The following is a 57671-nucleotide window of genomic DNA, read 5'->3' as shown; positions in this document are numbered from 1 at the left end:
AAGCGGTCGCCGAAATGTTCGGTCGCCAGCCGCTGACCGAAATCGACCCGGATCAAGTGGTGGCCATTGGTGCTGCGATCCAGGCCGATACGCTGGCCGGTAACAAGCGCGAAGGTGGCGAGTTGTTGCTGCTGGACGTGATTCCGCTGTCCCTGGGTCTGGAAACCATGGGCGGGCTGATGGAGAAGGTGATTCCGCGCAACACCACCATCCCGGTGGCCCGTGCCCAGGACTTCACGACTTACAAAGATGGCCAGACGGCCATGATGATTCATGTGCTGCAGGGCGAACGTGAGCTGATCAGCGACTGCCGCTCCCTGGCGCGCTTCGAATTGCGCGGCATCCCGCCGATGGTGGCGGGTGCGGCGAAGATCCGCGTGACCTTCCAGGTCGATGCCGACGGCCTGCTCAGCGTCTCGGCCCGGGAGCTGGGGTCGGGCGTGGAAGCCAGCATTCAGGTCAAGCCGTCCTACGGCCTGACCGACGGCGAGATCGCCAAGATGCTCAAGGACTCCTTCCAGTACGCCGGCGACGACAAGGTGGCCCGCGTGCTGCGGGAGCAGCAGGTTGATGCCCAGCGGCTGATCGAGGCCGTGCAAGGCGCTCTGGACGCGGACGGTGATCGCCTGCTGGACGCTGAAGAGCGCATGGTCATCGAGCTGCAGATGCAGGAACTGAGTGAATTGATGCGTGGTACCGATGGTTACGCCATCGAGCAGCAGACCAAGCGTCTGTCGCAAGTGACCGATGCCTTTGCTGCCCGCCGCCTGGATTCGACGGTGAAAGCCGCCCTGGCGGGGCGCAACCTGAATGAAATCGAGGAATAACTGATGCCGCAGATCATTTTTCTGCCACACGCCGTGTTCTGCCCGGACGGTCTGGTTGTCGAGGTCGAGCCCGGGGTTTCGGTGCTCGAGGTGGCCCATGACAACCACATCGAGATCGAGAGCGCCTGCGGCGGCGTCTGTGCCTGTACCACCTGCCACTGCATCATTCGTGAAGGGTTCGATTCGCTGAACGAAGCCGACGAACTGGAAGAAGACTTGCTGGACAAGGCCTGGGGCCTGGAAGCGCAATCGCGGCTGTCGTGCCAGGCCATCGTCGGCGACGAAGACCTGACCGTTGAAATTCCCAAGTACTCGCTCAACCATGCCGCCGAAGCGCCGCACTGATTCAAGGAGTCGTCATGAGTCTGAAGTGGGTTGATGTACTGGAAATCGCGATCCAGCTGGTTGAGTCCAAGCCCGATGTGGATCCGCGTTATGTGAACTTTGTCGATCTGCACCAATGGGTTCTGGCATTGCCGGAGTTCAGCGACGATCCGGCTCGCGGAGGCGAGAAGGTTCTTGAAGCAATTCAGGCCGCCTGGATCGACGAAGCGGACTGAATCCGCGGGCTACGCAGTTAGGCAATCCCTATAAACCCGCGTATAATTCGCGGGTTTAATTTTTCGCTTTAATCACCGTTTCTGGAGTTACACCATGGCTGTTCAACGTACTTTCTCCATCATCAAGCCTGACGCTGTTGCAAAAAACGTTATCGGCAAGATCGTTTCCCGTTTTGAAGAAGCCGGCCTGCGCGTTGTAGCTTCGAAAATGAAGCAACTGTCCAAGGCTGAAGCTGAAGGCTTCTACGCTGAGCACAGCGAGCGTGGCTTCTTCGGCGAACTGGTTGCCTTCATGACTTCCGGTCCAGTTGTTGTTCAGGTTCTGGAAGGCGAAAACGCCATCGCTCGCAACCGTGAGCTGATGGGCGCTACCAACCCTAAAGAAGCTGCTGCCGGCACCATCCGTGCTGACTTCGCCGAGTCCATCGACGCCAACGCCGTTCACGGTTCGGACTCCGAAGCTGCCGCTGCTCGCGAAATCGCTTACTTCTTCGCAGCTACTGAAGTAACCGCTCGCTGAGTAAGGCTTGCGTGTGAGGGGTGAGACCATGACTACATCGATCGGCAAAACTAACCTGTTGGGGCTGACTCAACCGGAAATGGAGAAATTCTTCGACTCAATCGGGGAGAAGCGTTTCCGTGCCGGTCAGGTAATGAAATGGATTCACCACTTTGGCGTCGATGATTTCGACGCCATGACGAATGTCGGCAAGGCCTTGCGCGAAAAGCTCAAGGCCGTTGCCGAGATTCGCGGTCCGGAAGTGGTCAGCGAGGACATCTCCAGCGATGGCACCCGTAAATGGGTGGTGCGCGTGGCGTCCGGCAGCTGCGTCGAGACCGTGTACATTCCCCAGGGCAAGCGCGGCACGCTGTGCGTTTCGTCCCAGGCAGGCTGTGCCCTGGACTGCAGTTTCTGCTCCACCGGCAAGCAAGGCTTCAATAGCAACCTTACCGCCGCCGAAGTCATCGGCCAGGTGTGGATTGCCAACAAATCCTTTGGCAGCGTCCCGGCGACCGTCGACCGTGCCATCACCAACGTGGTGATGATGGGCATGGGTGAGCCGCTGCTGAACTTCGACAACGTCATCGCGGCCATGCACCTGATGATGGACGACCTGGGCTACGGCATTTCCAAGCGCCGGGTGACCCTGTCCACCTCCGGCGTGGTGCCGATGATCGATGAGCTGGCCAAGCACATCGACGTCTCCCTGGCGTTGTCGCTGCACGCACCCAACGATGCGCTGCGCAACCAGCTGGTACCGATCAACAAGAAGTACCCGCTGAAGATGCTTCTCGAGTCCTGCCAGCGCTACATGTCCGCCCTGGGCGAGAAGCGCGTGCTGACCATCGAGTACACCCTGCTCAAGGATGTCAACGACAAGCTGGAACACGCCGTTGAAATGATCGAGTTGCTCAAGGACGTTCCTTGCAAGATCAACCTGATTCCGTTCAACCCGTTCCCTCACTCCGGCTACGAACGTCCGAGCAACAATGCCATTCGCCGTTTCCAGGACCAGCTGCATCACGCCGGCTTCAATGTCACCGTGCGCACGACTCGCGGTGAGGACATCGACGCCGCCTGCGGGCAGTTGGTCGGGCAGGTGCTGGACCGCACCCGTCGCAGCGAACGCTATATCGCCGTGCGTGAGTTGAGCGCCGACGCCGATATGCCGCAAAGCGCTGCGACCCGTACCTGAGAGAGGAACTCCATGACCCTGCGCTTCGCGCTGCTCCTGCTCGTTGCCAGTCTCTGTGCTGGCTGTGTTCTGTCGGGTGATTCCAATCCGCTGAACACCAGCAAGGGCCGCGATGAGGCGCGTGCCGCCTATGTGCAACTGGGGCTGGGTTATCTGCAGCAAGGCATGAGCGAGCGCGCCAAGGTTCCGTTGCGCAAGGCTCTGGAACTGGCTCCTGCCGATGCCGATGCCAATGCCGCCCTGGCGTTGGTGTTCCAGGCCGAGATGGAGCCGGCCCTGGCCGACGAGCATTTTCGCCAGGCCCTGGCGGCCCGTCCGGACGATGCGCGAATCCTCAATAACTACGGCAGTTTCCTGTTCGAAGAAAAACGTTACAAAGAGGCTTATCAGCGTTTTGAGCAAGCCGCGGCTGATACTCTGTACCCCGAACGTTCCCGGGTGTTTGAAAGCCTCGGGATGACCGCTTCGAAGCTGGGCCAGCGTGAGCTGGCCCGGTTGCAACTGGAAAAAGCCCTGCGCTTGAATCACCAACAGCCCCGCGCGTTGCTGGAAATGGCTGAGTTGTCTTACGAAGACAGGCATTATGTGCCCGCCCGCGACTATTACGATCGTTTTAGCCTGCTCGACGCGCAAAATGCACGTAGTCTATTGCTCGGCGTTCGGCTGGCAACGGTGTTCGAAGATCGCGACAAGGCCGCCAGTTACGGTCTGCAACTAAAACGACTTTATCCCGGTACGCCGGAATATCAGCAATACCTGTCGGAGCAATGATGAAAGCGGCGCATCCCGAAGTTCAAGCAGTGACTCGCGTAAACCCCGGTGAGACCCTGCGTCAGGCCCGCGAAAGCAATGGTTGGTCGCTGGCAGAAGTGGCCCACAAGCTCAACCTCACCGTGAGCTCTCTGAGCAACCTGGAAGCCGGCGCTTTCGACAAGCTGCCAGGGCATACCTTTGCTCGCGGCTATATCCGTGCCTATGCCAAGTTGCTGGGCATGGATCAGGCGATCCTGGTTCAGGAGTTCGATCAATACACCGGTACCGACTCTCAAGGCAGCAACGTTCACGCCCTGGGACGGATCGAGGAACCGGTACGGGTTTCCCATACCATCCTGCGCATTGTCAGCTTGCTGCTGCTGGTGGCGGTGGTCGGTGGCGGTTTCATCTGGTGGCAGGATCAATCCTCCCAGCGTGGCAAGGAGCCAGTGTCCCTGAGCCCTGAGCACGTTGAGGTCGAAGGGGCCGACGGCACCACGCAGATCCATCCGATCGACGAGCCCGAAGACCAGGCGGTTGCCGAAGGTCAGAGCGAAGCCCTGGACAACGCCGCACAAGACCAGAACCAGGCGAGCGCCGAGGCGCCGGCCAATCCGCCAGTTCCTGCGGCCCCGGCTCCCGTTGTGACGCCTGCGGCACCGACCGCTCCTGTGCATGCCGCCCCAACCACCGCGCCTGTTGCCAGCGCACCGGTAGCTCAGGCTCCGGCCGCCGCGCCCGCTGTGCCGGCAAATGCTGGCAATGCCGCAGCGCCGAGCTCGCCGGTTGCCGGTTCGGGTCAGGTACAGATCCAGTTCAGCGCCGATTGCTGGGCCCAGGTCATCGATGGCAACGGCAAGATTCTGCTCAGCGCCCTCAAGCGCAAGGGCGAGAACGTTGATGTCAGCGGCAAGCCACCTTTTGCCGTGCGTCTGGGTTATGCCCGTGGCGCACAAATCACTTACAACGGTCAGGCGGTGGATATCGCCCCGTTCACCAGTGGCGAGACTGCTCGCCTGAAGTTAGGTCAATAAGTCATGCACGGCGAATCTCCAATCAAACGTCGCGAGTCCCGCAAGATCTGGGTCGGCTCGGTACCGGTCGGCGGCGATGCGCCGATCGCGGTGCAGAGCATGACCAACAGCGACACCAACGACGTAGCGGCAACCGTCGCCCAGATCAACCGCCTGGAAGCCGCCGGTGTCGACATCGTCCGGGTTTCGGTGCCGGACATGGACGCCGCCGAAGCGTTCGGCCGGATCAAGCAGCAGGTCAAGGTGCCCCTGGTGGCCGACATTCACTTCGACTACAAGATCGCTTTGCGCGTGGCCGAGCTGGGTGTCGATTGCCTGCGGATCAACCCCGGCAACATCGGTCGCGAAGACCGGGTTCGCGCCGTGGTGGACGCCGCTCGTGATCGCGGGATCCCGATCCGTATCGGGGTCAACGCCGGCTCCTTGGAAAAGGACCTGCAGAAGAAGTACGGCGAGCCGACTCCGGCTGCTCTGGTCGAGTCTGCACTGCGTCATGTCGAGCACCTCGAACGCCTGAATTTCCAGGACTTCAAGGTCAGCGTTAAGGCTTCCGACGTGTTCATGGCGGTCGAAGCCTACCGTTTGCTGGCCAAGGAAATCATTCAACCCTTGCACCTGGGCATCACTGAAGCCGGTGGATTGCGTTCAGGCACGGTGAAATCCGCTGTCGGCCTCGGTATGCTGCTGGCCGAAGGGATTGGCGATACCATTCGCATCTCGTTGGCGGCCGACCCGGTCGAGGAAGTGAAGGTCGGCTACGACATTCTCAAGTCCCTGCACCTGCGTTCCCGTGGCATCAACTTCATCGCCTGCCCGAGCTGCTCGCGGCAGAATTTCGATGTGGTGAAAACCATGAACGAGCTGGAAGGGCGCCTTGAAGACCTGCTGGTGCCGTTGGATGTCGCCGTGATCGGTTGCGTGGTCAACGGCCCGGGTGAAGCCAAAGAGGCGCACATCGGTCTGACCGGCGGTACGCCGAACCTGATCTACATCGACGGCAAGCCGGCACAGAAACTGACCAATGACAATCTGGTGGACGAGCTCGAAAAGCTGATCCGGCAGAAGGCGGCCGAAAAGGTCGAAGCCGACGCAGCGCTGATCGCTCGCGGCTAACCGAACGTATTTAAGGATTTTTTGTGAGCAAGTCTCTGCAAGCCATTCGTGGCATGAATGACATCCTGCCCGAGCAGACGCCCCTGTGGCGTTATTTTGAGGGTACCGTGGCGCGTCTGCTGGATAACTACGGCTACAAGCAGATCCGCATGCCGATCGTCGAGTTCACCGAGCTGTTCAAGCGCTCCATCGGTGAAGTGACCGACATCGTCGAAAAAGAGATGTACACCTTCGAGGACCGCAACGGCGACTCCCTGACCTTGCGTCCGGAAGGCACCGCGGCTTGCGTTCGCGCGGCCCTGGAGCATGGCCTGACCGGTGCTGGCCAGGTGCAGAAACTGTGGTACATCGGCCCGATGTTCCGTCACGAGCGTCCACAGAAAGGCCGTTATCGCCAGTTCCACCAGATCGGTCTGGAGGTGTTCAACCTCGACGGTCCGGATATCGACGCCGAGCTGATCGTGCTGACCTGGCGCCTGTGGGGCGAGCTGGGCATCCGTGATGCGGTGAAGCTTGAACTCAACAGCCTGGGTACTTCCGAAGCCCGTGCCCGCTATCGCGATGCTCTGGTGGAATTCCTCTCGGCCCGTCACGACAAACTGGACGAAGACAGCCAGCGTCGCCTGAAGAGCAACCCGCTGCGGGTTCTGGACACCAAGGATCCAGGCACCCAGGCCGTACTGGTGGACGCGCCGAAGCTGGCCGACTACCTCGACGAAGAATCCCGGGTTCACTTCGAGGGCCTCAAGGCTCGCCTGGATGCCGCCGGGATTCCTTATGTGATCAACCCGAAGCTGGTCCGCGGCCTGGATTACTACAGCAAGACCGTTTTCGAATGGGTGACCGACAAGCTCGGTGCCCAGGGCACCGTCTGCGCGGGTGGCCGTTATGACGGCCTGGTGGAGCAGATGGGCGGCAAGCCGACCTCGGGCGTGGGTTTCGCCATGGGTATCGAGCGTCTGGTGCTGATGCTGGAAACCCTGGAGCAGGTGCCGGAATCGATTTCCCGCCAGGTGGATGTCTACCTCTGCGCCTTTGGCGAGGCTGCCGAATTGGCGGGGCTGGCCCTGAGCGAGCGGGTACGCGACCAGTTGCCCAACCTGCGCCTGCAGGTCAACGCCGGTGGCGGCAGCTTCAAGAGCCAATTCAAGAAGGCCGACAAGAGCGGTGCGTTGTACGCGCTGATCCTCGGTGACGACGAGCTGGCCCAGCAAGTGGTAGGTTTCAAACCCCTGCGTGGCCAGGGCGAACAACAAAGCATTGCCTGGGATGCGCTCGCGGCGCACCTGGCCACCTGCGTCGTGCAGGGTTGAAGCTGTCAAACAGCCGAATTAGCGAATAAGGAGTATTGGGGTGTCGAGTACCGAAGACGAACAGCTGGCGGAATTGAAAGACTGGTGGCAGCGCAACGGCAAACCTCTGGTGACCGGCGGTCTGCTGGCTCTGGTCATCGTGTTTGGCTGGCAGGCCTGGCACAAGTATCAGAACAATCAGTCGCAAGGCGCTTCGGTGCTCTATCAGCAACTGCTGGAAACCACGCTGACACCGGATGGCAAGCCTGATGCCGCCCGCGTTGCGGACCTGGCCGGCAAGCTCAACAGCGAGTTCGGCGGCACCGCCTACGCGCAGTACGGCAGTCTGTTCGTCGCCAAGGTGGCGGTCGACACCGGCAAGCTGGATGATGCAGCGGCGCAACTGAAGGCCATCGCCGACAAGCCTGCGAACCCGACCTTGGGTGAAGTGGCGCGTCAGCGCCTGGCCCAGGTGCTGGCGGCGCAGAACAAGGCCGACGAAGCCCTGAAACTGCTCGACGGCGATGCCGACAAGGCCTTCCTGGCAACCCGTGAAGAGCTCAAGGGCGATCTGCTGGTGCAGTTGGGCCGTGTCGATGAAGCTCATGCGGCATATCAAAAAGCCAAGGCAGCGCTCTCGGATGAAGCGGCGGTCGGTGGCTTACAAATCAAGCTGGACGACCTGGCCAAAGGGGATGCATGACGTGATCCGTTGGAAACATGCAGCATTGCTGGCTCTGGCCTTGTTGGCCGCGGGTTGCAGCAGCAACAGCAAGAAAGAACTGCCGCCGGCTGAGCTGGTCGACTTCAAAGAAGAAGTGGTCCTGCAGAAGCAGTGGAGCCGTTCGATCGGTGACGGTCAGGGCGAAACCTACAACATGCTGGTACCGGCCATCGATGGTGACACCATCTATGCCGCCGACGTCACCGGTGTGGTGGTTTCCATGGATCGCATGAACGGCGACGTCAAATGGAAGAAAGATCTCGAACTGCCTGTTTCCGGCGCCGTGGGCGTGGGTTATGGCCTGGTCATGATCGGCACCCTGAAAGGCGAAGTGGTTGCCCTGGATGCTTCCAGCGGTGAAGAGAAGTGGCGTACCCGTGTGACCAGTGAAGTTCTGGCTCCGCCTGCCACCAACGGTGACGTGGTGGTGGTGCAGACTCAGGATGATCGGGTGATTGGCCTTGATGCCAGCACCGGTCATCAGATCTGGCTGTACGACAGCACCCCGGCGGTACTGACCCTGCGGGGCACCAGTGCCCCCTTGGCGACCAACCGTCTGGCCCTGGCCGGTCTTTCCACTGGCAAGGTGGTGGCTCTGGATATCCGCAACGGCGTGCCGGTGTGGGAGCAGCGCATCGCCATTCCACAAGGTCGTTCCGAACTGGATCGCGTAGTGGACATCGACGGCGGCCTGCTGCTGTCCGGCGGCACGCTGTATGTCGCCAGTTACCAGGGGCGTGTGGTTGCCCTGGACCTGGAGAGCGGTCGTCCGCTGTGGCAGCGTGATGCGTCCAGCTATGCCGGCGTGGCACAAGGTTTTGGCAGCGTCTATGTCAGCCTGTCCTCGGGCACCGTGGAAGGCGTGGACGAGCGTTCGACCACCGCCCTGTGGAGCAACGACTCCCTGGCTCGACGTCAACTGTCGGCGCCGGAAGTCTTCTCCAGCTACGTGGCTGTAGGTGACCTGGAAGGTTATCTGCACCTGCTGAGCCAGGTTGACGGTCGTTTCGTCGGCCGTACGCGCATTGACAGCGATGGCCTGCGCGCCCGTCCGCTGGTGGTGGGCGACATGATTTATGTGTATGGCAACAGCGGCAAACTGGAAGCCCTGACCATCAAGTAATGGTTTGACTATGCTTGGGGTTGATTCCCCAAGCGGCCTTGTCTCGACAAGGTTCGCAGCACTTCAAGGTGCTGCCCCGAGCACCAGCCGCTGCCTCGCAGCGGCTTTTGTATTTTCGCAATTAACGCAGTGGAGAGCCGCATGGTTCCCGTAATCGCCCTGGTGGGCCGACCTAACGTCGGCAAGTCCACCTTGTTCAACCGCCTGACTCGGACTCGCGACGCCATTGTCGGCGACCTGTCCGGTCTGACCCGTGATCGCCAATACGGTGAGGCCAAGTGGCAAGGGCGTACCTATATTCTGATCGACACCGGTGGTATTTCCGGTGACGAGCATGGCATGGACGAAAAAATGGCCGAGCAGTCGCTGCTGGCCATTGAAGAAGCTGATGTGGTGTTGTTCCTGGTGGACGCCAAGGCCGGGTTTACCGCGGCCGACCAGATGATCGGCGAGCACCTGCGCAAACGTAACAAGACCTCCTACGTGATCGCCAACAAGGTCGACAACATCGACCCGGACATGGCCCGCGCCGAGTTCGCGCCATTGGGCATGGGCGATGCGATCCCGATCGCCGGTGCCCATGGCCGCGGCATCACCCAGATGCTGGAAATCGCCCTGCGCGAATTCCCCAAGGATGACGCCGACGAGCCGGAGGAAGGTGAAGAAGAGATCGTCGCCGAAGGCGAGGAAGCCAAGCGCATTCCGGGCCCGAGCGAGAAGGACGGGATCAAGATCGCCATCATCGGGCGTCCCAACGTCGGCAAGTCGACCCTGGTCAACCGCATGCTCGGTGAAGATCGGGTCATCGTCTATGACCAGCCCGGCACCACCCGCGACAGCATCTACATCCCGTTCGAGCGCAACGACGAGAAGTACACGCTGATCGACACCGCCGGTGTGCGCAAGCGCGGCAAGATCCACGAGGAAGTCGAAAAGTTCTCGGTGGTCAAAACCCTGCAGGCGATCAAGGACGCCAACGTGGTGATCTTCGTCATGGACGCCCGCGAAGGCGTGGTGGATCACGACCTGAACCTGCTGGGCTTTGCCCTGGAAGCCGGTCGGGCCCTGGTGATTGCCCTGAACAAGTGGGACGGCATGCAGCCAAGCGAGCGCGACTACGTGAAGACCGAGCTGCAGCGGCGGTTGTTCTTCGTCGACTTCGCCGATATCCACTTCATCTCGGCACTGCACGGCACGGGCGTGGGCAACCTCTACCAGTCGGTGCAGAACTCGTTCAAGTCGGCGGTGACCCGCTGGCCGACCAGCCGCCTGACCCAGATTCTCGAAGACGCCGTTGGCGAGCATGCGCCGCCCATGGTCAACAACCGTCGGATCAAGTTGCGCTACGCCCACTTGGGCGGTGCCAACCCGCCGCTGATCGTGATTCACGGCAACCAGGTGGAGAAGGTACCCAAGTCCTACGTGCGTTACCTGGAAAACACCTACCGTCGGGTGCTGAAGCTGGTGGGCACGCCGATCCGTATCGAGTTCAAAGGTGGCGAGAACCCATACGAAGGCAACAAGAACACGCTCACCGACCGCCAGGTCAACAAGAAGCGTCGTTTGATGTCGCACCACAAGAAGGCCGACAAGAAGCGCCGCGACAAGCGCTAAACAGCAGCGGCAGCTGCAAGGGACGAGCTGCAAGTGAGGGTAGGGAAGTCTTGCCGCTCGTGGCTTGCAGCTTGAAGCAGCGACTGAAGAAGGGGCCTTGGGGCCCCTTTTTTAATCGCCGCGCTTTGGGCTATTCTCGGGACCTCCCGCGCCGCCGTAGAGCCGGGTGTTCAGCAGGGAACCCTCATGATCACCAGTAAGCTGCCGCATGTCGGCACCACCATCTTCACGCAAATGTCCCAGCTCGCGGTGGAAACCGGAGCGCTCAACCTGTCCCAGGGCTTTCCTGATTTCGATGGTCCCCAGGCCTTGCGCGACGCGGTTGGCCGGCATATCGCCAATGGCCATAACCAATACGCCCCCATGACCGGTTTGCCGGCTCTGCGCCAACAGGTGGCGGCGAAAATCGCTCGCAGCTATGGCGTCGAGGTCAATGCCGACAGCGAAGTGACCATCACTCCTGGCGCGACCCAGGCCATTTTCTGTGCCATCCAGGCGGTGATTCAGCGTGGCGACGAGGTCATCGTTTTCGATCCCTGTTACGACAGTTATGAGCCGGCAGTGGAGCTGGCCGGTGGCCGCTGTGTGCATGTGCAGCTCGGGCTCGAGGACTTTGCCATCGACTGGCAGCAGCTTGGCCAAGCCTTGAGTCCGCGTACGCGGATGATCATCCTCAACACCCCGCACAACCCCAGTGGCGCCTTGATCAGCTGGGCCGAGCTGGATCAGCTGGCAGCGTTGATCCGTGATCGCGACATCTACCTGGTCAGCGACGAGGTGTATGAACATCTGGTATTCGACGGTGTGCCCCATGTCAGCGTATTGGCTCACGAGGAGCTGTATAAACGGGCCTTCGTTGTCAGTTCCTTCGGCAAGACTTACCACGTGACTGGCTGGAAGACGGGATATGTGGTTGCGCCACCGGCCCTGAGCGCCGAGCTGCGCAAGGTGCATCAATATGTCAGCTTCTGCGGCGTGACCCCTTTGCAGTACGCTCTGGCGGATTTCATGGCCCAGTGCCCGGAACATGTCGAGGAACTGCCGGCCTTCTATCAGGCCAAGCGTGATCTGTTCTGCGACTTGCTGAGCGCTTCGCGTTTCAGCTTCACCCGGGTGGCCGGTACTTACTTTCAACTGGTGGACTATGCGCAGATTCGTCCGGACTTGAATGACGTCGACATGGCGAAATGGATGACCCGCGAACATGGCGTGGCCGCCATTCCGGTGTCGGTGTTCTATCGGCAGCCGCCCCAGGGGCAGCGTCTGGTACGACTGTGTTTCGCCAAACGCGAGGAGACGCTGCGTCAGGCAGCGGAGAAACTATGCGTGATCTGAGTGCATTACCCGATCTGAATCTGGCGTTGATTCAGACCACCCTGGCCTGGCATGACCGCCAGGCCAACTTCGAACACTTTGAGCAGTTGCTGGAGCAGGCCCGCGGTGCCGATCTGATCATCCTGCCGGAGATGTTCACCACCGGATTTTCCATGGAGTCCAGCACCCTGGCAGAGGCTGAGAACGGCCCCACCAGCAAGTGGCTGCGCTGCCAGGCGAAGAGGCTTGATGCGGTGATCACGGGGAGCGTGATCATCCAGGCGGCGGATGGCAGCCACCGTAACCGCCTGTTGTGGGCACGCCCCGACGGCGAAGTCTGGCATTACGACAAGCGCCATCTGTTCCGCATGGCCGGCGAGCACAATCACTTCACTCCGGGCGAGCGCCAGGTGCAGTTCGAGCTCAAGGGCTGGCGCATTCGTCCGCTGATCTGCTACGACCTGCGCTTTCCGGTGTGGAGTCGCGATGCCCAGGACACCGATCTGCTGCTGTACACCGCCAATTGGCCGGGCGCCCGGCGCTTGCACTGGAACCGCCTGCTACCGGCCCGGGCCATTGAAAATCTTTGCTATGTGGCGGCGGTCAACCGGATCGGCACTGACGGCAAGGGCTTCGCCTACACCGGTGACAGCCAGGTGCTGGATTATCAGGGCGAAACCCTGCTTAGCGCCGGGGAAGCGGATGGGGTGTTTCAGGTGCGCCTGAATGCCGGCGAGCTGGCGGCCTACCGCGCACGCTTTCCAGCCAACCTCGATGCCGACACTTTCATGTTCACTTAGGGGCAGATCGCCGCACACTTTTTTACAGGTTGCCGATATCAAGCTTCAGGGACGAGCGCCGATAGGACGGACATCCAGGAGGAATCAAGCATGACCACCATCAACGCCAATGCCGTCAATCCTTATCCATTGTCCACGCCGACAGTCGTGACCGGGGCAGCCGAAGACACCAGCCCGCTGGCGCCGGCGGCCCAGGGCAAGGATGGCGAGGACAAGGAACTGCGGGTCAACTCTGCCGGTGCCGGCATCGATGCGGTGCAAGGTGGCGGCGATCCGGTGCAGCAGTTGCAGAAGCAGATCGAGCAGACCCAGAAGATTCTGCAGCAACAACAGGCGCAATTGGCCAGTACCGAGAAGGGGCAGGCCAGTGATGAACAGAAGGCCCAGCAGGTCATGGAGATTCAGGCGCAGATTGCCGTGACCAACAGCACTTTGCAGGTGTTGCAGGCCGCTTTGCTGCAAGCCATGTTCAGTGTCGATGTCCATGCCTGAACCCTGTGCCGCGCCCAATTAGCGTGGCAACGGATGCAAAAAGGCCCCGAGGAGCAGCGCTCCCCGGGGCCTTTTTGATCAGCGCTGTTTAAGCCGCCTTGGCTTCCTGCTCGCTCAGGGAGCGGTTCAGGGCACTGAACAGCGCCTTGAAGCTGGCCGTGGTGATGTTTTCGTCGATGCCCACGCCGTGGACCGCACGCTCACCGTTGACCCGCAGTTCGATGTAGGCCGCCGCCTTGGCGTTGGTGCCGGCGCCGATGGCGTGTTCGTTGTAGTCCATGATCTCCACCGGCACCGGCAAGCCGGCCACCAGCGCTTCCAGGGCACCGTTGCCCTTGCCACGCCAGTGCAGGTTGGTTTCGCCCTGGCCCTTGCTCGACACTTCCACTTCCACGGCGCTGTGGCCGTTTTCTTCCTGCAGGCGATGGCTGACCAGCGCGTACGGGGTGTTGGCCTGCAAGTACTCGCTGTGCAACAGCGCGTGGATCTGCTGGGCGGTCATTTCCAGGCCCAGGCGATCGGTTTCCCGCTGCACCACCTGGCTGAATTCGATCTGCATGCGGCGCGGCAAGCTGATGCCGTATTCCTGCTCCAGCAGGTAGGCGATACCGCCCTTGCCCGACTGGCTGTTGACGCGGATCACTGCCTCGTAGCTGCGACCGATGTCGGCCGGGTCGATCGGCAAGTACGGCACTTCCCACAAGCCGTCGGCTTTCTGCTGGGCGAAGCCCTTGCGAATCGCGTCCTGGTGGGAGCCGGAGAAGGCGGTGTGGACCAGGTCACCGACATATGGGTGACGTGGGTGCACGGCAATCTGGTTGCACTCTTCCACCACTTTGCGCACGCCGTCGATGTCGGAAAAGTCCAGCTCCGGATCGACGCCCTGGGTATAGAGGTTCAAGGCCACGGTGACCAGGTCGACGTTGCCGGTACGCTCGCCGTTGCCGAACAGGCAGCCTTCCACACGGTCGGCGCCGGCCATCAGGCCCAGCTCGGTGGCGGCTACGCCAGTGCCACGGTCGTTGTGGGTGTGCAGGCTGATGAGCACGCTGTCGCGACGGTTGATGTGGCGGCAGAACCACTCGATCTGGTCGGCGTAGATGTTCGGTGTCGCCACTTCAACGGTGGCCGGCAGGTTGAGGATCACCTTGTTGGTCGGCGTCGCGTTCCAGACTTCCACCACGGCGTCACAGACTTCCTTGGCGAACTCCAGTTCGGTGGCGCTGAAGGTCTCTGGCGAGTACTCGAACTGCCACTGGGTTTCCGGCTGCTGAGCGGCGTATTTGACGAACAGCTTGGCGGCGTTCACCGCGATTTCCTTCACGCCGGCCTTGTCCTGGTTGAAGACGATGCGGCGGAACGACGGGCTGGTGGCGTTGTACAGGTGGACGATGGCTTTCTTCGCCCCACGCAAGGACTCGAAGGTGCGGGCAATCAGGTCTTCGCGGGCCTGGGTCAATACCTGGATGGTGGTGTCGTCCGGGATATGGCCGCCTTCGATCAGGGTGCGCACGAAATCGAAGTCGGTTTGCGAAGCGGCGGGGAACGACGCCTCGATTTCCTTCACGCCAACAGCTACCAGGGTTTTCCAGAAACGCAGCTTCTTGACCGCATCCATCGGCTCGATCAGCGACTGGTTGCCATCACGCAAGTCCGAGCTGCACCAGATCGGCGCGCGGGTGATGGTCTTCGACGGCCAGGTGCGGTCCGGCAAGTTGATGGTCGGAAACGCGCGGTACTTGGAGGATGGGTCTTTGAGCATGGTCATGGAGAAATCCTTATGGTCCGGGCCGAAAAGAGGCGACCTGCCGGTGAGTCAAGAGTGCAGTGTTGACGCAGGGGGATGAGGCACCGCGATTCAGCCTGGCAGTCGTGCGCTGACGAGGCAGAGGCTCCGGTGTTGACGACGCTGAATGAGGGTGTGAGAGGTTTTCATGCGCTCAACCCTAACCACTGAGATGAGAGATGGCAAGCAGTCGAAAAAAATTGAGAGGAATACTCGAAATTGAAGTTATATCGAGATTTTATGCTGGCTATTCTTGTAAAGAATATCAACGATTGCGCAGTCGTCCTGGCCTGCGCAATCCTCGTGGGGAGCGACTTGTCGGCGGTCAGGCCCGGGGATCAGGGTTGAAACGCCCCGATAAAAATCGCCGGATCGACCCGGGCGTCGTTCAGGCTGACGTTCCAGTGCATATGCGGGCCGGTGGCGCGTCCAGTCGAACCCACCTTGCCCACCACTGCTGCGCGAGCCAGCGACTGGCCGACTTTCACATCGATCTTCGACATGTGGCAGAACATGCTGATAAAGCCCTGGCCGTGGTCGACGAACACCGTGTTGCCGTTGAAGAAGTAGTTGCCGATCAGGATCACCTTGCCGGCTGCCGGAGTCTTGATCGGCGTACCTGCCGGTACGGCAAAGTCCAGCCCGGCGTGAGGATTGCGCTCCTCGCCATTGAAGAACCGGCGCACGCCGAACTTGCTCGACAGCGGTCCGTTAACCGGTTTGTCCAGCAGCAGGTTGCTCGGGGTGTTGGGGCTGAAGCTGCGGTAGGCGCGGATCTGCTCTGCCAGTTCGCCATCGATGCGCTTGAGGTCCGCCGGGTTCGGATTGACCTGGCGCTGGTTCTTCAAGGTGATGTGCTGCTCGGGGTATTTCTTGCTGCCCACCACGAAACTCAGGCTGCGGTTGCCGGCGCTGATCTGCTGAGGACCGGGCTTGACCGTCAGTGGGATGCCGACGATCGCCAGCCAGTTGTTCTGCTCCTTGACCACCAGCACGGGTTTGCCTTGATAGCTGGCCTTGGGCGCCTGGGCGGCGTTGCCCAGGTCGACCACCGCGACGCCACCGGGCACAGGCTTGTTCAACAGGCGGGTGATGTAGCTGTCGGCTTGAGCATTCAAGGCCAGGCACAGCAACAGCAGGGAGCAGAGAAAGCGCGACATGGATCAATCCAGTAGAGAGAGGGTGACAGGCGTCAGGTGGTTGTCTTCGACCCGCACTTGCAACTCGCCTTCACCCAGGCGGGCAGTGAGGCGCTGGCCGTTGCGGGTCTGGGCGGCGTTGCGGATGGCCTGGCCACGATCGTCCAGCAGGATGCTGTAGCCGCGGCCCAGGGTGGCCAGGGGGCTGACCACATGCAGGGTCTGCATCTGGCTGTGCAATTGCAGGCGCCGGGCCTTGATACCTTCGCGCATGGCGCGGGGCAGCCGTTCGGCCAGGCTGTCCAGGCGCTGGCGCAGCAGTGCCAGTTGCCGACCCGGATGCTGGGCGCCGAGGCGGGTTTCCAGGCGGATCAAGCGTTCGCGCCGGGTATTGAGGCTGCGTTCGAAGGCCCGGCGCAGGCGCATGTCCAGGTCATCCAGGCGCTGTGCTTGCTGGCGCAGGCGTTCGCCGGGATGGCGCAGGCGTCGGGCCAGGCCGTCCAGGCGCAGGCGGTCGCGCATCAGCCGGTCGCGGATGCGCATCACCAGGCGCCGATGCAGGCTGTCGATGCGGCGTTGCAGGTCGCTGGAGTCAGGGGCCAGCAGTTCGGCGGCGGCGGAAGGCGTGGGGGCACGAACGTCGGCCACGAAATCGCTGATGGACACGTCGGTTTCATGGCCGACGGCGCTGACGATCGGCGTCACGCAGGCATCCACTGCCCGCGCCACGGCTTCTTCGTTGAAGCACCAGAGGTCTTCCAGCGAGCCGCCACCACGGGCCAGGATCAGCGCGTCAAAGCCCCGGGCATCGGCCAGTTGCAAGGCGCGGACGATCTGCGCCGTGGCCTCGCGGCCCTGCACGGCCGTGGGAATCAGGGTCAGTTCAACCTGCGGCGCCCGGCGGCGGAACACGCTGATGATGTCGCGGATCACCGCGCCGGTAGGGGAACTGATGATGCCGATGCGTTGCGGATGAGCGGGCAGCGGCACCTTGCGCTCGGCGCTGAACAGGCCTTCGGCGCTGAGCTTTTCCTTGAGTGCATCGAAGGCCAGGCGCAGGGCGCCGTCACCGGCTGGCTCCACGGTGTCGAGGATCAGCTGATAGTCGCCGCGGCCCTCGAACAGCGAGACCTTGCCCCGGACCTTGACCGCCAGGCCGTCCTTCAGCGCCTGGCGGACCCGCGCAGCATTCTGCCGGAACAGCGCACAACGCACCTGGGCGCCGCTGTCCTTGAGGGTGAAGTAGACATGGCCGGAAGCCGGGCGAGCGAGGTTGGAGATCTCGCCTTCGACCCAGATGTTGCTGAACACGTCTTCGAGCAGCACCCGGGCGCGGCCGTTGAGCTGGGTGACAGTGAGGACCTCGCGGTCCAGGCCGAGTCGTGCAAAGGGATCTTTAATCATGGGGCGCAGTTTAAGGGGCTGTCAGTCCACGGAACAACGCAATTCGATTGCCAATGATTGCGCAGCTGTTCGACAAACTGCGCCACCAGCGGTGTGGGGTCTTGTCGATAGGCGAGGGCGACGGTGCTCTGGCAATCGCTATCGGCCAGAGGCAGGAAACGCACGCTGGTCGGGGCGATGTCCTGCATCGATTCGGGCAGCAGGGCGATGCCGAAACCGGCCTGGATCAACTGCAGTTGAGTGGTCTTGCGTGACATGACTCGCGCGGCCTTGGGAAAGAATCCCTGGCGCATGCACAACTGTGCCGACAGATAGCTCAAGCCCCCGCGCTGGGGATGGGGGATGGAGATAAAGGCTTCGTTGCGCAGCTGCGCCAGCTCCACCCCCCGGGCCGGTGGATCAAGGGCCAGAGGATGCTGTGGCGGCAAGGCCAGGAGCAGCGGTTCGCTGAACAGGGGCACGATTTGCACGCCCTCCCGCTGGCGCAGTACCGGCAGGCGCAGCAGGCCAGCATCCAGCCGGCCTTCGGCGAGCTCCTGCAACTGCGCCTCGGACGACAGCTTGACGATGTCCATCGAGGCTCCGGGGCACGCCTGCAGATACTCGCTGATGCCCCTCAGCAGGCGACCGCTCATGGGCACGGTGCTTGAATGACTCAGGCGCAGCGTGCCCAGTTGCCCCTGGCCGACCTGGGTGGCCAGCTCCGCAGCCTTGTGCAGTTCGCTCAGCAGGTTGCGGGCCTTGGGCAGGAAGGCTTCACCGGCGGCAGTCAGTCGAGGCTGGCGGGCGGTGCGTTGGAACAGTGGGGTTTGCAGTTGGCCTTCCAGTTCCTTGATCTGCCGGCTGAGGGCCGACTGGGCAACGAACAGGCGTTCTGCCGCAGCGCTGAAGCTACCGCTCTCGGCAATTTCCACGAAATAGCGCAGTTGACGGGTTGAAATCACAAGACATGCCTTTTTGCGATGGGTTGAAGGCTTTGACGATATTAGTCGCAAGGCTCGCCGCTGGCTAAAGTCATTGCTGATCCAGTTGGGGAAGTCGCAGTGATGAGCGTGATCATCGAGGGGTTGAGTCAGTGGTCGTTTGGTCCGGGAGCCTGGTTGGCGATCGGCATGGGCATCGCGCTGGCGTACATCGTGTTTGGCATTGCCGGTTTCGGCACGGCGCTGGTGGCGGGACCGGTGCTGATCCTGTTCATGCCGTTGTCGAAGATCGTGCCGCTGCTGGTGCTGCTCGACTTTGTCGCGGCCTTCGGCAACCTGTTGCCATCGCGCAAGGACGTGGCCAGGCCCGAGCTGTTGCGGCTGTTGCCCTGCATGGCGCTGGGCTGCACCTTGGGGGTGATTTTCCTGCTCAACCTCAAGTCCGATCTGCTGCTTCTATTAATGGGGCTGTTTATCAGTGCCTACGCCATCTACAGCTTGTGGGTGAAGGTGCGCCCGGCTCAGCTGGCGGCCGGCTGGGCGGTGCCGATGGGAATAGTGGGCGGAATGTTTGGCGCGCTGTTCGGCAGTGGCGGCTTTCTATATGCCATTTACCTGAACAGCCGTTTGCCCAAGGACCCGGCCCGGGCCACTCAAAGTGCGTTGATCAGTTGCAGCACCGTGGTGCGCCTGAGCCTGTTCGCCCTGGCCGGGGTGTATGCCGAGTGGCCGCTGCTGCTGTTGGCCGGCTGCCTGTTGCCAGCGATGGCGTTGGGCTTGTGGGTCGGGCGGCGCTTGACCATGAAGTTGTCTCGGGAGGCCTTTGTCCGCCTGGTGACCTGGCTGGTGCTGGCCAGTGGTTTTGCCTTGATCGGGCGCTACCTGAGCACTTGACCTGCCGGGGGCAGGGATTAAGCTGCGGGCCTTTAAATGCGTTCGCCGGCACGCCGGCTCCTACAATTAATGCCAGGAGCCGGTTTGCCGGCGAACGCGTTCGTACTGTCCCGCACGTTTCAGGTTATCCATGAACTCGCAAAGCATCCTCGTCCCGAAAATCTCCACCCTGCCGGTGCACGAGCCCCGGGCCCGGGCCATCGTGCGCTGGCTGGTGCGCAAGAACATCGTCGAGGAAACCCTGAGCACCTGCGGGCGTACCGGCAATCGCATGGGCCATGCGATTGCGCCGGGGGCACGGGACGTAGTGCTGCGGCCAGAGGCGCTGCCCTTCGGCGAGCCGATCAATGGCCTGGAGATCATCACCAAGCGCTGCATCTATACCCCGGCCAAGGGCTTCCTCGAAGAAGCCGGCTGCGCCGAATGCCGCCAGGAAATCGGCGAGGCGCTGTTCGAGAGCCTGGAAGACTGGATGCCGGGGCGCACCGATAACTTCACCTGTCCCGAGTGCGGTCATGAAGATGACATCAACGGCTTTCTGTTTCTTCAGGAATGCGGCTTTTCCAACTTGGGCTTTATCTTCAACAACTGGGCCGAAGCGGGTTTCAAACAGAGTTTTATCGACGAGTTCGCCGACTGGCTGGATCAACCGATAAGTTGGGTCAAGGTCGAGTTGTAGCGCGCGGATATCTCCATCTATCACTCCAGCGATATTAGACAGAGTTTTACATTGAGCCCGGGTAGGTGTCTGAGTATAATGGCGCGCTTCCATTTTCCCGCCCGGGAGCCCCCGCGATGCTGCGTATCAGCCAAGAAGCCCTCACCTTCGACGACATCCTCTTAGTGCCCGGTTATTCCGAAGTACTGCCTAATGAAGTCAGTCTAAAGACCCGTTTGACCCGTGGCATCGAGCTGAATATTCCACTGGTTTCCGCCGCCATGGACACCGTCACTGAAGCCCGTCTGGCAATCGCCATGGCTCAGGAAGGCGGCATCGGCATCATCCACAAGAACATGACCATCGAGCAGCAAGCTGCCGAAGTGCGCAAGGTCAAGCGTTTCGAAGCCGGTGTGGTCAAGGACCCCATCACCATCGAAGCCGACGCCACCGTGCGTGACCTCCTCGAACTGACCAACATGCACAACATCTCCGGTGTGCCCGTACTGCACAACGGCGACCTGGTGGGCATCGTGACTTCCCGCGACGTGCGTTTCGAAAGCCGTCTGGATGTCAGCGTTCGCGAAGTGATGACGCCTAAAGAGCGTCTGGTCACCGTCAAGGAAGGCGCCGACAAGACCGCCGTCCGTGAGCTGCTGCACAAGCACCGTATCGAACGCGTGCTGATCGTCGATGACGCCTTCGCCCTCAAGGGCATGATGACCGTCAACGACATCGAAAAAGCCAAGGCCTACCCGCTGGCCAGCAAGGACGACCAAGGTCGCCTGCGCGTCGGCGCTGCGGTCGGCACGGGTAAGGACACCGGCGATCGCGTTGCCGCGCTGGTCAACGCCGGTGTCGACGTGGTGGTGGTAGACACCGCCCACGGTCACTCCAAGGGCGTGATCGACCGCGTTCGCTGGGTCAAGGAGAACTTCCCTGAAGTCCAGGTGATCGGCGGCAACATCGCCACTGGCGCTGCAGCCAAGGCCCTGGCCGAAGCCGGCGCCGACGCGGTCAAGGTCGGTATCGGCCCTGGCTCGATCTGCACCACCCGTATCGTTGCCGGTGTCGGCGTGCCGCAAATCAGCGCGATCGCCAATGTTGCAGCGGCCCTGGTCGGCACGGGCGTTCCCCTGATCGCCGACGGCGGTATCCGTTTCTCCGGTGACCTGTCCAAGGCCATCGTGGCCGGTGCCTCCTGCGTGATGATGGGTTCGATGTTCGCCGGTACCGAAGAGGCGCCGGGCGAGATCGAACTGTTCCAGGGTCGTTCCTACAAGGCTTACCGTGGCATGGGTTCCCTGGGCGCCATGTCCCAGGCCCAGGGCTCTTCCGACCGCTACTTCCAGGACTCCTCCGCGGGTGCCGAGAAGCTGGTGCCGGAAGGTATCGAAGGTCGTGTGCCGTACAAGGGCACCCTGACCGCGATCATCCATCAGCTGATGGGTGGCCTGCGTTCTTCCATGGGCTACACCGGTAGCGCCAACATCGAAGAAATGCGCACCAAGCCGGAGTTTGTCCGCATCACCGGCGCCGGCATGGCTGAATCCCACGTCCACGACGTGCAGATCACCAAGGAAGCGCCAAACTATCGCGTAGGTTGATAGTGATCGCCTCCAGGCCCAGGCCCGGAGGCGATCGACGAATTTAGTAACCGGGGCTGTGTTTTTCAGCCCCGTGTCGTTTCTGAAATTAGACGAGACTGACCATGGCCCTCGACATTCACGCCCACCGCATTCTGATCCTCGACTTCGGTTCCCAGTACACCCAACTGATCGCCCGCCGCGTGCGTGAAATCGGGGTCTACTGCGAACTGCATCCGTTCGACATGGACGACGAAGCGATCCGCGAATTCGCTCCCAAAGGCGTCATCCTCGCCGGCGGTCCCGAGTCCGTGCACGAAGCCAACAGTCCTCGCTGCCCGCAAGCGGTGTTCGATCTGGGCGTTCCGGTCTTCGGCATCTGCTACGGCATGCAGACCATGGCCGAGCAAATGGGCGGCAAGGTCGAAGGTTCCGAACTGCGCGAATTCGGTTACGCCCGGGTTGACGTGGTGGGCAAGAGCCGCCTGCTGGACGGCATCGAAGACCACGTCGACGCCGACGGCCTGTTCGGTCTCGACGTGTGGATGAGCCACGGTGACAAGGTCACCAAGATGCCCAAGGACTTCCACATCCTGGCCAGTACCCCGAGCTGCCCGATTGCCGGCATGTTCAACGATGACCTGCGTTACTACGGCGTGCAGTTCCACCCGGAAGTGACCCACACCAAGCAGGGCGGCCGCATCCTGTCGCGCTTCATCCTCGACATCTGCGGCTGTGAAGCGCTGTGGACCCCGTCGAAGATCGCCGAAGACGCCATTGCCCAGATCCGCGCCCAGGTCGGCAGCGACAACGTCCTGCTGGGCCTGTCCGGCGGTGTCGACTCCTCGGTGGTGGCGGCCCTGCTGCACAAGGCCATCGGCGACCAGCTGACCTGCGTTTTCGTCGACAACGGCCTGCTGCGCCTGCACGAAGGCGAGCAAGTGATGGCCATGTTCGCCGAGAACATGGGCGTCAAGGTGATCCGCGCCAACGCCGAGGAGCAGTTCCTCAGCAACCTGGCCGGTGAATCCGACCCGGAGAAGAAGCGCAAGATCATCGGCCGCACCTTCATCGACGTGTTCGATGCCGAATCCTGCAAGCTGGAAAACATCAAGTACCTGGCCCAGGGCACCATCTACCCGGACGTGATCGAGTCGGCTGGCGCGAAAAGCGGCAAGGCCCACGTGATCAAGTCGCACCACAACGTGGGCGGCCTGCCGGAAGAAATGAACCTCAAGCTGGTTGAACCGCTGCGTGAGCTGTTCAAGGACGAAGTCCGCCGCCTGGGCCTGGAGCTGGGCCTGCCGTACGACATGGTCTACCGTCACCCGTTCCCGGGACCGGGCCTGGGCGTGCGCATCCTCGGTGAAGTGAAGAAGGAATACGCCGACCTGCTGCGTCGCGCCGACCACATCTTCATCGAAGAACTGCGCAAGGCCGACTGGTACCACAAGGTCAGCCAGGCATTCGTCGTGTTCCAGCCGGTGAAATCGGTGGGCGTGGTGGGCGATGGCCGTCGTTACGCCTGGGTCGTGGCCCTGCGCGCCGTGGAAACCATCGACTTCATGACCGCACGTTGGGCACACCTGCCTTACGAGCTGCTGGAAACCGTCAGCGGCCGGATCATCAACGAAATCGAAGGCATCTCCCGCGTCACCTACGACGTGTCGAGCAAGCCGCCGGCCACCATCGAGTGGGAATGATCCCGCAGCCTCACGAGCGTCAGGCTCGGGTGAAATGGACGAGTATTTTCTAGTCCGCCAAGAAGGCCCCTGATCGCGAGATCAGGGGCCTTCTTGCTAAAGAATATCGACCGTCCTGCGGGGCGGGTCATCGGATAGGGATGTTGAGATGAGTGTGTTTGGCAAGCTGCTGCGAACCTTGGGCCTGGCGGCAGAAGCGCCTGAACTGCCGAGCGCGATGGCGCAGCCATTGTCGCGTTTTGATCGTTTTGCCGCGGACAATCGCGAAGCCTTTGCGCTGATCGGCGCCTTGCCGGAGCAGGAGATCGTGGCTGAAGAGCGGCGCCTCGCTGCCGAGGTGACGGACATTCTGCTGTCGCTCAAGCCGTTTATGGTGGAGGGGGTGTCGCGTCTGGAGATTCAGGAACATGTGCTGCAGCAGCTTGATAGCCGGCAGTTACTGCCTGCGCTGGTGGGCTACAAGGGATACCCCGCAGCCGTTCCTGTCTCGGTGAATGCGGAGCTGATCGGTTGCCTGCCCTCGGAGAAATGCTTGCCGGCCAGTGCGTTGGTCAAGGTCGAGGTCGTGGTGTCATCGCGCAAGGGTTATGGGGCGCAGTCCTGGACCTTTGCCACGCCCGGCGCCAGCACAGAACAACTGCGCTTGTTGAGCGCTGCCAAGGACGCTCTGGAGCAGGGCTTGCGACAGGTACGCGGTGGTGAGTCCCTGGGGGCCATCGGCAGCGCGATCCAGGAAGTACTGGACGCCCAGGGATTCAGTGCGGTGGTTGAATACTGCGGTTATGGCATGGGCAGGCAGCGGATCCAGGCGCCTCAGGTACTGGGTTACCGCGTTGCGGGACGCTCCGAACCCATGGTGGCCGGCCAGGTATTGAATGTTCAGGTGTTGGCCAAGGCCGGAACCTCACGTGTCCGGGTGATGCCCAATGGCTGGAATGTGGTTGCTCACGATCGGTGCGACGGGGTGGTGGTCAGTGCCATGGTCCGGGTGACAGAGGTGGGAGCAGAACGTCTCAGTCGGTTTGTCGACTGAAGTCGCTGCGTTGCAAGACAAATGGCGATCGCACCTTGGGTGGATCGCCATTTGTATGTCCAGGTATTGGAAAGCCCGGGTTTTTCGCGTTCACGCAATACCGGGAAAGACATTGCCCCGTCGAGCCTCCGGGGTGCCGTGTACCTTTGAAGTCGTCCCTCAGTGTTTTGCCCTTGCAGCGAAATGTCGCTGAGCGGCATTGATCGGATTGTATTGGGTTGTCAATTGACAACCTTGTGTTCCTGACGATACTGGAGGCTATGGATGGCTCGTGCAACTCATCCCAAGAAGGACATTGAAATGGCCCTGCGCTACGCCGAATGGCAGGGCTGGCGCATCGAGGTTGGCGGTGGTCATGCCTGGGGCCGGATCTACTGCCCGTACAACAACGAAGTGTGTCGCTGTGGCGAGTTCTGCGTCACCAGTGTCTGGCGGACCCCGAAGAACCCGACCCAACACGCCCGGGCGCTATGCCGGGTGATCGACAACTGCACCGTGAACCAGCTGCGTGGGGCCAAGGCGCCGGCAGCTCGTCAGGAGTAAGCACCATGGAATACCTGTTCACCCTCAACTATCTGCTGCCGCTGGAGGGCTGTGATCCGCTGCAACTGGTGGAGCGCCTCGGTGCGGCGGGGTGCACCGACGTCCTGGTCGGCACCGGCCTGGCCGGGCGCCTGGCCCTGGAGTTCAGTCGCGAGGCCGAGAGCGCCGAGGCAGCGCTGCTCAGTGCCCTGGGGGATATCAAGCGCATCATCCCCGAGGCGCGGCTGGTGGAGGCCAGTCCGGATTTCGTCGGCCTCAGCGAGATCGCCGAGATTGTCGGGGTGTCACGGCAGAACATGCGCAAGCTGATGCTTGGCCACCCCGACAGCTTTCCCCTGGCGATCCATGAGGGCAGCACCTCGCTGTGGCACCTGGCGGAGGTCCTGAGCTGGCTGGACAGCAAGGGCGGCTATCCCCTCAAGCATCCGGTGATCGAGGTGGCGCGGGTGGCGCAGCAGGTGAATACCGCCAAGGAGGCGCAGCGCATCGGCCCCCTCAGCGCTGAGCTGGCGGCCCTGCTGGGCTGACGGAGCAGGGCTTAGCGCCGGGCCACGTCGGAGAAGTAGAACTTGTCCAGGGTGTGCCGTGATTCGGTGTACTCGAACTGCCGCCCGTCCTGCAGAAAGGTCTGGTTGCTCACCACGATCACATGGCTCTGGCCGTCCAGGTCGAGCAACTGCTGGTCGTCCTTGCTCCGCGGGCTGGCCTCGATGGTGCGCTGGGCATAGCTGATGTTCAGTTGCAGGGTCTGTTCGATGTAGGCGTAGATCGAATGCTCTGCGATCTCTCGGTCCAGCCCCGGAATCAGCTCGGCGACAAAATGGTTGATGTCGAGAATCACCCGCTTGCCGTCGATTCGCCGCACACGCTTGATCCGTGTGATCAGGCTGCCTTCTTCGGCCTGCAGGTGATTGAGCAGCGCGCCTTGCAGGGGGAACTGGCTGAACTCCACCACCTCGGTGCTGACGTCATCCCCCAGGCGCGGATAGGTTTCCTGGAAGCTGACGATGCCGCCCAGCTGGAACTCGATGGGATTGGGCGAGAGCACGAAGGTGCCCTTGCCATGGATCTTCTGCGCGAAGCCGCGCTCCTGCAGCAGTTCGATGGCCTTGCGCACGGTGCCGCGGCTGGCCTGGTAGCTGTCCATCAGTTCGCTTTCCGAAGGCAGGCGGGCGCCACGCTCCAGGCGTTCGGTGGTGATGCTGGCAAGCAGATCACTGTAGATCTGGTTGTATTTGCTCATGGGATGGCTCTGTGCCGGACTGTGCTCAAGGCAGGCACCTTAAGGGCTGAACGGGGCATTTGTCCATGCGCCCGGGCCAGGCTTTCCCAGGCGGAAACCACCCGGCGCAAGGCGGTGGCGGAAGAAAATTTCAAACTCGTCTGTACGAGTTATTGATTTAACTCGTACAGACGAGTAATTTGCCCCTCGGCGTGCTGCCAATAACAAAAATCTCAGGTGGAAGAACAAGCATGAGCCACGACTATTCAACGATCGCCAGCGAGTTGCTGCACAGCCTCGGTGGCGCCGACAACCTCGAACAGGCGGCCCACTGCGTGACCCGCCTGCGCCTGGCCCTGAAGGACCCGAGCCTGGTCGACAGCGCCACCCTCAACCAGATCGACCTGGTCAAGGGCTCGTTCTTCACCGGTGGCCTGTATCAGGTGGTGATCGGCCCCGGCGAAGTGGAAAAGGTCTATGCGGCCTTGCGCCAGCAGACCGGTCTGGCGGCCTCGACCATTGCCGACGTGAAGGACAAGGGCGCCCAGAAGACCCACGCCATGCAGCGCCTGGTGCGGGTGTTCTCCGATGTGTTCATGCCGATCCTGCCGGCGCTGATCATCGCCGGCCTGCTGATGGGGGTGAACAACCTGCTGGGGGCCAAGGGCATGTTCATCGAGGGCAAGACCCTGCTTGAGGCCTACCCGGGCCTCGACGGGCTCTGGAGCCTGATCAACCTGATGGCCAACACCTCCTTCGTGTTCCTCCCGGCCCTGGTGGGCTGGTCGGCGGCCAAGCGCTTTGGCGGTAGCGAGATCCTGGGCATCGTCCTGGGCCTGATGCTGGTCCACCCCGATCTGCTCAACGCCTGGAACTACGGCAAGGCGGTGGCCGGGCTGGATGGCCAGAGCCTGCCGTACTTCGACATCTTCGGTCTGTTCCAGATCGAGAAGGTGGGCTATCAGGGGCAGATCCTGCCGATCCTGTTGGCGGCCTATGTGATGAGCGTGATCGAAAAATGGCTGCGCGCCCGGGTGCCCAACGCCATCACCCTGCTGGTGGTGCCCATCACCACCATCGTGGTCACCGGCGTGCTGGCCCTGGCGATCATCGGTCCGGTGACCCGGCACCTGGGGATTCTGATCACCGAAGGCGTGGTCACCCTGTTCGAACTGGCGCCCATGCTCGGCGGCGCGATCTTCGGCCTGCTCTATGCGCCACTGGTGATCACCGGCATGCACCACATGTTCCTGGCGGTCGACCTGCAACTGATTGCCACCCAGGGCGGCACCTTCATCTGGCCGATGATCGTCATGTCCAACCTGGCCCAGGGCAGCGCGGCCCTGGCGGTGTTCACCATGAGCCGCAACGCCCGTGACCGCAGCATGGCCTCGACCTCGGCGATTTCCGCCTACTTCGGCATCACCGAGCCGGCGATGTTCGGCGTCAACCTGCGCTACAAGTTTCCCTTCTATGCCGCGCTGATCGGCTCGGCCCTGGGCTGCGTGTTTCTGTCGCTGAACAAGGTCCAGGCCTCGGCCATCGGCGTCGGCGGGCTGCCGGGGTTCATCTCGATCATTCCCCAGTACATCCCGATGTTCGTCATCGGCATGGTCATCGCCCTGGTGGTGCCTTTTGTCCTGACCTGCGGCCTGAGCCTGAAGATCATCCGGCCCGGCTATCGCGTGGCCTGACCCGCCCTGTAGGCGCCGGCTCGCCGGCGAATGTCCTCGTACTCTCCAAAGGATTCCCCCATGCAAGACTGGCAGCGTTCGGTGATCTACCAGATCTACCCGAAGAGTTTTCACAGCCACCAAGGGCGGCCCACCGGCGACCTGCTGGGCGTGGTGGACAAGCTCGACTACCTGCACTGGCTGGGGGTCGACTGCCTGTGGCTGACGCCGTTCCTGCGCTCGCCACAGCGGGACAATGGCTACGACATCAGCGACTACTACGCCATCGATCCCAGCTACGGCAGCATGGCCGATTGCGAGCTGCTGATCGCCGAAGCCGGCAAGCGCGGGATCAAGCTGATGCTGGATATCGTGGTCAACCACACCTCCATCGAGCACGCCTGGTTCCAGCAGGCCCGCAGCAGCCTGGACAACCCCTACCGGGACTTCTACATCTGGCGCGATGAGCCCAACAACTGGGAATCCAAGTTCGGCGGCTCCGCCTGGGAATACGAGGCCCAGACCGGGCAGTACTACCTGCACCTGTTCGATCACACCCAGGCCGACCTCAACTGGGACAACCCCCAGGTGCGCGCCGAGGTGTTCAAGATGATGCGTTTCTGGCGCGACAAGGGCGTCGGCGGCTTCCGCCTCGACGTGATCAACCTGATCTCCAAACCGGCGGATTTCCCCGAGGACCAGAGTGACGGCCGCCGCTTCTATACCGACGGCCCCAACGTCCACCAGTACCTGCAGGAGATGCACCGGGAAGTGTTCGCCGGCCACGATCTGGTGAATGTCGGCGAGATGTCCTCCACCCGCCTGGAGCACTGCATCCGCTATTCCCATCCGGAGTCGAAGGAGCTGTCGATGACCTTCAACTTCCATCACCTGAAGGTGGACTACCCCAACCAGCAGAAGTGGCTGCGGGCCGATTTCGACTTCCTCGAACTCAAGCGCATCCTCTCCGATTGGCAAACCGGCATGCAGGCCGGCGGCGGCTGGAATGCGCTGTTCTGGTGTAACCACGACCAGCCGCGGGTGGTCTCGCGCTTTGGCGATGACGGCGAACACCGGGTGGTCTCGGCGAAGATGCTGGCCACCGCGCTGCACCTGCTCCAGGGCACGCCTTTCGTCTATCAGGGCGAAGAGCTGGGCATGACCAATCCGCATTTCGAGCGCATTGAGCAGTACCGCGATGTCGAGACCCTGAACATCCACCGCCTCAAGCGCGAGGCCGGTGAAGACCCGCAGGCCATCATGGCGGCGATCCAGCAGAAATCCCGGGACAACGGACGCACGCCGATGCAGTGGCATGCCGGGGCCAACGCCGGTTTCAGCAGCGCCGAGCCCTGGATCGGGATACCGGCCAACGCCAGCCAGATCAATGTCGAGGCGCAACTCGACGACCAGGATTCGGTGCTGCATCACTACCGTCGGCTGATCGCCTTGCGCCGCCAGGAAGCGCTGATCCAGCACGGCCTCTATCGCCAGCTGCTGCCCGAGCATCGGCAAGTCTGGGCCTATGTGCGCGAGGGCGAGGGCGAGCGCCTGCTGGTGGTGAACAACTTCTACGGCGCGCCGTGCGAGGTCGAGTTGCCGGAAGCGGTAATCGGCGCGGGCATGCAACAGCGCCTGCTGATCAGCAACTACCCGGACCACGAGCCCCGCAGCCGGCACGTGCACCTGCGGCCCTACGAATCCTTCGTTCTGCACCTGACCCTGTAGCAGCCGGCTGGCCGGCGAACCGGGCCAGGGGATCTTTCTGGCCCAGCGCATCCGCCGGCCAGCCGGCGCCGACGAATTCGAACAACACAATAAAAATAATGGGTGGCTTATGAGAACAACAATAAATCGCGGTCTGGCGGCGTCCTGCCTGTGCCTGGCCTTGCCTTTTCCGGCCCAGGCCCTGGAGTTTGCCGGCTACCTGCGCAGCGGCCTGGGCACCTCGGTCAACAGCGGCTCGCAGTCCTGCTTCCAGTTGCCCGGCGCGCAGTCCAAGTACCGCCTGGGCAACGAGTGCGAGCAGTACGCCGAGCTGGAACTGCGCCAGGACCTGTACACCCTGGACGACGGCTCGGTGCTCAGCGTCGACGGCATGGCCTCGCTGTACAACCGCTACGACCGCAACCTGAGCTTCCAGGGCGAGAACGGTTCGGCGCGGATGCCGCAGATGTACGCCCAGTGGTCGAACCTGCCCAGCCTCAATGGCGGTTCGCTGTGGGCCGGGCGCCGTTACTACAAGCGTAACGACATCCATATTTCCGACTTCTACTACTGGAACCAGAGCGCCACCGGCGGCGGGGTCGAGGACGTGCGCATTGGCGATCTGAAATACAGCTACGCCTTTTCCCGCAAGGACAATCTCTATCAGAAGCAGGCGGTGAGCCGTCATGACTTCAACGTCGCCGGCTTCCAGACCAACCCCGGCGGCGAGCTGGAACTGGGCCTGAGCTACCTGGAAAAGCCCGATCGCCGTGGTGCCCACAATGGTTGGGCGATCACCACCCAGCATGTGCAGAAGGACTTTTTCGGCGGCAAGAACAAACTCGCCCTGCAATACGGCGAAGGCCCCGGCACCGGCCTGGGCTACACCGGCAACACCTACCTGGATGACAGCAACAAGAGCTATCGCCTGGTGGAGTTCTTCGACTGGCAACTGACCCCGCGCTTCGGCGGCCAGGTGGAGGCGGTCTATCAGAAGGACATTCGCCCCGACGGCCAGGATCAGAACTGGATCTCGTTGGGCGTGCGCCCGGCCTACGCCATCACCGAGCAGTTCAAGCTGGTGACCGAGTTCGGCCACGATCAGGTGGAGGCGCCCGGGGGCACCCGCAAACTCAGCAAGTTCACCTTCGCACCCACCTGGTCACCCAAGGGCCCGGACTTCTGGGCCCGGCCGGAGGTGCGGCTGTACTACACCTATGCCAGCTGGAACGAGGCCGCCAAGCGCGCGGCCAATGAGCTGGCGGCCGGTTCCGCGCTGTCCGACAGCGGCGTGTTCGGCAGCGCCCGGCATGGCGCGAACGTCGGCTTGCAGGTCGAGTACTGGTGGAAATAAGCGATGCTGTCGGGGCTCGCGCTCCATCGGCACTTCAAGGAATCAACAGCAGGTGACGTCATGGCCATAACCCAACCCTTGCAATTGCTCGCGCCCCTGTCCGGGGTGCTGCTGCCCCTGGAGCAGGTCCCGGACCCGGTGTTTTCCAGCCGGGTGATCGGTGACGGGCTGTGCATCGACCCGACTTCCCAAACCCTCTGCGCACCGCTGTCCGGGGTGGTCAGCAACCTGCAGCGCAGCGGCCACGCGCTGAGCATCACCGGCGAACAGGGCCAGCAGGTGTTGATGCACATCGGGCTGGACACGGTGAACCTGGCAGGCAAGGGCTTCACCTGCCTGATCGAGGAAGGCCAGCAGGTCACGGCCGGCCAGCCGCTGATCGAGTTCGACGCCGACTACCTGGCCCTGCATGCCCGCAGCCTGCTGACCCTGATGCTGGTGGTCAGCGGCGAAGCGGTGACCGGGCTGGTCGGCGACCGACTGCTGGTGGAGCTGGGACAGCCGGTGTTGCAGATCGAGCCCGCCTCCGCAGAGGAAGGTGCCAAGGCCGAGGACGCTGAAGCTGAGGCGCTGTTTTCCAAACCGCTGATCCTTGGCAACCCCCAGGGCCTGCATGCGCGCCCGGCGGCGTTGCTGGCCCAGGCCGCCAAGGGCTTTGCCGCGAATATCTGCCTGCACCGGCGCCAGGACTCGGCCAATGCCAAGTCCCTGGTGTCGATCATGGCCTTGCAGACCGTGCAGGGCGATGTCTTGCAGGTCAGCGCCGTGGGCGCGGATGCCGAGCAGGCGATCCAGGCGCTGGTGGAACTGCTGGCCTCCGGTTGTGGCGAAAAGATCAGCGCCGTAGCAAGCCCCGAGCCGCGAGTCGTGGTTGATGAAGCGCTGGATCCGTTGTGGCGAGGCGTTTGCGCGTCACCGGGCTCGGCATTCGGTCAGGTGCTGCAGGTGGCCGAGCAGCGCCTGCAGATACGCGAGGCGGCAACCCGCCCGCAGCAGGAGCGCGAGTCTCTGGAGCAGGCCCTGAGCCAGGCCCGTGAGGCTCTGCAGTGGCTGCGCGACAGCGCCAGCGCTGACGCGCAGCAGGACATCTTCCGGGCCCATCAGGAGCTGCTCGATGACCCGAGCCTGCTGGAGCAGGCCCACGCCCTGATCGCCAATGGCAAGAGCGCGGCCTTTGCCTGGAACAGCGCCATCGAAGCCACCGCCGAGTTGTTCAAGGGCCTGGGCAGTAGCCTGTTGGCCGAGCGCGCGGTGGATCTGGCGGATGTCGGCCAGCGGGTGCTCAAGCTGCTTCTCGGGGTGCAGGAGCCAGCCCTGATCCTGCCGGATCAGGCGATCCTGATTGCCGAGCAGCTGACCCCGTCGCAGACCGCGAGCCTGGACACCACCAAGGTGCTGGGGTTTGTCACCGTCGGGGGCGGCGCCACCAGCCATGTGGCGATTCTGGCCCGGGCCCTGGGCCTGCCCGCGATCTGTGGCCTGTCGCCTCGGGTCCTGTCCCTGGCCAACGGCACCCAGGTCCTGCTGGACGCCGATCGCGGCGAACTGCATACGGACCCGGACCCGCAACGGGTGCAGCAACTGCAGGCCCTGCGTCAGCAGCAACGCCAGCGCCAGCAGCAGGACCTGGCCCAGGCCGCGCATCCTGCGGTGACCCGCGACGGTCATCACCTGGAGGTGACGGCCAATATTGCTTCCCTGGCCGAGGCCGAGCAGGCCATGAGCCTGGGCGGCGAAGGCGTTGGCCTGTTGCGCTCGGAGTTCCTCTACCAGGACCGCAGCCAGGCCCCGAGCCCCGAGGAGCAGGCCGCGACTTACCAGGCCATTGCCCAGGCCCTGGGGCCGACGCGCAATCTGGTGGTGCGGACCCTGGACGTGGGCGGCGACAAGCCCCTGGCCTATGTGCCCATGGAGCGCGAAGCCAACCCCTTTCTCGGCCTGCGTGGCATCCGCCTGTGCCTGGAGCGTCCCGAACTGCTGCGCGAGCAGTTCCGGGCGATGCTCGCCTGCGCCGGGCAGGCCCGCCTGCACATCATGCTGCCGATGGTCAGCCAGCTGGCGGAGCTGCGTCAGGCGCGCCAGTTGCTCGATGACGAGGTTCGGGCCCTGGGCCTCGCGGAGCGGCCCAAGCTGGGGATCATGATCGAGGTGCCTTCAGCGGCCTTGATGGCGGATCGTTTTGCCCCGGAGGTGGATTTCTTCTCCATCGGCACCAACGACCTGACCCAGTACACCCTGGCCATGGACCGCGATCATCCGCGCCTGGCCGGTCAGGCCGACAGCTTTCACCCGGCGGTGCTGCGCCTGATCGCCCGCACGGTGCAGGCCGCCCATGCCCACGGCAAGTGGGTCGGCGTCTGCGGCGCCCTGGCTTCCGAAACCCTGGCGGTGCCGCTGTTGCTGGGCCTGGGAGTAGACGAGCTGTCGGTGAGCGTGCCGTTGATTCCCGCCATCAAGGCCCGGGTACGGGAGTTGGATCTGAGCGAGTGCCAGGCCTTGGCAGCGCGGATCATTGATCTGGAAGACGCGGTTCAGGTACGTGAATGCCTGCAACGGCAGCAAGTCGCCGCCGACTCACTGGTTCTGGAGAACTGAAGATGTTCGAGAAATTGCAACGGGCGTTCTGGAAGGCCCTGACTCCAGACCTGATCCCTGATCAGCCGAAGGCCCCCCAGGCCAAGGGCAGTGTTCTGAGTGACGCGATGCTGGCGGCACTGGGTGGTAGCGCCAACATCAAGAGCCAACAACCATTGGCCCTGACCCGCCTGCGCCTGGAACTGCATGATCCGCAGTTGCTGGACAGCAGCGCCCTGCGAGTGGCGGGGGTGCCGGCAGTGATGCCCCTGGCCGGTGGTGTGGTGCATCTGCTGTTGGGATTGCAGGGCTGAGGGGCTTGTTCGCCGGCAAGCCGGCTCCTACAAGAGCAACGGGCTTGCCAGGGAGCAGGCTCCCGAAAACACCCATCGTTTCCCCGTCCCGCCTGCGTCCCGTCGCCGCGCCGGCCTTACTGTTTCTCAACTGCGGGTGTATCGTATTCGCCTTTTGCGGGCCTGGGCCCGCCGCGGATACGTGAGGTAGTTGAGTCCATGTCCTTTACCCGTCGACAAATACTCGGTGGTCTGGCCGGTCTGGTAGTGGTTGGCGTGGGAGCGGGCGGCGCCTCGCGTTACTGGCTGGGGAAAATGGCCGACGCCGAAGCGGGCCACGACTACGAGCTGATCGCCGCGCCGCTGGATGTGGAACTGGTGCCGGGGCACAAGACCGAGGCCTGGGCTTTTGGCCCATCGGCACCGGGCACCGAACTGCGGGTGCGCCAGGGCGAGTGGCTGCGGGTGCGCTTCATCAACCACCTGCCCGTGGCCACCACCATCCACTGGCATGGCATCCGCCTGCCCCTGGAAATGGACGGCGTGCCTTACGTCTCGCAACTGCCGGTGCTGCCGGGGGAATACTTCGACTACAAGTTCCGCGTGCCGGATGCCGGCAGCTACTGGTATCACCCCCACGTCAACAGCAGCGAGGAACTGGGCCGCGGCCTGGTGGGCCCGCTGATCGTCGAGGAGCGCGAGCCTACCGGCTTCCAGTACGAACGCACCCTGAGCCTGAAAAGCTGGCACGTGGATGAAGAGGGCGCATTCACGCCCTTCAGCGTCCCGCGGGAAGCGGCGCGGGGCGGCACCGCCGGGCGCCTGTCCACCATCAACGGCGTGTCCCAGGCGGTGATCGACCTGCCGGCGGGGCAGATCACCCGGGTGCGCCTGCTCAACCTCGACAACACCCTGACCTATCGCATCAACATTCCCGACGTCGAAGCGCAGATCTACGCACTGGATGGCAACCCCATCGAGCCGCGTCCGTTGGGCAAGGAATACTGGCTGGGCCCGGGCATGCGCATCTGCCTGGCGATCAAGGCGCCGGCGGCGGGGCAGGAACTGTCCCTGCGCAACGGGCCGGTGCGCCTGGGCACCTTGCGTTCGGTGGCCAACAGCGATGCGCCGACTCAGTGGCCGCCAGCCCTGCCGGCCAACCCGGTGGCCGAGCCGGATCTCGACAATGCCGAGAAGCTCAACTTCAATTTCGAGTGGGTTGGCTCGGTCTCGGTGAACGTGGACAATGGCCAGCCGCCGAGCCTGTGGCAGATCAACGGCCAGGCCTGGGACATCACCGACAAGACCTGCGCCGACCGCCCGATTGCCACGCTGAAAAAGGGCAAGAGCTACATTTTCGAATTGAAGAACATGACTCAGTACCAACACCCGATCCACTTGCACGGCATGAGCTTCAAGGTCATCGCCTCGAACCGCAAGAAGATCACCCCCTACTTCACCGACACCTACCTGCTGGGCAAGAACGAGCGTGCCCGCGTGGCGCTGGTGGCGGATAACCCTGGGGTCTGGATGTTCCACTGCCACGTGATCGACCACATGGAAACCGGCCTGATGGCCGCCATCGAGGTGGCGTGATGCGCCAGATACGCCCGGCGCCGATCATCGACCGCAGCCGCGACCAGGACTTCATGCGCGAAGCCCTGGCCCTGGCCGCCCAGGGCGCGGCCCTGGGAGAAGTGCCGGTGGGCGCGGTGCTGGTGCTGGATGGCCAGATCATCGGCCGCGGCTACAACTGCCCGATCAGCGGCAGCGACCCCAGCGCCCACGCCGAGATGGTGGCGATCCGCGCGGCGGCCCAGGCGGTGAGCAACTATCGCCTGCCCGGCAGCACCCTGTACGTGACCCTGGAACCTTGCAGCATGTGCGCCGGCTTGATCGTCCACTCGCGCATTGCCCGCGTGGTGTACGGCGCCCTGGAACCCAAGGCCGGCATCGTGCAGAGCCAGGGTCAGTTCTTCACCCAGGGGTTTCTCAATCATCGGGTGCTGTACGAGGGCGGGGTGCTGGCCGAAGAGTGCGGCACGGTGTTGAGCGAATTCTTCAAGGCGCGCCGGGCGCGCTGAGCGCAAACCGGTTCGCGGCGTACACCAAGCCGTAGGAGCCGGCTTGCCGGCGAAGAGGCCCTTGAGCCTTGCACCGCTTTGACGGGCGCCTTCGCTGGCAAGCGGAACGCCGCCCGGCCAGCTCCTACAGAGGGAAGGCGGGGTTATTTTCTGGCGACAATCACCGCGCGCATCGGCGCCGGCAGGCCTTCGATGGTCTTGCTGTGATCGTTGGGGTCGAGGAAGTCGCTCAGGGACTGGTACTTCATCCACTCGGTGCCGCGCTGCTCCTCGACGCTGGTCACGCTGACATCCACGCAGCGCACATCGCTGAACCCGGCGCGCCGCAGCCACAGCTCCAGGGCCGGCACCGAGGGCAGGAACCACACGTTGCGCATCTGCGCATAACGGTCTTCCGGCACCAGCACCTGATGCTGATCGCCTTCCACCACCAGGGTTTCCAGCACCAGTTCGCCACCCTTGACCAGGCAGTCCTTGAGCGCCAGCAGATGCTCGATGGGCGAACGCCGGTGGTAGAACACCCCCATGGAAAACACCGTGTCGAAACCTTCCAGGTTGGCCGGCAGGTCTTCGAAAGGAAACGGCAAGTGCCACACCGCAGGCTGCGAGAGGTAGCGCTGCACCGCCTGGAACTGGCAGAAGAACAACCAGTTGGGGTCCACGCCGATCACGCTGTGGGCGCCGGCGCCGAGCATGCGCCACATGTAGTAGCCATTGCCGCAGCCGACGTCGAGGATGCGTTTGCCTTCAAGGTTCAGGTGCGGGGCGACCCGCGACCATTTCCAGTCCGAGCGCCATTCGGTGTCCACGTGCACGCCGAACAGGTCGAACGGGCCCTTGCGCCAGGGTGACAGGCCCATCAGCGCGCTGCGCATCTGCGCCCGGGTGGCGTCATCGCAATCGGTGTCCAGGCGCAGGCCGTTGATCAGGTCGACTTCGCTGGGCTGGATGTTCGGTAATGCGTCCAGGGCGCTCTGCCAGCGTTCAAGGTCGCCATGGCCCTTTTCCATCTTGGCATCGAGCTGGGCTTGCAGACCGGCGGCCCAGGCGGCCAGGGGCGTGCCCGCCAGGCGGCGGGCGAGGGGGGACAGATCAATCATGGCAGGGCAATCAACGAGGCAAAGTTAAGACACTGGAACCACGGCACGACTTTCGAGAACCCGGCGGCCAGCAGGCGTTCGCGGTGTTCTTCGAGGCTGTCGGGCTTCATGACGTTTTCGATGGCGCTGCGCTTCTGGGCAATTTCCAGTTCGCTGTAGCCGTTGGCGCGCTTGAAGGCGATGTGCAGGTCGGTGAGCAGGGCGTGTTCCTCGGCATCGTTGAAGCGCAGCTTCTCCGAGAGGATCAGCGCGCCGCCGGGCAGCAACGACTGGCGGATACGCCCGAGCAGGGCCAGGCGTTGCTCGGGGGCGATGAACTGCAGGGTGAAGTTCAGCGCCACCACCGAGGCCGGCTGGAACTCCAGGGCCAGGATGTCGCCTTCGACGACCTGCACCGGCAGCAGCTCCTGGAACATCGAATCCTGGCCGTTGAGGTATTCCCGGCAGCGCTCGACCATGGCCGCCGAGTTGTCCACGGCGATTACCCGGCAACCGTCCGTGCGCACATGGCGGCGCAGGGCCTGGGTCACCGCGCCCAGTGACGCCCCCAGGTCGTAGAGCACGCTGTTGGGCTGGGCGAACTGCGCCGCCAGCACCCCGAGGTTCTCGACAATGGTCGGGTAACCCGGCACCGAGCGCTTGATCATGTCCGGGAACACCCGCACCACATCCTCGTTGAAGGCGAAGTCGGGCACCTGGGCCAGGGGCTGGGCGAATAGGCGGTCGGGTTCTTTGCTCACGGCATTTCCAGCGATGGAGATAAAAAAGAGGGCGGCATTGTAGCGGCTGCCGCAGGCTGCGATAAGGCCCGCAGGGCCTTCAGCAGAGCAAGGGCGACGCAAGGTGTGGCCCTTGTCGCCGGCCAGCCGGCTCCTACAGCGAGTAGGGACCGGCTTGCCGGCGCAGGCTGATCAGCGCGGCTTCTGGCTGAACGCCGAAGCGGCGATGCCCCACTGGCCCAGCCAGTAGAAAATGATGATCAGGTAGGGCGCGGCATCGAAGGCCAGCACGAAGCGGCTGATACCGATCAGGCTGTCGGAGAAGGCGAAGCTCAGGGCCCCCGCGGCCGCCAGCGCCGCCGAGCGTTTGGGCACCGCTGAGCCGAGGCGTGCCAGGGCGCGCCAGAGCATGGCGCTGATGGTCAGGGCGTAGACGATCACCGGGATCAGCAGCGGGCCCAGGCCGTGGGCGATCAGAATGCTCAACAGCCCCGCGCCGATGGCCAGTGCCACCGCCAGCGGCAGCAGCGCCGGGCGCCGGCAATCGCTGAGGTAAGCCTTGAGGTAGGCCAGGTGGGCCACCAGGAAGGCCCCGAGGCCGAACACGAACAGGTCCGAAGGCCAGGCCAGCAGCACGTCACCCAGCACCGAGAACAGCAGGCCGAGGATGATCCAGCGGCGGTAGTCCCCGGACGGCGCATCATGCAGCCAGCCCAGCAGGGCCAGCACCGGCAGCGGCTTGACCAGCAGGCAGAGCAGCGTGGCATGCACGCTGACCCCGTAGATGAAAGTGGCGGCGCCCATCAGCGCGAGGATCAGCCAGCCCATGTCAGTTGACCGTGATCGAGCAGTCGAAGGCTTTCACCGGGGCCTCTTCCGGGGCCCAGGGTTGCTGGTAGGTCAGCAACAGCCGGCCCTGGCCCGTGGCGAAGGCCTGGAAGCGCCAGGTCGACTGCCCGCCGCTGCCCACCAGGCCGGTGTCCTCGGGGTTGCTGTAGACCTCGGGGCTGACCTTGCGCAGGATGCCGCCGGCCGAATCCTGGATCGCCCAGCGATAGCCGGTGGTGGGGTTGCTCGGCAGGGTCAGGGTCAGGGTTTGCCCGTTGTGCAGTTGCAGTGGGCATTGGTTCTGGTTTTCCACGCTGACGTTTTGCTTGGGCTGGCTGGCGCAAGCGCTCAGCAGGGCGAGACTGAACAAGGCAAGAAGGCGGTGTGCAGGCATGGGTCAGGAAGCTCCGATCATTCGTGACGAACGGCGAGCATAACTGAAGATGATGGGCGGTGTGGGGCAGGGATGGAGGTTGGCGGTTATGGCCCGTGCGCCGGCACGCCGGCTCCTACAAGGGACAACCCGTAGGAGCCGGCGTGCCGGCGAAGGGATTTAGAACAGGACCTTGGCCACGTCGGCAAAACGCTTGGCGAAGTGCACGGTGAGGCCTTCCTTGAGGTAGTCCGGCAACTCCTCGAAATGCCCGCGGTTGGGCTCCGGCAGGATCAGCTCGTGGATCTTCTGGCGCCGCGCGGCAATGACTTTTTCACGGACCCCGCCAATCGGCAGCACGTGCCCGGTGAGGGTCAGTTCGCCAGTCATGGCCACGCCTTTTTTCGGCGGCTGGTTGCGCGCCAGGGACAGCAGGGCGCTGGCCATGGTCACCCCGGCGCTCGGGCCATCCTTGGGCGTGGCACCTTCAGGAACGTGCAGGTGGACGAAGGCTTCGTCGAAGAACTTGCTGTCGCCGCCGAACTGCTTGAGGTGCGAGCTGACGTAGCTGTAGGCGATTTCCGCCGACTCCTTCATCACGTCCCCCAATTGCCCGGTGAGCTTGAAACCGCGGTTGTGGGTGTGGATTCGCGTGGCCTCGATCGGCAGGGTAGCGCCGCCCATGCTGGTCCAGGCCAGGCCGGTGATGACCCCGGTGCCGCTCAGGACCTGCTCGTTGCGGAACACCGGCATGCCCAGGGAGGCTTCCAGGTCCTTGGGGCCGATCTTGATCGTGGCGTCCGGCTGGTCCAGCAGTTTGACCACCGCCTTGCGCACCAGCTTGCCCAGCTGTTTCTCCAGCTGGCGCACCCCGGCTTCCCGGGCGTAGCCGTCGATCACCGTGCGCAGGGCGCTGTCGCTGATGCTCAGGCTGGTCTTGGCCACGCCGGCCTTTTCCAGCTGCTTGGGCCACAGGTGGCGCTTGGCGATGGCGAGTTTTTCTTCGGTGATGTAGCCCGACAGGCGAATCACTTCCATACGGTCGAGCAGCGGGCCGGGAATCGAATCCAGGGTGTTGGCGGTGCACACGAACAGCACCTTGGACAGGTCCATGCGCAGGTCCAGGTAATGGTCGAGGAAGTCGACGTTCTGCTCCGGATCGAGGGTTTCGAGGAGCGCCGAGGCCGGGTCGCCCTGGTAGCTCTGGCCCATCTTGTCGATCTCGTCGAGCATGATCACCGGGTTCATCACCTCCACTTCCTTGAGGGCCTGCACCAGCTTGCCCGGCTGGGCGCCGATGTAGGTGCGGCGGTGGCCCTTGATCTCGGCTTCGTCGCGCATGCCGCCGACACTGAAGCGATAGAACGGCCGCCCCAGGGATTCGGCAATGGACTTGCCAACGCTGGTCTTGCCCACGCCCGGCGGGCCCACCAGCAGCACGATGGAGCCGCTGATCTCGCCCTTGTAGGCGCCCACCGCGAGGAATTCGAGAATGCGGTTCTTGATGTCGTCGAGGCCGGCGTGGTGCTGGTCCAGCACTTTGCGCGCGTGCTTGAGGTCGAGCTTGTCCTCGCCGTAGACGCCCCAGGGTACGGCGGTGGCCCATTCCAGGTAGTTGCGGGTCACGGCGTATTCCGGCGAGCCGGTTTCGAGGATCGACAGCTTGTTCATTTCCTCGGCGATGCGTTTCTGCGCCTGGGCCGGCAGCACCTTGCCGCTCAGCCGCTGCTCGAACTGCTCCAGGTCGGCGCTGCGGTCGTCCTTGGTCAGCCCCAGCTCTTGCTGGATCACCTTGAGCTGTTCCTTGAGGAAGAATTCGCGCTGGTGCTCGCCGATCTTGCGATTGACCTCGGCGGAAATCTCCTTCTGCAGGCGCGCCACTTCGACTTCCTTGCGCAGCATCGGCAGGACTTTTTCCATGCGCTTGAGCATGGGCACGCAGTCCAGCACCTCCTGCAATTCGTTGCCGGTGGCAGAGGTCAGGGCGGCGGCGAAGTCGGTCAGGGGCGACGGGTCGTTGGGGCTGAAGCGGTTGAGGTAGTTCTTCAGCTCTTCGCTGTACAGCGGATTGAGCGGCAGCAGCTCCTTGATCGCATTGATCAGCGCCATGCCGTAGGCCTTGACCTCATCGGTGGGTTCGCTGGGCTGGTGCGGGTATTCGACTTCCACCAGGTACGGTGGCCGATGGTGCTTGAGCCAGGTGCGGATGCGTACCCGGGTCAGGCCCTGGGCGACAAATTGCAGCTTGCCGTTCTCGCGGCTGGCGTGATGGACCTTGACCAGGGTGCCGTACTCCGGCAGCGCCGACGTATTGAAATGCCGCGGATCCTCGGCAGGCGTGTCCATGTAGAACAGGGCAAGGGAGTGGTGCTCGGACTGGCTCACCAGTTCCAGGGTTTCGGCCCAGGGTTCGTCGTTGACGATCACCGGCAGCACTTGGGCCGGGAAGAACGGCCGATTGTGGATCGGGATGATGTAGACCTTGTCCGGCAGGCTCTGTCCGGGCAGGGCCAGGCCGGTGCCGTGGGCACTCGATTGTTCGGTATTTTCCGGATCGACGTAGTCGCGGGGATCTTCGGGGAATTCTTGCTGGTCGCTCATGGAGGCTCCTGCGCGATGGGCTATGCAGGTTAGATGGGGCAGGTCATGACGGGTTTCAATGGGAAACAGGTTTCAGCTTTTTTCCGGCCGGGGAAAACCCCGCCGAAGGCCTCGTTCAGCCGTGCCGAGGAGGAACCGATGGCGCACTTGCACACTCTGACGGAGATTGATTGTCAATAAAATGACTGTGTAATCACCGATTTTATTGCGTGATCTTCTGCAATTTGAGGATTAATCTGAACGGCCGGAATGCCGGGGCGATACTGGCATTTATTTGACGCACGCATTCAGCTTTTCAGAGGGATGGGTATGAAGAATGGACTTTTCAGTGCTCGGCGGTCGTTGTCCGCAGCGCCAGGTTTCCGGCCTGAGGGGCGATCAAATCTGCTGGGCACGACCTTATGAGGTGGCGCCGAACCTTTCAGGCAAGGATTGTCGGGGTGCTGGCGCTGTTGCTGTTGGTGCTGATCGGCGCGGTGTATTTCGCAGTCAAGACCGCGACCACCCAAGCGGTGGAAAAGCAGGCGCAGCAGCAATTGAAAATCGGCACCCGAGTCTTCGAGCGTCTGTTGGATCTGCGGGGGCGCACTCTGCAATACGGGGTCGACTGGCTGGTGGTGGACTCGGAGTTCCGCCGGGCCGTGCTCAGTGGCAAACCGGTGGATATTCTTGCGGCACTGGCCCAGCACCGGGGCGGCATCCGTTCCAGCGAGATGTTCGTGCTCAGTCCCGAAGGCCGGGTCATCGCCAGTACCTTGCCGGCGGTGGCCCGGGACCGGCCCTTCCCCTATGACCAGGCCCTGCGCCGAGCCTGGCGCCACGACACCCACATGCTGTTCGTCGCGATCCAAGGCCGCCCCTACCTGTTGGTGCAAGGGCAAGTGCAGGCTTCGTCGCCCCTGGCCCGGGTGGTCATGGGGTTTCCCATGGACGAGCTGTTCGCCCGGGAGCTGCGCTCCATGAGCAACCTGGAAGTGTCGTTCCTGACCGTCGACGCCCAACGCCCCGGCGAGCTGTTCAGCACCCAGCCCGAATTCTTCTGGTCACCCATCATCAACGCCCTGGGCGATCCGCTGTGGCAGTCCCTGCCGCCGTTGAGCGAAGCCCATGGCCAGCGCTTTCTCAACCAGGCCCTGCAACTGGCCAATACCGGTGACCCCGGCGATCCGCGGGTCATGGTCCTGCTGCAAAGCCCCCTGGAGCAGGCCCTGCAGGCCTTCGCGCCACTGGATCGGGAATTTTTGTGGATCGCCCTGGTGGCCCTGGTGATTTCCCTGGTCTGTGCGCTGTTGATGGCCCGGCGGGTTTCGCGGCCCCTGGAAGACCTGGCCGAAGCGGCCCGGCGCATCGGCGCCGGCAATTATCAGGCGGCGGTGGCCATCAAGCGCAGCGATGAATTCGGGGTCCTGGCCGATGCCTTCAACGCCATGCAGAGCGCCATAGCCACCCGTGAGCGGCAACTGGCCCACAATGCCCTGCACGATCCCCTGACCGGTCTGCCCAATCGGACCCTGGCCATCGAACGCCTGGGCCAGGCCATCGCCGCCCGGCGCAAGGTGGTGCTGCTGTACCTGGGCATCGACAATTACCGGGCGATCCATGAGGGCTTCGGCAGTGAAGGGCTGGAGCTGATGATGGGCGAGCTCAGCCGACGGCTGCGGGAAGTGCTGGCCCAGGGCGATACGGCCGCGCGGATCAACGCCAGCGAATTTCTGCTGCTACTGGAGAACACCGAACTCGATGGCGCCATTGCCGTGGCCGATCGCCTCCACGAGCTGTTGAGCCGGCCGCAACTGATCCATGGCGACGAGGTTCGGCGGCAGATCTGCATGGGCATGGCGGTGTACCCCGCCGACGGCCAGTCCGCCGAGGAATTGATCAGCCGCGCGGCCATCGCGCGCCACGACGCCTCGCTCAATCCCGGCTACCTGCAGGTCTATCAGCAGGACCGTGACCTGGCCCATCAGCGGCAGATCAGCCTGATCCGCGATTTGCGCCGTGCCGCGGCCGAAGGCGAGCTGTTCTTGCTGTATCAGCCCAAGCTCGATCGGCACCGGGATGATTGGTACCAGGCCGAAGCCCTGCTGCGTTGGCAGCATCCGGTGTTCGGCGTGGTGTCGCCGGCGGAGTTCATTCCCCTGGCCGAGCGGACCGGCAGCATGCACAGCCTGACGTCCTGGGTCATCGAAGCCTGCATCGGCCAACTGGCCGAGTGGAACCGCCGGGCCTTGCCGGTGCGCCTGTCGTTGAACATTTCTGCCAGTGACCTGGAGGACGACGGCCTGGAGGTCCGGGTCAGCGAATGCCTGGAGCGCTACCAGGTGGCGGCCGAGCAACTGGTCTTCGAAATCACCGAGAGCGCCATCATGCGCAATCCGCAGCAGGCCCTGGCCGTGCTGCAGCGCTTGCGTGGCTGCGGCATCAGCCTGTCGGTGGACGATTTCGGCACCGGCTATTCATCCCTGGCGCAGTTGCAGCGTCTGCCGGTGCAGGAGCTGAAGATCGACCAGTCCTTTATCCGCAACCTGAACGAAACCAGCGGTGATGCGGTGATCGTGCGCTCGACCATTGAAATGAGCCACAAGCTGGGGCTCAAGGTGGTGGCCGAAGGGGTGGAGTTCGAGCATTGCCTGAGGCTGCTGGAAAGCTGGGGCTGCGACACGCTGCAGGGTTACCTGATCAGCCGGCCCCTGGCCACCGAGGCCTTCGAGCGCTGGGTGTCGAGGTCGCGGGTGTCCAGCTGAGGGCGTTGGATGCCGGCCGCGGCCGGCATCCGGGGAGGGATCAGAGGCGGGCCGATTCGGCCTTGTTCAGCAGGCTGTGCAGCTCCGGTTCGATGTCTTCGGCGCAGAGGTTGTCCATGACCTCCTGGATGCAGGGCGCGTAGCGCTGTTCGATGGCGGCTTCGGCCCAGTCCAGCTCATAGATCGCCATGATCCGTACATCCAGGTAGGGCGAGTCAGCCAGCAGACGTTTCAGCAGGGCGATGGCCGGTGGGGTGCGCAACTCGCCCAGGGACACCGCGCAGCGTTGCTGCCAGTATTCGGGCCGTGACAGCAGCGTCTCGCCGAGTCGTTGCCATTGCGTCGGGGTAAAGGCGCCCAGCACGCCCTTGGCCACCTGCTCGGTGGTGTATTCGTTCCAGTTGGCGGCTTCCGAGTCGCCGAACCAGTGCTGTAACCGGTCAAACAATTCATCACGTTTATCCGTATTCATGATGTCTTTCTCCTGCTTAGGGCGGCGGCGCCAGCACGCTGTTCCTGGCCTGCCACCCAATGCCATGGTGTTTATTCAGGCGTGCCAGGACCGATGCTGCCTGATTTGCGCAGGGCTTCCCAGCATTAAAGGGACTACCGGGACCAATGGCCGCGGTCGCCGCCGGGCAGCGCTTGGCCCGCCGCAGCCCCTGCCCAGGTCTCGGTTTACCAGGCGCCGGCGAATTTCACCGCGGCCGCGGCGCGCGAGGGCACCTTGAGGGTGTGCAGCAGGGACGACACATGGATGCGCACGGTGAACGGCGAGATCTCCAGTTCCCGGGCGATTTCCTTGTTGGTCTTGCCCTGGGCAATCAGCCGCAGGACTTCCTGTTGCCGGGTGGTCAGCTGGCTCACTTCGGCGCCGGCATCCAGGGGCAGCAGCAGGCCGGAAGGCGCGTACTTGACCACCACTTCGCCTTCGCGGATGGCCTGGATCGCCTGGCCGATCTCCTCCGGGCTGATGCTCTTGCCGATGAAACCGTCGGCCCCGGCGGCCATGACCTCGCCGATCAGGTCCTGGTTGTCGACCATCGACACCACGATGATCGAGGTCCGCGGCAGTTGGCGGCGCAGGTCGGCAATCAGGCTCACCGAGGTCAGGCCGGGAAAGCGCAGGTCGAGAATCAGCGAGTCCGGTTCCTCGCCGGCCTGGGCCAGGGCCAGCACCGCGGCCAGGTCGCCGGCCTCTTCCAGCACGGCGTCGGGCAGCAGGCGCTGAAGGGTGCGCAGCATGCCTTCGCGAAACAGCGGGTGGTCGTCGGCGACGATAATCCGGCAGGTCATGTCGTGAAACTCCTTGAAACATCCAGTCCTGCGCCCATGCTAACTTGACGCGCGGCGTTATAACGGGCCGCTGGTCGTGTTCGAGACGCGCTTTGGCCGAGCGGCAAAAGACCACGGCCACACAGATTGCACAAGGAGGTGATCGCATGAACGTTGAGAAGGACAGCGAACTCGACCAGGCCACCCTGCGGATTATCGTGTCCGGTTGCGCCCTGGTCTGGTTTGCCGTGATCGGCTTTCTGCCGGGGCAGCAGGTCGACCCTTATGTGCCGGTGATGATCTACATTGCCCTGTTCATGCTGGGGTCGATCATCCTGCGCATGGCCATCGCCCGCTGGCCCGGGCACTACCCGGCGCGGCGCATCCTGGGCATGGTCTACGACTACACCGGCACCTGTTACGGCCTGGTGGTGGGCGGCGAGGGGGCGCTGCCGATCTACGCGGTGATGGTCTGGGTCAACCTGGGCAATGGCATGCGTTTCGGTTCGCGCTACCTGGCGATCGCCACCGTGCTGGCGCAGGTCGCGCTGTTCATGGTCTACCTGCTGACCCCCTATTGGCAGGCCCAGCCCTACATGGTGCTGATGCTGATGATCACCAGCACGGTGATTCCGGTGTACGCCCATATCCTGCTCAAGCGCACCCGCCTGGCGTCCGAAGAGGCGATTGCCGCCAACCTGGAAAAATCCCGCTTCCTGGCCCAGGCCAGCCATGACCTGCGCCAGCCGATCCACTCCATCGGTCTGTTCACCGCCTGCCTGCGCGAAGCCAACCTGGGGATGGATGAGCGGCGGCTGGTGGACAACATCGACCGTTCGCTGCTCAACGTTTCGCAGCTGTTCCGTTCGATCCTCGACCTCTACACCCTGGACAACGGGCGGGTGCAGCCCAAGTACGACACCGTGCACCTGGGCGAGCTGCTGCGCGACCTGGTACGCCAGAACACCGAAGCCGCGCGCTGGGCCGGTGTCGAGCTGCGGTTGCGGCCTTGCGCCCATTGGGTGCGAGTCGATCCGGGGTTGTTGGCGACCATGGTGCAGAACGTGCTGTCCAACTGCTTCAAGTACGCCGCCGAACGGCCGGTGCTGATTGGCGTGCGCCGGCGCGGCGCAGGCCTGGCCATTGTCATTTATGACCAGGGCCGGGGGATTGCCGAGGAGCATCTGCCGAAGATCTTCGATGAGTTCTACCGGGTCCGCCAATTGCGCGACAAGGACGTCGAAGGCGTCGGCCTGGGTCTGTCCATCGTCAAGCGCCTGGGGCAGTTGACCGGCCTGCAGGTGACGCTCCGCTCGCGGGTCGATCACGGCACCACGGTCAGCCTGCATGGCTTGTCACCGGCCGCGCCACAGCGCTTGCACGGCCGTGACGAGGCGCTGCAGAGCGGCTTGCTGACCGGGTTGCGGGTCTGTCTGGTGGAAGATGACCGCAACGTCCTGCTGGCCACCTCGGCGCTGCTGGAACGCTGGGGTTGCGTGGTCCAGGCCGAGTCGAGCGGGGAAGATTTGCTGACCGACTGCGACATCATCGTCGCCGACTACGACCTGGGCACCCGGGCCTCGGGCATCGAATGCATCGACAGCATCCGCCGACAGCGCGGCTGGGAGGTGCCGGCGCTGATCATCACCGGGCACGACATCGAGAAAATCCACGCGGCCCTGCACGACCGCAACATCGCCATCCTCTCCAAGCCGGTGCGCCCGGTGGAACTGCGGGGCACCTTGCGCGCCCTGCGCGAAACGCCGCTGGCGTCGGCCCGCAGCGCTTCGGCGACAGAGGTGGTTACCAGGTCCGGCACGGGATAAGCAGGGGGTAGTTGGTCATGGTCAGCTTCTTGTTCTCGCCGCTGGCCACTTCGACGAAGTCATCCAGCATCCCTGAGTACGAAGAGATCGAACTGCGCTCGGTGTAGTAGTGGGTGGTCACCGGCCCGTAGTTGGTGTTGCTCTGGCCGGTGCCCACGTACTCGTTCCAGCGGCTGGTGCCGTACACCATGTCCTGGCCCTGGACGAAGTAGCGGCCCGGTTGCAGTCCGGTGAACTGGAAGATGCCGTTGCCGTCGGTACGGGTCACCCGGTGCACGGCCAGGGCCTCGGGGACCATGCTCACCGGTGCGCCTTCGGGCTGGGACGCGCGCAACTTATGCCAGGCCTGCAAGTGCGGGGTGACCGGGTAGAGATAGATCTTGACGTCGCGGCTGTCCTCGATGCCGTCGTTGCCGACGATGCAGAACTTGCCGGTGAGCGTGGCGCTGCCGGGTTGCAGGGCGGCGCGCGCGGCCTGGGTGTCGAAGGGCACGTCGGGGTACTGCACGCTGGGAATCTTCACCGGCGGGTATTCGGCCAGGGTTCGCCCTTGGCGCGGCGCACAGGCCATCAGGGTACAGGCGAGCAGGGCCATGCCTGTCGCCATGAAGAGACGGGGTTTCATCAACTCGGGACCTTTTCAGGAGGGAGCGGTGCTCGCCCGACGCTGTCCCGCTGCTACACCGGGGCAGCCCGTCGTGGCGAACCAGGTTGGCCATGGGGCTAGCGCTTTATTGCTTGCTGCACTCGGCCGGCAGCGCTACCGCTCCGCCCATGGTGGCGAAGGCGACCATGCCGCCGCTGGGCAATACGCAGTTGTATTCGCCGGCGCTGGTACTGGCGGTGAAGTAGGTCTGGGACGCGTCGCTGCGCACGTTGGAAACCGTGGAAACCGGCTTGCCGAGGGTAATTTGCGCGCGGTTCTTGAGGTCGTCGTTGCTCGGTTTGGCGATGGCGCAACCGCCCAGGGCAAGGGCCAGGGCGCTGAGCAGGGCGAGGGGACGAAGGCTGGACTGGAGTTTCATGATGGCTCTTCCTTGGTGTTGTTGTGTTTTCAACGGCGCAGCCGCTCCCGACACCGCAGAACGGCGGTGTTGGGGGAGATCGGGTGGTTGCCCGGCACTATATCCCCGGGCTGGGGGAGGGTCGATTAGCACAAATGGGCTAATGTCGCTTTGCAATTACGGGGCGCTGGGGGAGGCGCACAGGGCCGCCGGATGGGACCGGCGAAGTGTTGCCGGTCCCGGATCATGCTCAGGTGAGCAGTTGTTCCTGCAGGCGCCGGCCGAGCACGTCCAGCAGGTCGCAGCCGTCGCGCAGAGGGATGACGCACAGCTGGGCGAAGTCCTGGAGCAGGGCCGGGTTGCTCTGCAGGTTGTCGTGACTGGCGATGTTCTCCAGCAATTGGGTGGCCGCGCGGATGCGGTGGGCGGCGGCCTCGTGGAGCGCGTCCAGTGGGGCCTGGGTGTCCACCAGCAGGGCGGGGATGTTGTAGTCGTTGCTGGTGAGGGGCATGTAGCGTCTCTCGGGTTGGTCAGTTGCGTTGTTGTTCATTGCTGTGGGGCTCTCTCGCAGGAATCTGAATGGCCACTAGGTGGCGTCGTTTACGCCTAACGAGATAGGGGCTTCCACACCCCTGTCACTGAATTTGCAATGACCCCCAGACCTTAAGGGCTGAACCTTTGAGGAACAAGGTGATGCGATTCGACGCGAGTTGTAGGAATTTTCGGTGACCGCGATTTGAGGGGCAGGGTATGCCGAGGGCTCCCACCGATCAGCCGCCACATGAGCATTCGCAACTTTCCTTCCAGCACCCTCAGCACCCGGATGGCGGTGAGATAAATGAGGTCATGGAACGGGCTGATCGGTCGGTATTTCAGACATTTCCTACAAAGGTGACGAGTTGCAACTTGCTAAGTTACTGCGCGTCTGCAGCGAGGCCTCGGCCCCGCAGCGCTTCGGCTAATGGAATCAGCCGCAACACGTCAAGGAGCGACCCATGTTCAGCCCGGCCGACCAGACCCACTTCAGCCTGGACATTCAAGGCATCCCGCACGACTTCCAGGTGCTCGCCTTCCAGGGCAGCGAAGCCATCAGCCAGCCGTTTCGCTTTGACCTGCAACTGGTCAGCGAACGCCCCTTCATCGACATTGAACCCCTGCTGCACCAACCGGCCTTTCTCGCCTTCGATCCCCAGGGCCATGGCATCCATGGCCTGATCCAACGCATCGCCCAGGGCGACGCCGGCCAGCGCCTGAGCCGCTACAGCCTGTCGCTGCTGCCGCACCTGGATTACCTGCGCCACCGCAGCAACCAGCGGATTTTCCAGCAGCTTTCGGCGCCGCAGATCATCGCCCTGATCCTCGAAGAGCACGGCATCCTCGGCAATGCCTACCAATTCCAGATTCAACACCCGTGCCCCAAGCGCGACTACTGCGTGCAGTACAACGAAAGCGACCTGCACTTCATCCAGCGCCTGTGCGAAGAAGAAGGCCTGCACTACCACTTCCAGCACAGCCGCGAGGCGCATTTGCTGGTGTTCAGCGACAACCAGAGCGTGTTCCGCACGCTCGGGCGACCCACCGCCTACGTGCAGGGCAGCGGGCTGGTGGCCGATGAGCCGGTGATCAAGGGCTTCAACGTGCGCCTGGAAACCCGCACCAGCCGCATCACCCGGCGCGACTACGACTTCGAAAAGCCACGCCTGCAAATGGAGGCTGCCTACAAGCCCGACGCCAAGACCCAGGAACCGGACCTGGAGGACTACGACTATCCCGGGCGCTTCACCGATCGCCAGCGCGGCAAGTCCCTCAGCCAGCGCGCCCTGGAACGCCACCGCGCCGACTACCGCCAGGCCGAGGGCTGGGGCGATGAACCGCGGCTGATCAGCGGGCATTTTCTGCAATTGTCCGAGCACCCGCGTGGGGAGTGGAACGACCTGTGGCTGCTGACCCGGGTGACTCACGAAGGCAAGCAGCCCCAGGTGCTGGAGGAATCGATCACCAGCGACACCGAGACCGCAGACGGCTTCCAACAGGGTTACCGCAACCGCTTCCTCGCCACCCCCTGGGAGGTATTCTTCCGCCCCGCGCTGGACCATCCGAAACCCCGGGTCCTGGGCAGTCAGACCGCAGTGGTTACCGGCCCGCCCGGAGAGGAAATCCACACCGATCCATACGGCCGGGTCAAGGTGCAGTTCCACTGGGACCGCGAAGGCCAGGGCGACGACCAGACCAGTTGCTGGCTGCGAGTGGCGTCCAGCTGGGCCGGCGACCGCTATGGCGCCCTCGCCATCCCGCGCATCGGCATGGAAGTGCTGGTGGACTTTCTTGAAGGCGACCCCGACCAGCCGCTGATCAGCGGTTGCCTGTACCACCAGGAACACCCGACGCCCTACGAACTGCCGGCCAACAAGACCCGCAGCACCTTCAAGACCCTGAGTTCGCCGGGCGGCGGCGGTTTCAATGAAGTGCGCGTCGAAGACAGAAAAGGCGCCGAACAGATCTTCGTCTACGCCCAGCGCGACTGGGATGAAAACATCCAGCACGACCAGAAAATTCGCGTCGGCCACGAGCGTCACGACACGGTTGAAGGCAACAGCTACAGCGAACTCAAGGCCGAGGAACACCGCACCGTCCACGGCGAGCGCAAAACCGAAATCCGCGCCGACGACCACCTGAACGTGGCGCAAGACCAGCACATCAAGCTGGGCACCGCACAACTGCTCCAGGTCGGGCGTGAGATTCATCTGCAAGCGGGCCAGAAAATGGTGATCGAAGCGGCCAGTGAACTGACGGTGCAAGCCGGGGGCAGCTTTATCAAGCTCGATGCCAGCGGCATCAGCGTGAAGGGGGCGTTGCTCAAGGTGAATGCGGGGGGCGCGGCAGCGGCAGGCTCTGGCATTGGAATCCAGCCGCCGGTGCTACCCGGTGTGGCGGACAAGGATAAGGCCGGGAGCTTGATGGAGAAGGCTTTGGTGAATCCCAAGCAGAAAACCAAACCTGAAGAAGATTATCCGTTCTCGCTGTAACCCTCGTTTTTATGGACATGCAGATTGATGGATATGGAGTCCGACTATGTTGATCAGCCCACCTTTTCTCCCGTTAGCCGCCCCAAACGAAAGCGATGAGGAGTATCTCAATCGGGCGATGAACAGTACTGAAGGAGCCTTTCCTCTCGGTCAGAACATGATCTGGCACGGTGGTATCCATCTCACGGCACCGAGGGAAGGGAACACTCACCTGCCCGTTCGCGCCATCGCCGATGGAACCGTGGCTTATGTTCGTCAGCCTACGGCAACCAACACCGATACCAGCCATCCTTTGAATTATCGAAATGGCTGGACCGATAACGGCTGCCTGATTCTGAAACACGAAACGGATATAGGCGAAGGCGCCCACGCCAAGGTTGTTTTTTATTCAATCTACATGCACTTATCCGCTATTAAATCCGTCAACATCGCAATTGATATGCCTATTTACCGGAAGGACGAATTAGGTACGGCGGGCAGGATTTATGGTGCTCCCCATAAAATCCACTTTGAAGTCATCTGCTCCCAGGAGCAACTTGGCCATTTTCTAGGCAGGAGTACCGGGCGCCTGACCACCACCAGGAATGGGCGAACTGATAGTTGTTGGGGCGATATTCACTTCTACATTCCTCCAGAAATACTGTTCTATGCCGCCCGCCCGACCAACCCAACAAGCGCAACTAATGAGTCGGCCATTGTTCACCGGCATATCGATGCCTATTTTGTTTCTATGAACTATGGGAAAGGACAGTGCACATTAACCACTCTCGATGAAGTTGGCACTCGACTGGGAGAACGGCAGGAAACGCAAGATTACGAATACAACCTCTATACGACTGCCAGTACGTTGTATCCCCGTTCACCGAGTGCGGGTTATGAGTTATTGCGATTTGGCCGGATATTGGGTCCAGATCTACTACAGCCCCATGATGCGGCGCACTGGCGACAAGTAGCCTATCCGGCGAGCGGCGCCCATCCGGCAGGCGTCGGCTGGGTCAACCTGAAAAGTCCTACAGTTACTGTCTATAGCGACGCCGACTTTCCCCATTGGCAGGGTTGGAAGTTGATTGACGATGACACCGATGGTGATGGTCGTTGCCAGTCTGAACAGGTTATGGAATTACTGGGCATTTCCGAGATTCCAGTGACGCCACAACAGCGTACTGCCTATAGTGCGATGATCAACACACCTGAAAACCAGAAAAAACTTAAACGACTGATTTGTAAATTTCCCAGCGAATGGGAAAGAGCCAATTTCTTCAACAGGTACAACTGGTTGAGTGAAGGTAATGAGCCTATTATTTCCGCGCAGGCTCAAGAAAAATTGAAGTTGCACTATGAGGCGTTGGCTTTTTGGGAAAATATGGATCTGAAAGATGTTAATTCAGAGCACTGGCATTTCCCACCAAAGGAGTTTATTCGGGTTTTTAGAAAGTGTGGATGGCTGAGTTTGGTTGAAGTTGGAGGTACGTTTCCCAAGCACATGTTTTATACCGCGAGCGGAAATCCAAGAACTTCCATAAATACAAGTGGCCAGACATATACCACAAATAGAAGAAGTGCGGAAAATAGAGTGTCAAGCCATATAGAGGATCTAAATAAAGCCATAAGAAAATATTTGGGTGCAGACAGGAAGAGAATTTCTATATTTTTAGCGCAAGTACTTCTTGAAACGGCACAGTGGAGAAATATCGGTGGAAGTAAGCGCTTAATGCATGAGTGGGGTTTTGGTCGGTATTCTGTGCTAAACCCCGCAACTGAATTTTATAGCGTGTTCTACGGAAGAGGGATAATGCAGTTGACTTGGGCTAAAAACTACAAAGCTTATGGAGAGTACCGAGGTTTTAGAAATCATGTAGGCGCATATACTGAAAGGATTTCGAATATCCCTCCACGCCTGACTAACGTTTCAATGCACTACTCAGCACATCCGGATGATGGGGGGATTGCTTTTGTCTGGGCTCCAAGATTTGATCCAGATATAGTTGCAGAGAGCAAATATAATGCGTGTGACTCGGGCGGTTTTTACTGGGTGTCTAAAGTCTTCTCTGGTGGAATGAATATAAACAGAGTTTCAGACAGGTTGTACTCGGCTAATAATATAGGACTGATCAATCGTCTAGTTAACGGCGGCGGCAACGGATATTACGAGAGACAGGCCTATACTGCCTATATGCTTCGAAAGCTTACAGACAGCATTGCTGAAACCCAAACAATAATCATATCTCCTACAGGGAAGGCTACTATCCATGCAGATATGCAGCCTGCGGAGTAGTCAGATGAATGTTAAAAAAGCAATTTTGGCGGCGCTAGTAACCTTTGTTTGCGTGTCTATTCAAGCGCAATCGCTAAGATTCAACCCCGACAAAGAAAGCGAAGTAAAGCTTTCGTGGGACGGATTAAGCTTGAATATAGATGTGAAGAGTAATGGGAATCATAAGGTAAGCGACTTTGCTTTTGAAACAGATAAGAAGCTACATATAGCGCTTGATGATTTCAATTTTGACGGAGTGGGGGATTTTGCTGTTTGGCATACTGATGATGGGATGGGTACTTACAGGATCTTTAGAGTGTTTATTTATGACGTTAAAACAATAGCCTTCACAGAGATCTTTCCAAGTTGTGGTGATGAATTTATCAATCTCGTGACTGATAAAAAAAACAGAAGTCTAAACAGTACCTACTATGAGGATAATATCCCAAAGCAGTGCGTTACTAGCTTCTGATGAAAGTGGCCAACTGCTAACCAGAATCACAAGTTCCTTTTAGTACACCTGTCCGAATGGCATGTTTTTTTGCCAATGCCACTCAAGAGATACAAGGGTATCAAACAAGTCATGAGGATAGCCCATAATGGTACAGTTCTTGACGCTGTATAGACTTCCTGCATTTAACCCATATTGGAAACTATATTGAATATTGGAGATTCAAGGGGGGCATCGACAATCAGATTTCACAAGCTTTAATGAGCAGGTTGGTCATGACCAATAATAATCGCCCTATTGCTCAGGGGGGATTCATGTATGATCCGATAAACTCTTTGAACGATATATCTACGGGCATCCCTCAAGAGATCATTGTAAAACGAGAGGCTGTAAAGGCATCGTTTGATACCACCAACAGCGCCGACGCATATGGGTTATGGTCTGGGTCAGCCAAACAGGCAGATGGATACTATGCGGCGCCTTTCAGTACATTAAGGGCTGTCACGACAAACCTTCAGACGAAACACTATTACGAAAATTCCGCGTTTGGAAATGTTGCCGCAACAATTAATACTGGATCACCATCATCAAATTTTTCGTCTATATGGGGAATCCAGGCACGATTCATGGCATTTGCAAATGCACAGGTTGTTTTAATGGATAGACTGCAATTTCCAATGTCCGCCAATAGCCTATCCATGGTTCCACTGGATTATGTTCGCAGGAGTATTGAGTGGTGAATATCATAAAATGGATGTTGGGCTTGGCAAAAGCGCAACTATGCTTACTGCTGATCTTTTCTTTTGCCGCTGTTGGTGGCGAAACCATCAAGTTAGGCAATGGTATCAGGGAAAGCATATATGCCACTGGGAAAAGCACAGTAGAAATTCACCAGAGCCATTGTCTATACAGCATGCTGCTGCTCAAGGGGCAACGCTTAAGGTTTAATACGCCAGACGTTGTATTTCTTGAGTCAAAATCAAATGAAAAAATCAAAGATTGGCCATATTTATCACAGGCCGAAACAAGCTTTGGATACAGTTGGAGTTTTAAGAAAAAATCTGGGCTGAACTCGAAATGGTTTGGTTTGATGTGTGACAATGCAAAATACTTTGATTTTGAGCCGGCATTCGAAAATCAGCTAAGCAGTGACAGCCCTGAACTGCAGCAAATCAAAAATGATAATGCATTTAAATGCCCGGGGGCGCTGAGCGAGGCAGGGTGGAGGCCAACAGAAAAAGCCGGAGCCGCCAATAGTTATGTATTTGAAGAAATAAAAAATGAAAATTTGAGCGGCTTCATTGTTGGATACAAAAACAAAGACACACCTACATTTGGTCGAGTAACGTTTTGCCTGATTAAAGGCGAAAGTGTTTTACTCGGCAGTGCTGAGAATGCCCCAGAGCCACTATCGATAAGTGCGAAAACTTTCAGTGAATTAAAGAGGGTGGCGTCAGGTATTGTATTTTTAAATTAAGCATACAGAAAAGCTGTACTCCCTAAGGGGAGTGATATTCCTAATGCGTAGCGATCACAAAAAAAGGCGGCTACCCGTAGGTAGCCGCCTTTTTCATCCCTGTCGGTAACGCTTATTCCGCCAGTTTGTAGGCAATGATGTAGTCGCCCATCTTGGTGCCCAGGGAGCCGTGGCCGCCCACGACCACCAGGACGTACTGCTGGCCGTCCTTGCCGGTGTAGCTCATCGGCGTGGCCTGGCCGCCCGCTGGCAGGCGGGATTTCCACAGTTCCTTGCCGTTTTTCACGTCATAGGCGCGGATGTACTGGTCCAGGGTGCCGCTGAGGAAGCCCACGCCACCGCCGGTGACCATGGAGCCGCCCATGCTCGGTACGCCCATCGGCAGGCCGATCGGGATTGGAGAGCTGTCGCGGCTGGTGCCGTTCTTGTGCTTCCACACCACCTTGTTGGTGGTCAGGTCGATACCGGCCACGTAGCCCCAGGCCGGTGCCTGGCAGGGTACGCCCAGAGGCGACATGAACGGGTGCATGATCACCGCGTAAGGCGCGCCAGTGTTGGGTTGCACGCCCGAGGTTTCGCTTTCGCGCTTGCTGCCGGCGGCGACTTCGGCCCGCGGCACCAGCTTGGAAACGAAGGCCATGTAGTTCGGGCTGGTGAACAGCAGTTGACGGACCGGGTCCAGCGACACGCTGCCCCAGTTGAACACGCCGACGTTGCCCGGGTAGATCAGGCTGCCCTGCACCGACGGCGGGGTGTACTGACCTTCATAGCGCAGTTCCTTGAACTGGATGCGGCACAGCATCTGGTCGAACGGCGTGGCGCCCCACATGGCTTTCTCGTCCAGTGGCGGTGGCAGCAGGTTCAGGTCCGAGCGGGCCTGGGTCGGGGCGGTGTGGTCGCCTTCGACCGCGCCGGTCGGGGCCGGGATTTCCTGGATCGGTACGATCGGGGTGCCGTCGCGACGGTCCAGCACGTACAGGCTGCCTTGCTTGGTCGGCTGGATCAGCGCCGGCTTGACGCCGTTCGCGGTCTTCATGTCGAGCAGGGTCGGCTGGCTGCCCACGTCCATGTCCCACAGGTCGTGGTGGGTGAACTGGTAGTTCCAGCGCAGCTTGCCGGTGTCGATGTCCAGGGCCACGGTGCCGGCGCTGAATTTCTCGGCGCCTGCGGTGCGGTTGCCGCCCCATTGGTCAGGCATCTGGTTGCCCAGTGGCAGGTAGACCATGCCCAGTTTCTCGTCGACGCTGGCCAGGGACCACATGTTCGGCGAGTTGCGGGTGTAGGTCTTGCCTTCCGGCAGGGGAGCGGTTTCGTCGGGGTTGCCCGAATCCCAGTTCCACACCAGGTGACCGTCGTGCACGTCGAAGGCGCGGATCACGCCGGACGGTTCATTGGTCGATTCGTTGTCGGTGACGTGGCCGCCGATGATCACCAGGTTGCGGGTGATGGCCGCCGGCGAGGTGGAGTAGTAGCCGCCCGGGGTGAACGGGCCGATACCGGCCTTGAGGTCCACGGCGCCTTTGTTGCCGAAGTCTTCACAGACTTTGCCGGTGTCGGCGTTGATGGCGATCAGGCGCGCATCGGCGGTGGGCAGGAACAGACGACGCGGGCAGCTGGCAGCGATGGCCTGGCCCGCCGGGGACAGGGTGGCCGGCTGGCTGATGGCATCGGTGTTCTTGAAGTTGGCTTCGTCGTAGTACGACACGCCACGGCAGGTCATGTGCGCCCAGCCACGGAAATCGTCGCCGTTGGGGCCCTGGATCTGCGGGTCGAAGCGCCAGATTTCCTTGCCGGTATCCGGGTCCAGAGCCAGCACCTTGCTGTGGGCGGTGCAGGCATAGAGCTTGCCGTTGACCTTCAGCGGGGTGTTCTGGTTGGTGATCTCCACCGGGTCCTTGTCGGTCGGCATGTCGCCAGTGCGGATGCGCCAGGCTTCCTGCAGTTTGCCGATGTTGGCCGGGGTGATCTGCTTCAGCGGCGAGTAGCGGTCACCGAACTCGGTGCGGCCGTAGGCCTGCCAGTCACCATCAGGGATGGCTGGCGCAGTGCTGGTCATGTCGGCGCTGTCGCGGCC

Annotated in this window: 52 protein-coding genes (2 of these 52 only partly in view); 36 read left to right on the top strand and 16 right to left on the bottom strand. The window is 61.9% G+C overall.

Annotated features, from left to right (window positions below):
* The 15 genes from hscA to POS17_RS24280 all read left to right on the top strand — a co-directional run.
* A protein-coding gene (gene hscA / locus POS17_RS24350; protein WP_060840881.1) for a Fe-S protein assembly chaperone HscA crosses the window boundary here: on the top strand, positions 1-827 show its end. The gene continues 1036 nt to the left of window position 1, outside the view; the window shows 827 of its 1863 coding nt (coding positions 1037-1863); its start codon lies off the left edge, out of view; it ends in the stop codon at positions 825-827.
* A 3-nt stretch (positions 828-830) separates the two neighbouring features.
* Positions 831-1172: an ISC system 2Fe-2S type ferredoxin gene (gene fdx, locus POS17_RS24345; RefSeq protein WP_011063213.1), complete on the top strand. Its 342-nt coding sequence runs from the start codon at positions 831-833 to the stop codon at positions 1170-1172.
* 14 nt (positions 1173-1186) lie between these two features.
* Positions 1187-1387, top strand: coding sequence for a Fe-S cluster assembly protein IscX (iscX, locus tag POS17_RS24340; protein ID WP_060840880.1), 201 nt, complete (start codon positions 1187-1189; stop codon positions 1385-1387).
* A gap of 94 nt (positions 1388-1481) precedes the next feature.
* Positions 1482-1907, top strand: coding sequence for a nucleoside-diphosphate kinase (ndk, locus tag POS17_RS24335; protein WP_025129556.1), 426 nt, complete (start codon positions 1482-1484; stop codon positions 1905-1907).
* 28 nt (positions 1908-1935) lie between these two features.
* Positions 1936-3084: a 23S rRNA (adenine(2503)-C(2))-methyltransferase RlmN gene (rlmN, locus tag POS17_RS24330; protein ID WP_060840879.1), complete on the top strand. Its 1149-nt coding sequence runs from the start codon at positions 1936-1938 to the stop codon at positions 3082-3084.
* Positions 3085-3096: 12 nt separating this feature from the next.
* Entirely contained in the window at positions 3097-3855 is a 759-nt protein-coding gene (gene pilW, locus POS17_RS24325; protein WP_060840878.1) for a type IV pilus biogenesis/stability protein PilW, read from the top strand.
* Positions 3855-4871, top strand: a complete 1017-nt coding sequence (locus POS17_RS24320; RefSeq protein WP_060840877.1) for a RodZ domain-containing protein — start codon at positions 3855-3857, stop codon at positions 4869-4871. The genes pilW and POS17_RS24320 overlap by 1 nt, the downstream gene beginning before the upstream one ends.
* A 3-nt stretch (positions 4872-4874) precedes the next feature.
* A complete protein-coding gene (ispG, locus tag POS17_RS24315; protein WP_016968333.1) occupies positions 4875-5984 on the top strand; it encodes a flavodoxin-dependent (E)-4-hydroxy-3-methylbut-2-enyl-diphosphate synthase in 1110 nt (369 codons plus the stop codon).
* A gap of 23 nt (positions 5985-6007) precedes the next feature.
* Positions 6008-7297, top strand: coding sequence for a histidine--tRNA ligase (gene hisS / locus POS17_RS24310; protein ID WP_060840876.1), 1290 nt, complete (start codon positions 6008-6010; stop codon positions 7295-7297).
* Positions 7298-7337: 40 nt separating this feature from the next.
* Positions 7338-7979, top strand: a complete 642-nt coding sequence (locus POS17_RS24305) for a tetratricopeptide repeat protein (protein ID WP_016968331.1) — start codon at positions 7338-7340, stop codon at positions 7977-7979.
* On the top strand, positions 7972-9123 hold the full coding sequence (gene bamB / locus POS17_RS24300) for an outer membrane protein assembly factor BamB (RefSeq protein ID WP_060840875.1): 1152 nt from the start codon (positions 7972-7974) through the stop codon (positions 9121-9123). Before POS17_RS24305 ends, bamB begins: the two co-directional genes overlap by 8 nt.
* A gap of 141 nt (positions 9124-9264) precedes the next feature.
* Positions 9265-10737, top strand: a complete 1473-nt coding sequence (der, locus tag POS17_RS24295) for a ribosome biogenesis GTPase Der (protein WP_016968329.1) — start codon at positions 9265-9267, stop codon at positions 10735-10737.
* A 186-nt stretch (positions 10738-10923) separates the two neighbouring features.
* Entirely contained in the window at positions 10924-12072 is a 1149-nt protein-coding gene (locus tag POS17_RS24290) for a pyridoxal phosphate-dependent aminotransferase (RefSeq protein ID WP_060840874.1), read from the top strand.
* Positions 12060-12851 (top strand): amidohydrolase, encoded by a 792-nt coding sequence (locus POS17_RS24285; protein WP_060840873.1) that lies wholly within the window; start codon positions 12060-12062, stop codon positions 12849-12851. Before POS17_RS24290 ends, POS17_RS24285 begins: the two co-directional genes overlap by 13 nt.
* A 90-nt stretch (positions 12852-12941) precedes the next feature.
* Positions 12942-13343 (top strand): hypothetical protein, encoded by a 402-nt coding sequence (locus POS17_RS24280; RefSeq protein ID WP_060840872.1) that lies wholly within the window; start codon positions 12942-12944, stop codon positions 13341-13343.
* Between the two features lie 88 nt (positions 13344-13431).
* Here the strand turns inward: POS17_RS24280 and leuA are convergent, their stop codons facing one another.
* The 4 genes from leuA to POS17_RS24260 all read right to left on the bottom strand — a co-directional run bounded on the left by leuA (position 13432) and on the right by POS17_RS24260 (position 18616).
* Positions 13432-15111 (bottom strand): 2-isopropylmalate synthase, encoded by a 1680-nt coding sequence (gene leuA / locus POS17_RS24275; RefSeq protein WP_016968325.1) that lies wholly within the window; start codon positions 15109-15111, stop codon positions 13432-13434.
* A 356-nt stretch (positions 15112-15467) separates the two neighbouring features.
* Positions 15468-16289: a peptidoglycan DD-metalloendopeptidase family protein gene (locus POS17_RS24270; RefSeq protein ID WP_060840871.1), complete on the bottom strand. Its 822-nt coding sequence runs from the start codon at positions 16287-16289 to the stop codon at positions 15468-15470.
* A gap of 3 nt (positions 16290-16292) precedes the next feature.
* Positions 16293-17672 carry an exodeoxyribonuclease VII large subunit gene (gene xseA / locus POS17_RS24265; RefSeq protein WP_060840870.1) on the bottom strand — a complete coding sequence of 460 codons (1380 nt, stop codon included), beginning with the start codon at positions 17670-17672 and terminating at the stop codon, positions 16293-16295.
* Positions 17669-18616 (bottom strand): LysR family transcriptional regulator, encoded by a 948-nt coding sequence (locus tag POS17_RS24260; protein ID WP_060840869.1) that lies wholly within the window; start codon positions 18614-18616, stop codon positions 17669-17671. Before POS17_RS24260 ends, xseA begins: the two co-directional genes overlap by 4 nt.
* A gap of 102 nt (positions 18617-18718) precedes the next feature.
* Between POS17_RS24260 and POS17_RS24255 the strand changes: the two genes are divergently transcribed.
* The 7 genes from POS17_RS24255 (at position 18719) to POS17_RS24225 (ending at position 25539) form a co-directional block, all read left to right on the top strand.
* Positions 18719-19489, top strand: a complete 771-nt coding sequence (locus POS17_RS24255; RefSeq protein ID WP_060840868.1) for a sulfite exporter TauE/SafE family protein — start codon at positions 18719-18721, stop codon at positions 19487-19489.
* A 130-nt stretch (positions 19490-19619) separates the two neighbouring features.
* Positions 19620-20168, top strand: coding sequence for a hypothetical protein (locus tag POS17_RS24250; RefSeq protein WP_060840867.1), 549 nt, complete (start codon positions 19620-19622; stop codon positions 20166-20168).
* A 116-nt stretch (positions 20169-20284) separates the two neighbouring features.
* On the top strand, positions 20285-21754 hold the full coding sequence (gene guaB, locus POS17_RS24245; RefSeq protein ID WP_060840866.1) for an IMP dehydrogenase: 1470 nt from the start codon (positions 20285-20287) through the stop codon (positions 21752-21754).
* Between the two features lie 104 nt (positions 21755-21858).
* A complete protein-coding gene (gene guaA / locus POS17_RS24240; RefSeq protein ID WP_060840865.1) occupies positions 21859-23436 on the top strand; it encodes a glutamine-hydrolyzing GMP synthase in 1578 nt (525 codons plus the stop codon).
* Between the two features lie 154 nt (positions 23437-23590).
* On the top strand, positions 23591-24469 hold the full coding sequence (locus POS17_RS24235; protein WP_159426432.1) for a M24 family metallopeptidase: 879 nt from the start codon (positions 23591-23593) through the stop codon (positions 24467-24469).
* Between the two features lie 264 nt (positions 24470-24733).
* Complete coding sequence (locus POS17_RS24230; RefSeq protein WP_060840864.1) at positions 24734-25012, top strand: hypothetical protein; 279 nt, start codon at positions 24734-24736, stop codon at positions 25010-25012.
* A 5-nt stretch (positions 25013-25017) separates the two neighbouring features.
* Positions 25018-25539, top strand: a complete 522-nt coding sequence (locus tag POS17_RS24225) for a helix-turn-helix transcriptional regulator (RefSeq protein WP_060840863.1) — start codon at positions 25018-25020, stop codon at positions 25537-25539.
* 11 nt (positions 25540-25550) lie between these two features.
* On the opposite strand, the gene treR is transcribed toward POS17_RS24225, so the two are convergent.
* The gene (treR, locus tag POS17_RS24220) at positions 25551-26255 is read right to left on the bottom strand and encodes a trehalose operon repressor (protein WP_060840862.1); all 705 of its coding nucleotides are present in this window, start codon (positions 26253-26255) and stop codon (positions 25551-25553) included.
* Between the two features lie 230 nt (positions 26256-26485).
* Here treR and treP point away from each other — a divergent pair, with 230 nt between their 5' ends.
* The 7 genes from treP to tadA all read left to right on the top strand — a co-directional run bounded on the left by treP (position 26486) and on the right by tadA (position 35919).
* Positions 26486-27928, top strand: coding sequence for a PTS system trehalose-specific EIIBC component (gene treP, locus POS17_RS24215; RefSeq protein ID WP_060840861.1), 1443 nt, complete (start codon positions 26486-26488; stop codon positions 27926-27928).
* A 60-nt stretch (positions 27929-27988) separates the two neighbouring features.
* A complete protein-coding gene (gene treC, locus POS17_RS24210; RefSeq protein WP_060840860.1) occupies positions 27989-29635 on the top strand; it encodes an alpha,alpha-phosphotrehalase in 1647 nt (548 codons plus the stop codon).
* Positions 29636-29744: 109 nt separating this feature from the next.
* Positions 29745-30968 (top strand): maltoporin, encoded by a 1224-nt coding sequence (locus POS17_RS24205; RefSeq protein ID WP_060840859.1) that lies wholly within the window; start codon positions 29745-29747, stop codon positions 30966-30968.
* Positions 30969-31028: 60 nt separating this feature from the next.
* Positions 31029-33563: a phosphoenolpyruvate--protein phosphotransferase gene (gene ptsP / locus POS17_RS24200; protein ID WP_060840858.1), complete on the top strand. Its 2535-nt coding sequence runs from the start codon at positions 31029-31031 to the stop codon at positions 33561-33563.
* A gap of 2 nt (positions 33564-33565) precedes the next feature.
* A complete protein-coding gene (locus POS17_RS24195; RefSeq protein ID WP_060840857.1) occupies positions 33566-33856 on the top strand; it encodes a PTS transporter subunit EIIB in 291 nt (96 codons plus the stop codon).
* Positions 33857-34054: 198 nt separating this feature from the next.
* Positions 34055-35431 carry a multicopper oxidase family protein gene (locus POS17_RS24190; protein WP_060840856.1) on the top strand — a complete coding sequence of 459 codons (1377 nt, stop codon included), beginning with the start codon at positions 34055-34057 and terminating at the stop codon, positions 35429-35431.
* Positions 35431-35919, top strand: coding sequence for a tRNA adenosine(34) deaminase TadA (gene tadA / locus POS17_RS24185; protein WP_047305914.1), 489 nt, complete (start codon positions 35431-35433; stop codon positions 35917-35919). Before POS17_RS24190 ends, tadA begins: the two co-directional genes overlap by 1 nt.
* Positions 35920-36062: 143 nt before the next feature.
* Here tadA and cmoB read toward each other — a convergent pair whose 3' ends face one another.
* From cmoB to lon, 5 genes are all read right to left on the bottom strand, one after another.
* Complete coding sequence (cmoB, locus tag POS17_RS24180; protein WP_060840855.1) at positions 36063-37019, bottom strand: tRNA 5-methoxyuridine(34)/uridine 5-oxyacetic acid(34) synthase CmoB; 957 nt, start codon at positions 37017-37019, stop codon at positions 36063-36065.
* The gene (gene cmoA / locus POS17_RS24175; protein WP_060840854.1) at positions 37016-37759 is read right to left on the bottom strand and encodes a carboxy-S-adenosyl-L-methionine synthase CmoA; all 744 of its coding nucleotides are present in this window, start codon (positions 37757-37759) and stop codon (positions 37016-37018) included. Before cmoA ends, cmoB begins: the two co-directional genes overlap by 4 nt.
* Positions 37760-37930: 171 nt before the next feature.
* Positions 37931-38566, bottom strand: coding sequence for a lysoplasmalogenase (locus tag POS17_RS24170; protein ID WP_060840853.1), 636 nt, complete (start codon positions 38564-38566; stop codon positions 37931-37933).
* A gap of 1 nt (position 38567) precedes the next feature.
* Entirely contained in the window at positions 38568-38960 is a 393-nt protein-coding gene (locus POS17_RS24165; RefSeq protein ID WP_060840852.1) for a protease inhibitor I42 family protein, read from the bottom strand.
* A 159-nt stretch (positions 38961-39119) separates the two neighbouring features.
* Entirely contained in the window at positions 39120-41540 is a 2421-nt protein-coding gene (gene lon / locus POS17_RS24160) for an endopeptidase La (RefSeq protein ID WP_060840851.1), read from the bottom strand.
* A 401-nt stretch (positions 41541-41941) separates the two neighbouring features.
* Here lon and POS17_RS24155 point away from each other — a divergent pair, with 401 nt between their 5' ends.
* Positions 41942-44284 carry a putative bifunctional diguanylate cyclase/phosphodiesterase gene (locus tag POS17_RS24155; RefSeq protein ID WP_060840850.1) on the top strand — a complete coding sequence of 781 codons (2343 nt, stop codon included), beginning with the start codon at positions 41942-41944 and terminating at the stop codon, positions 44282-44284.
* Between the two features lie 40 nt (positions 44285-44324).
* On the opposite strand, the gene POS17_RS24150 is transcribed toward POS17_RS24155, so the two are convergent.
* Together POS17_RS24150 and POS17_RS24145 are read right to left on the bottom strand one after the other, a co-directional pair.
* Positions 44325-44756 carry a HEAT repeat domain-containing protein gene (locus POS17_RS24150; RefSeq protein ID WP_060840849.1) on the bottom strand — a complete coding sequence of 144 codons (432 nt, stop codon included), beginning with the start codon at positions 44754-44756 and terminating at the stop codon, positions 44325-44327.
* Positions 44757-44962: 206 nt separating this feature from the next.
* Positions 44963-45580, bottom strand: a complete 618-nt coding sequence (locus tag POS17_RS24145; RefSeq protein ID WP_060840848.1) for a LuxR C-terminal-related transcriptional regulator — start codon at positions 45578-45580, stop codon at positions 44963-44965.
* A 146-nt stretch (positions 45581-45726) separates the two neighbouring features.
* Here POS17_RS24145 and POS17_RS24140 point away from each other — a divergent pair, with 146 nt between their 5' ends.
* A complete protein-coding gene (locus tag POS17_RS24140) occupies positions 45727-47385 on the top strand; it encodes an ATP-binding response regulator (RefSeq protein WP_060840847.1) in 1659 nt (552 codons plus the stop codon).
* Here POS17_RS24140 and POS17_RS24135 read toward each other — a convergent pair.
* The 3 genes from POS17_RS24135 to POS17_RS24125 all read right to left on the bottom strand — a co-directional run bounded on the left by POS17_RS24135 (position 47363) and on the right by POS17_RS24125 (position 48900).
* Positions 47363-48010: a carboxypeptidase-like regulatory domain-containing protein gene (locus POS17_RS24135; protein WP_060840846.1), complete on the bottom strand. Its 648-nt coding sequence runs from the start codon at positions 48008-48010 to the stop codon at positions 47363-47365. The genes POS17_RS24140 and POS17_RS24135 overlap by 23 nt on opposite strands.
* Before the next feature lie 106 nt (positions 48011-48116).
* Positions 48117-48410: a hypothetical protein gene (locus POS17_RS24130; RefSeq protein ID WP_047305906.1), complete on the bottom strand. Its 294-nt coding sequence runs from the start codon at positions 48408-48410 to the stop codon at positions 48117-48119.
* Between the two features lie 229 nt (positions 48411-48639).
* Positions 48640-48900, bottom strand: a complete 261-nt coding sequence (locus POS17_RS24125) for a hypothetical protein (RefSeq protein WP_015636855.1) — start codon at positions 48898-48900, stop codon at positions 48640-48642.
* 484 nt (positions 48901-49384) lie between these two features.
* Between POS17_RS24125 and tssI the strand changes: the two genes are divergently transcribed.
* The 5 genes from tssI (at position 49385) to POS17_RS31955 (ending at position 55597) form a co-directional block, all read left to right on the top strand.
* Positions 49385-51415 (top strand): type VI secretion system Vgr family protein, encoded by a 2031-nt coding sequence (gene tssI / locus POS17_RS24120; RefSeq protein ID WP_060840844.1) that lies wholly within the window; start codon positions 49385-49387, stop codon positions 51413-51415.
* Between the two features lie 46 nt (positions 51416-51461).
* The gene (locus POS17_RS31965) at positions 51462-53690 is read left to right on the top strand and encodes a M23 family metallopeptidase (RefSeq protein WP_129406396.1); all 2229 of its coding nucleotides are present in this window, start codon (positions 51462-51464) and stop codon (positions 53688-53690) included.
* Between the two features lie 4 nt (positions 53691-53694).
* Positions 53695-54141, top strand: a complete 447-nt coding sequence (locus tag POS17_RS24110; RefSeq protein WP_129406397.1) for an XAC2610-related protein — start codon at positions 53695-53697, stop codon at positions 54139-54141.
* Between the two features lie 254 nt (positions 54142-54395).
* Positions 54396-54860, top strand: a complete 465-nt coding sequence (locus POS17_RS31960; RefSeq protein ID WP_129406398.1) for a hypothetical protein — start codon at positions 54396-54398, stop codon at positions 54858-54860.
* On the top strand, positions 54857-55597 hold the full coding sequence (locus tag POS17_RS31955; RefSeq protein WP_129406399.1) for a hypothetical protein: 741 nt from the start codon (positions 54857-54859) through the stop codon (positions 55595-55597). The genes POS17_RS31960 and POS17_RS31955 overlap by 4 nt, the downstream gene beginning before the upstream one ends.
* Before the next feature lie 112 nt (positions 55598-55709).
* On the opposite strand, the gene POS17_RS24105 is transcribed toward POS17_RS31955, so the two are convergent.
* A protein-coding gene (locus tag POS17_RS24105; RefSeq protein ID WP_060840842.1) for a glucose/quinate/shikimate family membrane-bound PQQ-dependent dehydrogenase crosses the window boundary here: on the bottom strand, positions 55710-57671 show its 3' portion. 459 nt of this gene lie beyond the right edge of the window; only the last 1962 of its 2421 coding nucleotides appear in the window; its start codon lies off the right edge, out of view; it ends in the stop codon at positions 55710-55712.

Origin of the sequence: Pseudomonas sp. Os17 (assembly GCF_001547895.1) — a bacterium.
Classification (GTDB): Bacteria; Pseudomonadota; Gammaproteobacteria; order Pseudomonadales; family Pseudomonadaceae; genus Aquipseudomonas.
Note: the sequence above shows the minus strand (reverse complement) of the source record. Positions and strands in the feature narration are given on the sequence as shown.

Bases quoted from the DNA above. Each gene is read 5' to 3' on its own strand.
- xseA (WP_060840870.1), bottom strand. From the start codon at position 17,672: ATGATTAAAGATCCCTTTGCACGACTCGGCCTGGACCGCGAGGTCCTC.
- cmoB (WP_060840855.1), bottom strand. From the start codon at position 37,019: ATGATTGATCTGTCCCCCCTCGCCCGCCGCCTGGCGGGCACGCCCCTG.
- POS17_RS24190 (WP_060840856.1), top strand. From the start codon at position 34,055: ATGTCCTTTACCCGTCGACAAATACTCGGTGGTCTGGCCGGTCTGGTA.
- ptsP (WP_060840858.1), top strand. From the start codon at position 31,029: ATGGCCATAACCCAACCCTTGCAATTGCTCGCGCCCCTGTCCGGGGTG.
- POS17_RS24125 (WP_015636855.1), bottom strand. From the start codon at position 48,900: ATGCCCCTCACCAGCAACGACTACAACATCCCCGCCCTGCTGGTGGAC.
- pilW (WP_060840878.1), top strand. From the start codon at position 3,097: ATGACCCTGCGCTTCGCGCTGCTCCTGCTCGTTGCCAGTCTCTGTGCT.
- ispG (WP_016968333.1), top strand. From the start codon at position 4,875: ATGCACGGCGAATCTCCAATCAAACGTCGCGAGTCCCGCAAGATCTGG.
- tadA (WP_047305914.1), top strand. From the start codon at position 35,431: ATGCGCCAGATACGCCCGGCGCCGATCATCGACCGCAGCCGCGACCAG.
- rlmN (WP_060840879.1), top strand. From the start codon at position 1,936: ATGACTACATCGATCGGCAAAACTAACCTGTTGGGGCTGACTCAACCG.
- guaB (WP_060840866.1), top strand. From the start codon at position 20,285: ATGCTGCGTATCAGCCAAGAAGCCCTCACCTTCGACGACATCCTCTTA.
- POS17_RS24140 (WP_060840847.1), top strand. From the start codon at position 45,727: ATGAACGTTGAGAAGGACAGCGAACTCGACCAGGCCACCCTGCGGATT.
- POS17_RS24170 (WP_060840853.1), bottom strand. From the start codon at position 38,566: ATGGGCTGGCTGATCCTCGCGCTGATGGGCGCCGCCACTTTCATCTAC.
- POS17_RS24280 (WP_060840872.1), top strand. From the start codon at position 12,942: ATGACCACCATCAACGCCAATGCCGTCAATCCTTATCCATTGTCCACG.
- leuA (WP_016968325.1), bottom strand. From the start codon at position 15,111: ATGACCATGCTCAAAGACCCATCCTCCAAGTACCGCGCGTTTCCGACC.
- treP (WP_060840861.1), top strand. From the start codon at position 26,486: ATGAGCCACGACTATTCAACGATCGCCAGCGAGTTGCTGCACAGCCTC.
- treR (WP_060840862.1), bottom strand. From the start codon at position 26,255: ATGAGCAAATACAACCAGATCTACAGTGATCTGCTTGCCAGCATCACC.
- der (WP_016968329.1), top strand. From the start codon at position 9,265: ATGGTTCCCGTAATCGCCCTGGTGGGCCGACCTAACGTCGGCAAGTCC.
- POS17_RS24165 (WP_060840852.1), bottom strand. From the start codon at position 38,960: ATGCCTGCACACCGCCTTCTTGCCTTGTTCAGTCTCGCCCTGCTGAGC.
- POS17_RS24230 (WP_060840864.1), top strand. From the start codon at position 24,734: ATGGCTCGTGCAACTCATCCCAAGAAGGACATTGAAATGGCCCTGCGC.
- POS17_RS24135 (WP_060840846.1), bottom strand. From the start codon at position 48,010: ATGAAACCCCGTCTCTTCATGGCGACAGGCATGGCCCTGCTCGCCTGT.
- POS17_RS31960 (WP_129406398.1), top strand. From the start codon at position 54,396: ATGACCAATAATAATCGCCCTATTGCTCAGGGGGGATTCATGTATGAT.
- POS17_RS24145 (WP_060840848.1), bottom strand. From the start codon at position 45,580: ATGACCTGCCGGATTATCGTCGCCGACGACCACCCGCTGTTTCGCGAA.
- POS17_RS24255 (WP_060840868.1), top strand. From the start codon at position 18,719: ATGAGCGTGATCATCGAGGGGTTGAGTCAGTGGTCGTTTGGTCCGGGA.
- POS17_RS24320 (WP_060840877.1), top strand. From the start codon at position 3,855: ATGAAAGCGGCGCATCCCGAAGTTCAAGCAGTGACTCGCGTAAACCCC.
- guaA (WP_060840865.1), top strand. From the start codon at position 21,859: ATGGCCCTCGACATTCACGCCCACCGCATTCTGATCCTCGACTTCGGT.
- POS17_RS24250 (WP_060840867.1), top strand. From the start codon at position 19,620: ATGAACTCGCAAAGCATCCTCGTCCCGAAAATCTCCACCCTGCCGGTG.
- POS17_RS24150 (WP_060840849.1), bottom strand. From the start codon at position 44,756: ATGAATACGGATAAACGTGATGAATTGTTTGACCGGTTACAGCACTGG.
- fdx (WP_011063213.1), top strand. From the start codon at position 831: ATGCCGCAGATCATTTTTCTGCCACACGCCGTGTTCTGCCCGGACGGT.
- treC (WP_060840860.1), top strand. From the start codon at position 27,989: ATGCAAGACTGGCAGCGTTCGGTGATCTACCAGATCTACCCGAAGAGT.
- POS17_RS24270 (WP_060840871.1), bottom strand. From the start codon at position 16,289: ATGTCGCGCTTTCTCTGCTCCCTGCTGTTGCTGTGCCTGGCCTTGAAT.
- lon (WP_060840851.1), bottom strand. From the start codon at position 41,540: ATGAGCGACCAGCAAGAATTCCCCGAAGATCCCCGCGACTACGTCGAT.
- POS17_RS24225 (WP_060840863.1), top strand. From the start codon at position 25,018: ATGGAATACCTGTTCACCCTCAACTATCTGCTGCCGCTGGAGGGCTGT.
- bamB (WP_060840875.1), top strand. From the start codon at position 7,972: ATGCATGACGTGATCCGTTGGAAACATGCAGCATTGCTGGCTCTGGCC.
- POS17_RS31965 (WP_129406396.1), top strand. From the start codon at position 51,462: ATGTTGATCAGCCCACCTTTTCTCCCGTTAGCCGCCCCAAACGAAAGC.
- POS17_RS24130 (WP_047305906.1), bottom strand. From the start codon at position 48,410: ATGAAACTCCAGTCCAGCCTTCGTCCCCTCGCCCTGCTCAGCGCCCTG.
- POS17_RS24155 (WP_060840850.1), top strand. From the start codon at position 41,942: ATGAGGTGGCGCCGAACCTTTCAGGCAAGGATTGTCGGGGTGCTGGCG.
- POS17_RS24205 (WP_060840859.1), top strand. From the start codon at position 29,745: ATGAGAACAACAATAAATCGCGGTCTGGCGGCGTCCTGCCTGTGCCTG.
- POS17_RS24195 (WP_060840857.1), top strand. From the start codon at position 33,566: ATGTTCGAGAAATTGCAACGGGCGTTCTGGAAGGCCCTGACTCCAGAC.
- ndk (WP_025129556.1), top strand. From the start codon at position 1,482: ATGGCTGTTCAACGTACTTTCTCCATCATCAAGCCTGACGCTGTTGCA.
- tssI (WP_060840844.1), top strand. From the start codon at position 49,385: ATGTTCAGCCCGGCCGACCAGACCCACTTCAGCCTGGACATTCAAGGC.
- iscX (WP_060840880.1), top strand. From the start codon at position 1,187: ATGAGTCTGAAGTGGGTTGATGTACTGGAAATCGCGATCCAGCTGGTT.
- POS17_RS24290 (WP_060840874.1), top strand. From the start codon at position 10,924: ATGATCACCAGTAAGCTGCCGCATGTCGGCACCACCATCTTCACGCAA.
- POS17_RS24110 (WP_129406397.1), top strand. From the start codon at position 53,695: ATGAATGTTAAAAAAGCAATTTTGGCGGCGCTAGTAACCTTTGTTTGC.
- POS17_RS24285 (WP_060840873.1), top strand. From the start codon at position 12,060: ATGCGTGATCTGAGTGCATTACCCGATCTGAATCTGGCGTTGATTCAG.